At 63.6% G+C, this 57671-nt stretch carries 42 protein-coding genes and 3 pseudogenes (2 of these 45 running past the window's edge); 28 read left to right on the forward strand and 17 right to left on the reverse strand.

Going from position 1 to position 57671, the window contains the following annotated elements; all coding sequences use genetic code 11:
- On the forward strand, window positions 1–777 hold the 3' portion of the coding sequence (locus B0G81_RS08810) for an NmrA family NAD(P)-binding protein (protein WP_116121005.1). It extends 93 nt beyond the left edge of the window; only the last 777 of its 870 coding nucleotides appear in the window; its start codon lies off the left edge, out of view; its stop codon occupies window positions 775–777.
- A 52-nt stretch (window positions 778–829) separates the two neighbouring features.
- Here the strand turns inward: B0G81_RS08810 and B0G81_RS08815 are convergent, their stop codons facing one another.
- The gene (locus tag B0G81_RS08815; RefSeq protein ID WP_134134553.1) at window positions 830–1744 is read right to left on the reverse strand and encodes a glutaminase; all 915 of its coding nucleotides are present in this window, start codon (window positions 1742–1744) and stop codon (window positions 830–832) included.
- A 167-nt stretch (window positions 1745–1911) separates the two neighbouring features.
- Here B0G81_RS08815 and B0G81_RS08820 point away from each other — a divergent pair, with 167 nt between their 5' ends.
- On the forward strand, window positions 1912–2664 hold the full coding sequence (locus tag B0G81_RS08820; RefSeq protein WP_116123725.1) for a helix-turn-helix transcriptional regulator: 753 nt from the start codon (window positions 1912–1914) through the stop codon (window positions 2662–2664).
- 60 nt (window positions 2665–2724) lie between these two features.
- Here the strand turns inward: B0G81_RS08820 and B0G81_RS08825 are convergent, their stop codons facing one another.
- The gene (locus tag B0G81_RS08825) at window positions 2725–4302 is read right to left on the reverse strand and encodes a DHA2 family efflux MFS transporter permease subunit (protein ID WP_106277621.1); all 1578 of its coding nucleotides are present in this window, start codon (window positions 4300–4302) and stop codon (window positions 2725–2727) included.
- Window positions 4303–4585: 283 nt separating this feature from the next.
- Here B0G81_RS08825 and B0G81_RS08830 point away from each other — a divergent pair, with 283 nt between their 5' ends.
- The 3 genes from B0G81_RS08830 (at window position 4586) to B0G81_RS08840 (ending at window position 7364) form a co-directional block, all read left to right on the forward strand.
- Window positions 4586–5245, forward strand: coding sequence for a dienelactone hydrolase family protein (locus B0G81_RS08830; RefSeq protein ID WP_116121009.1), 660 nt, complete (start codon window positions 4586–4588; stop codon window positions 5243–5245).
- Between the two features lie 163 nt (window positions 5246–5408).
- Complete coding sequence (locus B0G81_RS08835; protein WP_106277624.1) at window positions 5409–6461, forward strand: rod shape-determining protein; 1053 nt, start codon at window positions 5409–5411, stop codon at window positions 6459–6461.
- A 105-nt stretch (window positions 6462–6566) separates the two neighbouring features.
- Window positions 6567–7364 (forward strand): alpha/beta hydrolase, encoded by a 798-nt coding sequence (locus B0G81_RS08840; RefSeq protein ID WP_134134557.1) that lies wholly within the window; start codon window positions 6567–6569, stop codon window positions 7362–7364.
- 120 nt (window positions 7365–7484) lie between these two features.
- Here the strand turns inward: B0G81_RS08840 and B0G81_RS08845 are convergent, their stop codons facing one another.
- Complete coding sequence (locus B0G81_RS08845) at window positions 7485–7886, reverse strand: hypothetical protein (RefSeq protein WP_012427389.1); 402 nt, start codon at window positions 7884–7886, stop codon at window positions 7485–7487.
- 415 nt (window positions 7887–8301) lie between these two features.
- Between B0G81_RS08845 and gltA the strand changes: the two genes are divergently transcribed.
- The 7 genes from gltA (at window position 8302) to B0G81_RS08880 (ending at window position 16905) form a co-directional block, all read left to right on the forward strand.
- The gene (gltA, locus tag B0G81_RS08850; protein WP_134134562.1) at window positions 8302–9600 is read left to right on the forward strand and encodes a citrate synthase; all 1299 of its coding nucleotides are present in this window, start codon (window positions 8302–8304) and stop codon (window positions 9598–9600) included.
- Window positions 9601–9826: 226 nt separating this feature from the next.
- Window positions 9827–12100 (forward strand): amylo-alpha-1,6-glucosidase, encoded by a 2274-nt coding sequence (locus tag B0G81_RS08855; protein ID WP_106277630.1) that lies wholly within the window; start codon window positions 9827–9829, stop codon window positions 12098–12100.
- Window positions 12101–12207: 107 nt separating this feature from the next.
- The gene (locus tag B0G81_RS08860; protein WP_116145263.1) at window positions 12208–13062 is read left to right on the forward strand and encodes a MurR/RpiR family transcriptional regulator; all 855 of its coding nucleotides are present in this window, start codon (window positions 12208–12210) and stop codon (window positions 13060–13062) included.
- A gap of 128 nt (window positions 13063–13190) precedes the next feature.
- Window positions 13191–14252 carry a C45 family peptidase gene (locus tag B0G81_RS08865; RefSeq protein ID WP_134143035.1) on the forward strand — a complete coding sequence of 354 codons (1062 nt, stop codon included), beginning with the start codon at window positions 13191–13193 and terminating at the stop codon, window positions 14250–14252.
- Window positions 14253–14284: 32 nt separating this feature from the next.
- Window positions 14285–15613, forward strand: a complete 1329-nt coding sequence (locus B0G81_RS08870) for an aspartate aminotransferase family protein (RefSeq protein WP_134134566.1) — start codon at window positions 14285–14287, stop codon at window positions 15611–15613.
- 32 nt (window positions 15614–15645) lie between these two features.
- Window positions 15646–16200 (forward strand): carboxymuconolactone decarboxylase family protein, encoded by a 555-nt coding sequence (locus tag B0G81_RS08875; RefSeq protein ID WP_134134571.1) that lies wholly within the window; start codon window positions 15646–15648, stop codon window positions 16198–16200.
- A 279-nt stretch (window positions 16201–16479) separates the two neighbouring features.
- On the forward strand, window positions 16480–16905 hold the full coding sequence (locus tag B0G81_RS08880; protein WP_012427331.1) for an OsmC family protein: 426 nt from the start codon (window positions 16480–16482) through the stop codon (window positions 16903–16905).
- A gap of 165 nt (window positions 16906–17070) precedes the next feature.
- Here B0G81_RS08880 and B0G81_RS08885 read toward each other — a convergent pair whose 3' ends face one another.
- Entirely contained in the window at window positions 17071–18183 is a 1113-nt protein-coding gene (locus tag B0G81_RS08885; protein WP_134134575.1) for a patatin-like phospholipase family protein, read from the reverse strand.
- A gap of 506 nt (window positions 18184–18689) precedes the next feature.
- Between B0G81_RS08885 and B0G81_RS45340 the strand changes: the two are divergent.
- From B0G81_RS45340 to B0G81_RS44525, 4 genes and pseudogenes are all read left to right on the forward strand, one after another.
- A pseudogene (locus B0G81_RS45340) lies at window positions 18690–19016 on the forward strand (YadA-like family protein); the annotation flags it as partial.
- A 911-nt stretch (window positions 19017–19927) separates the two neighbouring features.
- Window positions 19928–26353 (forward strand): ESPR-type extended signal peptide-containing protein, encoded by a 6426-nt coding sequence (locus B0G81_RS08895; protein ID WP_134134577.1) that lies wholly within the window; start codon window positions 19928–19930, stop codon window positions 26351–26353.
- A 246-nt stretch (window positions 26354–26599) separates the two neighbouring features.
- Window positions 26600–27142 (forward strand): OmpA family protein, encoded by a 543-nt coding sequence (locus B0G81_RS08900; RefSeq protein WP_243856400.1) that lies wholly within the window; start codon window positions 26600–26602, stop codon window positions 27140–27142.
- 43 nt (window positions 27143–27185) lie between these two features.
- A pseudogene (locus tag B0G81_RS44525) lies at window positions 27186–27296 on the forward strand (aromatic alcohol reductase); the annotation flags it as partial.
- Window positions 27297–27676: 380 nt separating this feature from the next.
- Here B0G81_RS44525 and B0G81_RS08915 read toward each other — a convergent pair.
- Complete coding sequence (locus B0G81_RS08915) at window positions 27677–29467, reverse strand: serine hydrolase domain-containing protein (protein WP_134143036.1); 1791 nt, start codon at window positions 29465–29467, stop codon at window positions 27677–27679.
- A 702-nt stretch (window positions 29468–30169) separates the two neighbouring features.
- On the opposite strand from B0G81_RS08915, the gene B0G81_RS08920 reads away from it, so the two are divergent.
- Together B0G81_RS08920 and B0G81_RS08925 are read left to right on the forward strand one after the other, a co-directional pair.
- On the forward strand, window positions 30170–30847 hold the full coding sequence (locus tag B0G81_RS08920) for a transporter substrate-binding domain-containing protein (protein WP_208328521.1): 678 nt from the start codon (window positions 30170–30172) through the stop codon (window positions 30845–30847).
- Between the two features lie 588 nt (window positions 30848–31435).
- Window positions 31436–32776, forward strand: a complete 1341-nt coding sequence (locus B0G81_RS08925) for a trypsin-like peptidase domain-containing protein (RefSeq protein WP_134134582.1) — start codon at window positions 31436–31438, stop codon at window positions 32774–32776.
- Between the two features lie 190 nt (window positions 32777–32966).
- Here the strand turns inward: B0G81_RS08925 and B0G81_RS43535 are convergent, their stop codons facing one another.
- From B0G81_RS43535 to B0G81_RS08940, 4 genes are all read right to left on the reverse strand, one after another.
- The gene (locus B0G81_RS43535) at window positions 32967–33143 is read right to left on the reverse strand and encodes a hypothetical protein (protein WP_166678940.1); all 177 of its coding nucleotides are present in this window, start codon (window positions 33141–33143) and stop codon (window positions 32967–32969) included.
- Window positions 33140–34510 carry an FAD-binding oxidoreductase gene (locus B0G81_RS08930; RefSeq protein ID WP_134134584.1) on the reverse strand — a complete coding sequence of 457 codons (1371 nt, stop codon included), beginning with the start codon at window positions 34508–34510 and terminating at the stop codon, window positions 33140–33142. The genes B0G81_RS43535 and B0G81_RS08930 overlap by 4 nt, the downstream gene beginning before the upstream one ends.
- A 405-nt stretch (window positions 34511–34915) precedes the next feature.
- A complete protein-coding gene (gene otsA, locus B0G81_RS08935) occupies window positions 34916–36343 on the reverse strand; it encodes an alpha,alpha-trehalose-phosphate synthase (UDP-forming) (RefSeq protein ID WP_106286472.1) in 1428 nt (475 codons plus the stop codon).
- Between the two features lie 106 nt (window positions 36344–36449).
- Entirely contained in the window at window positions 36450–36614 is a 165-nt protein-coding gene (locus B0G81_RS08940; protein ID WP_106286471.1) for a zinc ribbon domain-containing protein, read from the reverse strand.
- A 236-nt stretch (window positions 36615–36850) separates the two neighbouring features.
- Between B0G81_RS08940 and B0G81_RS08945 the strand changes: the two genes are divergently transcribed.
- The 5 genes from B0G81_RS08945 to B0G81_RS08960 all read left to right on the forward strand — a co-directional run bounded on the left by B0G81_RS08945 (window position 36851) and on the right by B0G81_RS08960 (window position 40717).
- Entirely contained in the window at window positions 36851–37336 is a 486-nt protein-coding gene (locus B0G81_RS08945) for an adenosine-specific kinase (RefSeq protein WP_134134586.1), read from the forward strand.
- Between the two features lie 71 nt (window positions 37337–37407).
- A complete protein-coding gene (locus B0G81_RS45570) occupies window positions 37408–37680 on the forward strand; it encodes a hypothetical protein (protein WP_347877445.1) in 273 nt (90 codons plus the stop codon).
- Window positions 37681–37704: 24 nt separating this feature from the next.
- The gene (locus B0G81_RS08950) at window positions 37705–38343 is read left to right on the forward strand and encodes a TetR/AcrR family transcriptional regulator (protein ID WP_134134589.1); all 639 of its coding nucleotides are present in this window, start codon (window positions 37705–37707) and stop codon (window positions 38341–38343) included.
- A gap of 31 nt (window positions 38344–38374) precedes the next feature.
- The gene (locus B0G81_RS08955) at window positions 38375–39955 is read left to right on the forward strand and encodes an MFS transporter (RefSeq protein WP_134134592.1); all 1581 of its coding nucleotides are present in this window, start codon (window positions 38375–38377) and stop codon (window positions 39953–39955) included.
- Window positions 39956–40444: 489 nt separating this feature from the next.
- Window positions 40445–40717, forward strand: coding sequence for a YodC family protein (locus tag B0G81_RS08960; RefSeq protein ID WP_106278351.1), 273 nt, complete (start codon window positions 40445–40447; stop codon window positions 40715–40717).
- A gap of 72 nt (window positions 40718–40789) precedes the next feature.
- On the opposite strand, the gene B0G81_RS08965 is transcribed toward B0G81_RS08960, so the two are convergent.
- The gene (locus tag B0G81_RS08965) at window positions 40790–41101 is read right to left on the reverse strand and encodes a superinfection immunity protein (protein WP_116121853.1); all 312 of its coding nucleotides are present in this window, start codon (window positions 41099–41101) and stop codon (window positions 40790–40792) included.
- A 220-nt stretch (window positions 41102–41321) separates the two neighbouring features.
- On the opposite strand from B0G81_RS08965, the gene B0G81_RS08970 reads away from it, so the two are divergent.
- The 3 genes from B0G81_RS08970 to B0G81_RS08980 all read left to right on the forward strand — a co-directional run bounded on the left by B0G81_RS08970 (window position 41322) and on the right by B0G81_RS08980 (window position 45254).
- Entirely contained in the window at window positions 41322–42782 is a 1461-nt protein-coding gene (locus B0G81_RS08970) for a M20 family metallopeptidase (protein WP_134134594.1), read from the forward strand.
- Window positions 42783–42837: 55 nt separating this feature from the next.
- Window positions 42838–43941, forward strand: a complete 1104-nt coding sequence (locus B0G81_RS08975) for a malate/lactate/ureidoglycolate dehydrogenase (protein WP_134134597.1) — start codon at window positions 42838–42840, stop codon at window positions 43939–43941.
- A gap of 428 nt (window positions 43942–44369) precedes the next feature.
- Window positions 44370–45254 carry a crotonase/enoyl-CoA hydratase family protein gene (locus tag B0G81_RS08980; RefSeq protein ID WP_106278344.1) on the forward strand — a complete coding sequence of 295 codons (885 nt, stop codon included), beginning with the start codon at window positions 44370–44372 and terminating at the stop codon, window positions 45252–45254.
- 75 nt (window positions 45255–45329) lie between these two features.
- On the opposite strand, the gene pdeR is transcribed toward B0G81_RS08980, so the two are convergent.
- Both pdeR and B0G81_RS08990 read right to left on the reverse strand, forming a co-directional pair.
- Window positions 45330–47333, reverse strand: a complete 2004-nt coding sequence (gene pdeR / locus B0G81_RS08985) for a cyclic di-GMP phosphodiesterase (protein WP_116121851.1) — start codon at window positions 47331–47333, stop codon at window positions 45330–45332.
- Window positions 47334–47560: 227 nt separating this feature from the next.
- Complete coding sequence (locus tag B0G81_RS08990) at window positions 47561–52033, reverse strand: DEAD/DEAH box helicase (protein WP_166678941.1); 4473 nt, start codon at window positions 52031–52033, stop codon at window positions 47561–47563.
- Between the two features lie 256 nt (window positions 52034–52289).
- Here B0G81_RS08990 and B0G81_RS08995 point away from each other — a divergent pair.
- Window positions 52290–53342 (forward strand): annotated as a pseudogene (locus B0G81_RS08995) (aldo/keto reductase).
- 30 nt (window positions 53343–53372) lie between these two features.
- Here B0G81_RS08995 and B0G81_RS09000 read toward each other — a convergent pair.
- A complete protein-coding gene (locus B0G81_RS09000; RefSeq protein WP_106278336.1) occupies window positions 53373–53744 on the reverse strand; it encodes a carboxymuconolactone decarboxylase family protein in 372 nt (123 codons plus the stop codon).
- Between the two features lie 116 nt (window positions 53745–53860).
- Between B0G81_RS09000 and B0G81_RS09005 the strand changes: the two genes are divergently transcribed.
- Window positions 53861–54811, forward strand: a complete 951-nt coding sequence (locus tag B0G81_RS09005) for an AraC family transcriptional regulator (protein ID WP_134134602.1) — start codon at window positions 53861–53863, stop codon at window positions 54809–54811.
- On the opposite strand, the gene B0G81_RS09010 is transcribed toward B0G81_RS09005, so the two are convergent.
- From B0G81_RS09010 to B0G81_RS09025, 4 genes are all read right to left on the reverse strand, one after another.
- A complete protein-coding gene (locus B0G81_RS09010; RefSeq protein WP_134143038.1) occupies window positions 54812–55381 on the reverse strand; it encodes an FUSC family protein in 570 nt (189 codons plus the stop codon).
- 66 nt (window positions 55382–55447) lie between these two features.
- Window positions 55448–56767 carry a cation:proton antiporter gene (locus tag B0G81_RS09015; protein WP_134134604.1) on the reverse strand — a complete coding sequence of 440 codons (1320 nt, stop codon included), beginning with the start codon at window positions 56765–56767 and terminating at the stop codon, window positions 55448–55450.
- 91 nt (window positions 56768–56858) lie between these two features.
- Window positions 56859–57245 (reverse strand): DUF3175 domain-containing protein, encoded by a 387-nt coding sequence (locus B0G81_RS09020; protein ID WP_106278331.1) that lies wholly within the window; start codon window positions 57243–57245, stop codon window positions 56859–56861.
- 153 nt (window positions 57246–57398) lie between these two features.
- A protein-coding gene (locus B0G81_RS09025; protein ID WP_106278329.1) for a PRC-barrel domain-containing protein crosses the window boundary here: on the reverse strand, window positions 57399–57671 show its 3' portion. 255 nt of this gene lie beyond the right edge of the window; the window shows 273 of its 528 coding nt (coding positions 256–528); its start codon lies beyond the right edge, outside the window; its stop codon occupies window positions 57399–57401.

Consider the following 57671-nt stretch of genomic DNA (forward strand, 5'->3'; position numbering starts at 1 on the left):
GACGAGAGCAAGGCGCAACAGTGGGCGAAGCGCGGCGCCGACGTGGCGATTGCCTCGTTCGAAGACGCCGACGCGCTCACCGCCGCGTTCCGCGGCACGGCGGGTGTCTTCGTGATGGTGGCGCCGAACTTTGCGCCGCAGCCGGGGTATCCGAACGCCCACGAGGCCGCGGCGGTGCTGAAGCAGGCGCTGACGGCGGCGCGGCCAGAACGCGTCGCGGCGTTGTCGTCGATTGGCGGGCAGCGCGAGTCCGGCCTCGGCCTGATTACGCAGGTGCATATTCTCGAGGCGGCGCTTGCCGGCCTGCCGGTTCCGACGGCGATCCTGCGGCCCGCGTGGTTCATGGAAAATTCGCTATGGGATATCGCCCCGGCCCGCGACACGGGTGCGATGCCGAGCTTTCTGCAACCACTCGAGCGCGCGTATCCGATGGTCGCCACCGCGGATATCGGCCGCGTGATCGCCGGCACGCTGACGCAGTCGTGGCAGGGCCGTCGCGTGATCGAGATTGAGGGCCCGCAGCGCTACACGCAGCATGAGATCGCCGCGCTGCTCGGCGGCGTGCTGGGGCGGTCGGTGAAGGCGCAGGCGGTGCCGCGCGATCAGTGGGAAGCGTTGTTCGAGACGCAAGGCACGGCGTGGCCGGCGCCGCGTATCGAGATGATCGATGGGTTCAACTCGGGGTGGATCGATTTCGAGGACGGGATGAATGAGCGGGTGGTTGGAGCGACCGCTTACGAGACCGTGCTGGCGGAATTGGTGGCGCGGGTGGGGTAGGTCGCCATAGGCGGCGTGGCGAGCGCCGCGCGCCCCGCCACGGCGGCAACACTCAAAAAATCGACTGCCCGGTATAAGTCGTCAACCACTCCAACGCCAGCACCCCCGCCGCCGAGTTGCCATTGCTGTCCAGCGCCGGCGACCACACGCACGCCGCCATCTCGCCCGGCAGCACGGCGACGATCCCTCCGCCCACGCCGCTTTTCGCCGGCAAGCCGACCCGGTAGACGAAATCGCCCGCCGCGTCGTAGGTGCCGCAGGTCAGCATTAGCGCGGAAAGGCGCTTGGCCGAGCTCGTGTCGAGAATCCGCTCGCCGGTGGCCGGCGCCACGCCGTGATTGGTCAGGAACAGCGCGGCCTTCGCCAGCTCGACGCAGCTCATCGAGATCGCGCATTGACGGCAATAAGCATCGACCACCACTTCCGGCGGCATCTCCATGTTGCCGAAGCTCGCCATGAAGTGCGCCATCGCGCGATTGCGGTGGGCGTGCTGCAGCTCCGACTGAGCGACGCGCGAATCGTAATCGATGCTCGTTTCGCCTGTCAGCCGTCGCATGAATTCGACCAGCGCCGTCTCGGCCTGCACAAAGCGGCGGCACAGCACATCGGTCACGACCAGCGCGCCCGCGTTGATGAACGGATTGCGCGGCTTGCCGCGCTCGCTTTCAAGCTGGACGAGCGAATTGAACGCGGTGCCCGACGGCTCCCGGCCGACGCGTTCCCACAGCGCGTCGCCGAGCAACTGGAACGCGAGCATGCAGGCGAACAGCTTGGAAATGCTCTGAATGGAAAAGCGCGTGTCGGCGTCGCCGGTGCGAAAGACTTCACCGGATACCGTGACGATCGCCATGCCGAAACTGTCGGCGGGCACCGTGGCGAGTTCGGGAATGTAATCGGCCACCTTGCCGGCGCCCAGATAAGGCTGCAGATCGCCGCGGATCTGTTCGAGGATGGATGCGTAGTTCATTGGGCTCGGACCGTTGGAGCCGCAATTCTACTGGCAAGCCGGAGCGAAATGCTCGTGCGGCACGTCGCCGTGCGCCGCAATCCGGCGCGAGCGACGTTCGGCGAGCGCCTCAACCGCCTATGCTAATCTTGCTGCCTTTCTCGCAACAACCGGGCAAAACGGACTCCATGAGGGAGACTTTTGATCCAGACGGCGTCGAGCAACCGGTCTTCGTGACCGGCGAGCGGTACGAGACGCTGGACGAACCCTTGGGCGCCTATCGTCGCGCGCGGCTGATCCACGCGAGCGCCGGGGTGCTGATCGTGCGCACCGAAACCGAGCGCTGGGTCGTACCGCCGGGTCACGCGGTCTGGATGCCCGCAGGTTTGCTGCACCGCTTATCCGCCGTCCATCCCGTCGAATTTCATTCGCTCTTTGTCATGGCGGACGCCGCGCCGCTTCCGCCGCACAGCGGCGCCGTCGTGCCCGACCCGCTGGTCACGGCGTTGCTGATCGCCGCGGCCCGTCTGCCGCGCGATCAACCGCTCGATGAACCGGCCGAGCGTCTCGTGCAGGTGTTGCTGGACCGGCTGCCGGGTCTGCGCACTGCGCCGTTAGGGTTGAACTGGCCGCGCGATCAACGCGCCCAGCGGATCGCGGACGCATTGAGCGCCAATCCGGCCGACGCCGCGGTACTCGAAGACCTGGCCGCAGCCGCCGGCGTAACGGCCCGCACGGCGGCGCGCCTGTTCGTCAAGGAAACGGGACAAACCTTCGGACAGTGGCGTCAGCAACTTCGCCTGCTGGTCGCATTGGAACGCCTGGGTGCCGGCGCGAGCGTCACGCAGGTGGCGCTCGAGGTGGGCTACAGCGACGTGTCGTCGTTCATTGCGGTGTTTCGGGACGCGTTTGGCGACACGCCCGCACGTTATTTCCGCTAACGCGTCGCCGCCGCCCGCGGTAACAGGGTGCGCGAGTCGGCGTTAAAAATACCGTCGCGCTCAATGCGCGCCGGCCGCGTCCGGGCCACCGCCGCCCTTCGCCGGCCGCGTAATCCAGATCAGCGGAATGATCAGAATGAAGATGACCGCCGAGACGAAGAAGATATCGTTCAGGCCCATCATGGCCGCCTGCGTGTTCACGCTGAAATCGAATAACGCATGGGCCGATTGCGAATTCAGATGCAGCAGCGACTGGGTCGAATCGATCTGCTGATTGAACGTCGGATTATTGATGGAGGCCTGCTCGGTAAGCCGCGCGTGATGCAGCACCGTGCGGTTGTTCCATTCGTTGCCGGCGATCGAAGTGCCCACCGCACCGCAAAATACGCGGGCGAAATTAGACAGACCCGCCGCCGCGGGAATCTTGTTTGGCGGCTGGCCGGACAGGATGATCGCGGTCAGCGGCACGAAGAACAGCGCCATCGGAATGCCTTGCAGCAGAGTCGGCAGCACGAGATGCCACGTGTCGATCTCGATCACATACTTCGAGCGCATGTAAAACACGATCGCGAAGCCGACAAACGCCAGCGTGGCGATCACGCGCGCGTCCGAGCGCGGCAACACGCGGCCCATCACCGGCGCGAGGATCACCGCGAATATGCCGAGCGGCGCGGTCACGAGACCGGCGTCGATGGAACGGTAATTCAGATACTCCTGCATCCATTGCGGGAGCAGCACGAGGTTGCCGAAGAACACGCCATACGCGACGGAAATCGCAATCGTGCCGCCGAGAAAATTGCGCTGCTGAAACAGCCGCAAATCGACGATCGGATGTTCCTCGGTCAATTCCCACACGAGGAAGAATGCGAAGCTGATGAGCGCGGTAACGCCGAGAATCACGATCACCGGTGACGAGAACCAGTCGAGATCCTTGCCCTTATCCAGCATGATCTGCAGCGAGGCGACCCACGTGATCAGCAGGCCGAGCCCGACCACATCGATGGGCGGCTTGCGGGTCGGCGATTCGCGGGTGCGGTAGATCATCCACGTGACGCCGGCCGCGAAAATGCCGACCGGAATGTTGATGTAGAAGATCCACGACCAGCTGTAACTATCCGTGATCCAGCCGCCGAGCGCCGGGCCCGCAATCGGGCCGACGGTCGCGGTCATCGCCCACAAGGCGAGCGCGGTCGAGGATTTTTCCTTCGGATACGAGCCGAGCAGAATGGCTTGCGACAGCGGAATCAGCGGGCCGGCCACGGCGCCTTGGAAGATCCGCGCGAGCAGCAGGATCGGCAGCGTCGGCGCAATGCCGCACAACCACGATGCCAGCACGAACATCAGGATCGCGCCGACGAACAGCTTCACCTGGCCGATGCGCTGCGTGAGCCAGCCGGTAAGCGGAATCGACACGGCATTGGCTGCGGCGAACACCGTGATGACCCACGTGCCTTCATCGACCGAAACGCCGAGGTTGCCGGAAATGGTTGGAATCGCAACGTTCGCGATCGACGTGTCCAGCACGTTCATGAAGGTGGCGAGCGCGACGGCAATCGTGGCCAGCACCAGCTGGCCGCCCTTCAGCGGCGGCGGTGGTGCGGGCGGCGCCGCGGCGGGCGCTGGAGTGGGCTGGCTCAAACGGTTCTCCGGGTCGGTGTGCCGCGGACAACCGCGGCGACGTCGTATTGCATGCCCGCGCGAAGCGCCAGGCCGCAGGTCCGCTGAATGCTCGCAAAAGCATACCTGCATTCACGTTTGGACGTCATCGGCGCGTGCAAAGGCGAGGGCGAAAACAAATCCGGCAGCGTATGCTCGCGACTGAGGCTGCACGCAGCGCACGGCGCTATACATGACATGACGACGCCGCGCGTTCACGCATGCGGGACGACCATCCACGAATCAAGAGAGAAAGGGAGCGAATATGGCCTGGGAGCAATTCGAACACGGCTGGCGGCGCGCGCCGGCGAGCGCGCCTGCCAAAGGGCTGGTGGTGCTGATGCATGGCGTCGGCAGTAATGCGCGCGATCTGATGCCGCTGGCGGACATCTGGAGCGAGAGCCTGCCCGATGTGGCCTTCACTTCGCTCGACGGCACCGACGCCTTCGACGGCGGCTTCGGCGGACGCCAGTGGTTCAGTCTGCGCGACGTCAACGAAGGCAATCGCGAGGCGCGCGTCGCCGCGGCCTATCCGGCGTTGCGACGCATGCTCGAAACCGAACTCGCGCACTGGCAGGTGTCGTTCGGGCGCCTGGCGCTGGTCGGATTCTCGCAAGGCTCGATCATGGCGATGCACCATGTGGCGACCACCGCGGAAGGCGCGGCCGGCGTGGTCGCGTATTCCGGGCGGCTCGCCTCGGTGATCGTCGCGCAAAACGGCACGGCGCTCACGCTGATCCACGGCGAGGACGACGAAGTGATCCCGGTGCAGGAACTCGAATCCGCCGCCGACGCCTTCAACGGCGCCGGCTATACCGTCGACGCCTATGCGCTGCCCGGCATTGGCCACACGATCAACGCCGACGGCGTCGCGCTCGGCCAGGAGGCGCTCGAACACGCGTTGGGCGCTTTGTCGCACGGCTAAAGATTCTGAACCGCTTGCCGTTAACTGCTCATAAGTATGAAAATCACCCCCGCCGCGCGGACCGCGGAACGCCCGACAGGGCGGCCCAAGCGGCTCGGGTGACCGGGGGCGCATTTTCCAGACTGCCCGGTACGGGCGGATAACGACACATCAGAGCCTTCCTATGGCCAGACCGACGCCGCATTACCCGCTTTTCGATCGCCTGTTCCGTCAATCCGTGACGGTGGACCTCGGCACGGCCAACACCCTGATCTATACCGACGACGGCGGCATCGTGCTGAATCAGCCGTCCGTCGTGTGCTTCCAGAAAGACACCGCCGACCGGCCCAAACGCGTCGCCGCGGTCGGCACCCAGGCGCGCCAGATGCTGGGCCGCGCGCCGACCAATCTCGAAGCGGTGCGGCCGATGCGCCACGGCGTGATCGCCAACTTCTCCGCCGCCGAACACATGATCAAGCAATTCGTCGAGATGGCGCGCCCTCGGCCGCTGTTCAGCCGGCGCGCCGCGTTCACGCTGTGCGTGCCGGCCGGCGCCACCCAGGTCGAGCGTCGCGCGATCAAGGAAGCAGCCGTGGCGGCCGGCGCGTGGAAGGTGAGTTTGATCGGCGAATCGCTGGCGTCGGCGGTCGGCGCGGGGTTGCCGGTGTCGGAGGCGACCGGTTCGATGGTGGTCGATATCGGCGGCGGCACGACGGAAGTCGGCGTAATCGCGCTCGGCGGCATGGCGTATTCCGGCTCGATCCGCGTGGGCGGCGACAGCTTCGACATGGCGATCGTGAGCTACGTGCGCAATCTGTACGGCGTGCTGCTCGGCGAGCAGACCGCTGAGCACGTCAAGAAAAACATCGGCTCGGCCATGCGCGATGTGCCGCGCGAGCACATGAACGCGACCGGCCGCAGCGTCGACGACGGCTTGCCGCGCACGGTTCAACTGAGCAACCACGATATCGCCGATGCGATCGAGGGACCGCTGCGTCAGATGATCGGCGCGGTCAAGCGCGGGCTCGAAGAAGCGCCGGCCGAACTGGTGACCGACATCGCCAACAGCGGTATCGTGCTGACGGGCGGCGGTGCGCTGCTTGGCAACCTGAGCCGCCGCCTGACGGACGAAATCGGCCTCGATGTGCGCGTCGCCGATGAACCGCTCACCTGCGCGGTGCGCGGCGCGGGCACGGCGGCCACCGCCGGTCTGCTGGACGAATTCGCTTACGAATGATCTTGCACGCGGCGCTTGCCGCGCTGTCCCTACCTACTCGTGAATCGACCTGTGTGCGCTTCGCCTTCTTCGGCATCTTTCATCGAACTGCGAAGCGGTTTGCGCATGCCTTACGTGGAAGCCGGCGAGGGTGAGTTGCTGTTGTTCGTGCACGGTTCGTTGTGCGACTACCGCTACTGGCAACCGCAACTCTCGGGCCTGTCGACGCACTACCGCTGTGTGGCGGTAAGTCTCACGCACTACTGGCCGGCGGCCGATACCGAGCCCGGCCTGCCGTTCAGCTGGAGCGACCACGCGAACGAAGTGGCGGAATTCATCGAGCGCTTCGGCGTTGGGCCGGCCCATGTGGTGGGACATTCGCGCGGCGGTTGCGTCGTGTTTCATTTCGCGCGGCGCCATCCTGAACACGTGCGGACGTTGACGCTCGCCGACCCGGGTGGTCCGTTGCAGATTGCCGGACGGCCGCCCGCGAGTCTGCCGGAAACGGTCAATGCGTTGCGCGCGAAAGCGGTGCAACTGATCGAAAGCGGGGATGTGGAGGCCGGTCTGCAACTGTTCGTCGATTCGGTCAGCCGGCCCGGATTCTGGGCGATAAGCACGCCGGGTTTTCGCCGGATGGCGACCGACAATGCGCACACGCTGGCGCGTCAATTCCGCGATCCCTTGCCCGCCTATGTGCCCGAGCAGGCCGCCGAGGTGCGTTGCCCGGTGCTGCTGATCGACGGCGAGAAAAGTCCCGATATGTTTCGCCGCACGGCGGCCGCGCTGCAAAACTGGCTGCCGGATGCGCGCCGCGCAACAGTGCGCGGTGCGTCGCACGGAATGAACCTCGCGCACCCATCGGCGTTCAATCGCTACGTCGACGAATTCATTCGGTCAGCGAGCGCGCAACGGACGCAATAACCGCAACGAGCGCGTAATAAACGTGCAATCAATGCACGGCGACAGCGCGCCGGGTGGCTCGCGCTCGCGGCGGTGATCCGCGGGCTGGCTCGATCCCGGCAACACCTCAAACGCTCGACCTCATGCCTTGCGATGCGCGTCTTTATCGAGCGCGCGTTCCGCCGCTTCGCCAACGAGTCCGTGATAGTACAGATGCACGCCGATCGCGAGCGAGTCGTTGCGAATTTCGTGGAACGCTTTCCACGCTTTCACGGGGTCTTTGAACAGCAGATAGTGCGCTTCCTGCGCGATCAGATCCGCGACCTCATGCAGGCCGTGCCCGTGCAGCACATCCACGAGCGCATCGAGACTGCGATGCGTGCGCGCGTCGGTACGCGGGTAGAGCATATGCAACACCGCCACGTCCTGCGTTTTCAGCGCTGCTGAGAGGGCGACGACGATGTCCTGGTGATTCAGCGCGGTGACGATGTTCTCGTCGGTGTGGACGTGATCCGGAAACAGCGTTTCGAGCGAGGCGTTCATAAAGTCCTTCCTGTTCTTCTGGCTGATTAAAAAGGCCCGCCGCAGGACGGCGGGCCAAACACAGCGATGTGTTCGCAGGGGAAGCAAAACACGAATGCAGTATCGCAGATGCCCTCTTGCCTTCGCAGCCTGACTGCCGCAAAACATTGTTGCAGTAAGTGCTCAGCTTTCATTTTGCTGGCAGTGGGTGTGGGTACAGGTGCGGCGCGACCGGTTCCCCGCGGTATCCAGCCTTTGCAGGAGGACATGCCAGCAACGAATGTTGCGCCAGCCGAGATGCATTGTTGCGGTCATTCGTCGCAATCGGGGGGGCGCCGGACCTTAAAATGCCGAGCGGAGCCTGAGCATGCCAATGCGTTTCTGACGATCGAGCATGCCGGCACGTGTGCGATGTGAAAGTAAAAGGAACGTGTAGATGAACTCGAAGACACACGCAACGCTGAGCTTTTCCGACAGCGACCAGACTATTGATTTGCCGATTTATCAGGGCACGCTCGGACCGGATGTGATCGACATTCGCAAGCTATACGGCCAGACCGGCAAGTTCACGTACGACCCGGGCTTCATGTCGACGGCGGCATGCAACTCCGAAATCACCTATATCGACGGCGACAAAGGCGAGCTGCTGTACCGCGGTTATCCGATCGACAATCTGGCGCAGAACGCCGACTTCCTCGAAACCTGCTACCTGCTGCTGAAGGGCGAATTGCCGAACGCGCAGCAGAAGCAAGATTTCGCCCGGACCGTCACGCAGCACACGATGGTGCACGACCAGATGCACTTCTTCTTCCGCGGTTTCCGTCGCGACGCGCACCCCATGGCGATTCTGGTCGCCGCGGTCGGCGCATTGTCGGCGTTCTATCACGACTCGCTCGACATCAGCAATCCGCTGCACCGCGATATCTCCGCGATCCGCATGATCGCGAAGCTGCCGACGCTGGTCGCGATGGCGTACAAGTACACCGTGGGTCAACCGTTCGTTTATCCGAAGAACGACCTGTCGTACAGCGCGAATTTCATGCGCATGATGTTCTCGAACCCCGCGGAAGAATACAAGGTCAACGACGTGCTGGTGCGCGCGCTGGACCGCATCCTGATCCTGCACGCGGACCACGAGCAGAATGCATCGACCTCGACCGTGCGTCTCGCCGGTTCGTCGGGCGCGAACCCGTTCGCGTGCATCGCGGCCGGTATCGCATGTTTGTGGGGCCCGGCGCATGGCGGCGCGAATGAAGCGGCGCTGAACATGCTGGAAGAAATCGGCTCGGTCGACAACATCCCCGAATTCATCGCGAAGGTGAAGGACAAGGATTCCGGCGTGAAGCTGATGGGCTTCGGCCACCGTGTCTACAAGAACTACGATCCGCGCGCAAAGCTGATGCGCGAGACCTGCCACGAAGTGCTGGAAGAACTGGGTCTGCACGACGATCCGCTGTTCAAGCTCGCCATGGCGCTCGAAAAGATCGCGCTGGAAGATGAATACTTCGTGTCGCGCAAGCTGTACCCGAACGTCGACTTCTATTCGGGCATCGTGCAGCGCGCGCTGGGCATTCCGACAGCCATGTTCACGTGCATCTTCGCGATGGCGCGCACGGTCGGCTGGATTGCGCAGTGGAACGAAATGATCGCCGATCCGGAACAGAAAATTGGCCGTCCGCGTCAGCTTTTCGTCGGCGAAACGCAACGCGAAGCCGCGCCGCTGGCCGGGCGCTAAAGCGTCGGGGCGCTCACCCGCCTCACGCCCGCGCGGCGCTCTCACGAGGAGCGCCGCGCCCTTCCTCTGCACGTCCTGTGCCACTGAAAAAAAACCGCAACTCTCCTGTGATAAGTTCGTCTGACGCGGACAGACCCTCTACAATCGGAAGCGACTCAGACAGCAACCGGATGTAGACCGAACGCAACAGCGTGAACGCAGCAGCGAACCCATAGGAGTGACCCTGATGCAGCAGCCAGAAGCCCTCGGCGGCCTTTCGGGCGGAATCGATCACCGCGAACCCGAGCCGGACGGCGTATTCATCCCGACAGAAAACCTCAATGTCGCGAGCGCCACTCAGCATGTGCTGAAGTCGGGCGACACGTTCATCGTCAACGATCCGCTTGGCGATATCACCGGCCACGACGACGGCCTGTTCGTCAACGACACACGTGTTCTCTCGCAACTGCGCCTCACTTTCGGCGGACGCGCGCCTTCGCTGTTGTCGGGCAGCGTGAGCAGCGACAACACGTCGTTTACGGCACATCTGACCAACCGGCCGTTGCCGCCGCTCGGCGGCGATAGCACGCCTGAGGGCGTGATCCACGTCGAGCGCGTGCGGGTGCTGTCGGGCACCGTGCTCAACGAAGCCATCGAACTGACCAACTACGGCACGAGCGACGCCGTGGTGCCGCTGTCCATCTCGTTCGCGAGCGACTTCCGCGACATGTTCGAAGTGCGCGGCCTGAAGCGCGACAAGCAGGGCCGTGTCGAACCGGCGCGCGTCGAGCACGGCGAGGTGCTGCTCGGCTACGTCGGCCTCGACGACGTGGCGCGCAATGTGCGGATCGCTTTCTCGCCGGAACCGGACAAGCTTTTCGCCGACCGCGCCGACTACACCGTCAAGCTGCCGGCCCAGGCGTGCGTGTCGATCTATCTGTCGGTGGCGGTGCAGGTCGTCGCGCAGACGGACAAGCCGATTGCCGGCGTTTCGCAGCCCACACACGCGATGAGCGAAGCGCATCTGTCGCAGATCGACGCCGAGCGTCCGCGCGTCGGCCGCGCGGCTGTGCGCGCCGCGCTCGTCGACGCCCACCTCGTGATGCGCGAGCGTCGCCGCGTTACCGCGCGCGTGCGTTCGAGCAATCCGCTTTTCAATGCGTGGATCGACCGCTCGCTCGCCGATCTCGGCCTGCTGACCACCGACCTCGTGACCGGCCCGTATCCGTACGCCGGCATTCCGTGGTTCTCCACGCCGTTCGGCCGCGACGCCGTCATCACGTCGCTTCAAACGCTGTGGCTGCAGCCGCAGTTGGCCGCGGGCGTGTTGCGCTTTCTCGCCGAACATCAGGCGCGCGAGAACTCGCCGTTTCGCGATGCCGCGCCCGGCAAGATCATGCATGAGATGCGCAAGGGCGAAATGGCGGCCACCGGCGAAGTGCCGTTCGCGTTGTATTACGGCGGGGTCGACACCACGCCGTTGTTCATCGTGCTGGCCGGCGCTTATGCAGCCCGCACGGGCGACCTCGCGTTGATCGACGAATTGTGGCCGGCGCTGGAGCGCGCGGCGCAGTGGGTCATGGGCGTGTGCGACAAGAACCGCTACGGCCTGCTGGACTATCAGCGCGAGTCCGATGGCGGTCTCGCGAATCAAGGCTGGAAAGACAGCCACGACTCCGTCTTTCACGCCGACGGCCACTTTCCCGACGGCCCGATTGCGCTCGTCGAAGTGCAGGCCTATGCGAGTTCCGCCTTCGACACCATGGCGCACTTCGCAAAGCTGCGCGGCCTGCATGACGCGGCGGCGCAATACAGCGAGCGTGCGAAGAAAATCCGTCAGTGCGTCGAAGAAAAGTACTGGATGGAGGAGGCCGGCTTCTACGGCATCGCGCTCGACGGCCACGGCGATCTGTGCCGCGTGATGGCCTCGAATGCGGGACACCTGCTGGCCTTCGGTCTGCCTTCGCGCGAGCGCGGCGAAGCGGTGGTGCGCGCGCTCGACTCCACGCTGTTCCACACGGGCTGGGGCGTGCGCACGCTGGCCGCGAGCCAGTCGCGTTTCAACCCCATGGCGTATCACAACGGCTCGGTCTGGCCGCACGACAACGCGCTGTGCGCGCGCGGCCTGTCGCGCTACGGCGGCAAAGCGGCGGCCGTACGGCTGTTGCAGGCGCTGTTCCAGGCGGCGGTCAACTTCGACATGCGCTTGCCTGAACTCTTCTGCGGCTTCCCACGGCGGCGCGGCGAGCCGCCCACCGCGTATCCGGTCGCCTGTCTGCCGCAGGCATGGGCGGCGGGCTCGCCGTTCATGATGCTCGAAGCGTGTCTGGGCATCACGATCGACGCCGAGCGGCGCGAAGTGGTGATCGAGCAGCCCATGCTGCCCGAAGGCATCGACTGGCTCGAAGTGGGCGACCTGCGGGTGGGCGACGCCTCCGTGTCGATCACCTTCCGCCGCATCGGCGATAAGGTCGTGGCCTCGGCGGAGCAGGGCGACGTGCGGGTGGTCGCGCTTCTTTAAACAGGCACTGAAAGCACGCGAAGCGTGTCGGAACCGCTGTTGGATGCAAGGTGCCGGGTGGTAACATTTGTTGTCATCCTTATCGACCGTTCGCCCGGTACCTCCGCATGCCAGACAGTTTCGACCAGCTCGCCGCCCTGATCCGGGCGCGCTTTTCCGAACTGAGTCCGCAGTTCCAGATGGGAGCGGGTTTCCTGCTCGATCATCCCGACGAGGTCGCGGTTTCCTCCATGCGCAAAGTGGCGGAAAGAGCGCAGGTGCAACCGGCTTCGCTGGTGCGCCTGTCGCAGCAACTCGGTTTCCCCGGCTGGAACGAATTGCGCAACCTGTTCGTCGCGCGCGTGCGCACGCGGCCCGAACCGCTCACGAGCCGCGCACGTTCGCTCGTCAAATCGAAAGACGCGCTGGCGAACGATCTGCTGGTCGCGCAGCAGCACAACCTCGAGGTCACCGCCGCGCATAACGGCCGTGTGATTGTTGAAGCGGCGCGTCTGCTGCGGCGTGCGCCGCATGTGCATGTGGCCGGCTTCCGCTCCTGTTACTCGGTCGCGTTCGGTCTCGTGTACGGTTACCGGCTCTTTCGGTCCTCGGTGTCTCTGCTCAACGGCGAGGCCGGCACGCTGGAAATGCAACTGCGCTCCGTCGAACGTGACAGCGCAACCATCGTGATCAGTTTCGCGCCGTATTCGGTGGAAGCCGCGCGCGTAGCCGAAGCTGCGCTGGAAAAGGGCAGCAAGCTGATTGCCATTACCGACAGCGCCGTCTCGCCGATCGCCTTGAACGCCGACAAGGTGCTGATCTTTTCGCACGAGAGTCCTTCGTTCTTTCCATCGCTGGTGGCGGCTACGGCGCTGGCCGAGTCGCTGGTCGCGCATCTGCTCGCGCTGGAAGGCGCGGATGCTGTCGAACAGCTCGCTATCGCGGAGCAGTCGCTGCACGCGAAGGGCGCATACGTGCCTTGAACATTCCTGTCTGATCGGGCCGAGGTCTCGCGTGAATGCGGGACCACTCCATCTGGATAAATATGACCTGGTTTGACAACAAATGTTGTTTTAAAGTATAAATGCGTACCGATTGTTGAATGGGTGCGATGGTGACCTCGAAGCAGGGTTTGAATCTTGTGCAGGTGAGCGGTAAGCCGTATGACATAGGCTACCGGCTAGGTGAACTGGCGCGGCCGGTTTTCGCCGACTACATGAATCAGAGCAGCGCATGGCAGGCGGTTCGGCGCTGGCGCGGCACTGCGTTCGTGCAGGCACTGCGCGATGCAACGCAAGCGCATTTCCCGGCGTTGCTCGCCGAGCTGGATGGATTGGCGGCGGGCCTTGGCTGGTCGGCCGAAGATGTGTTTCTCTGGAACTGCCGCGGCGAACTGATCCACAACGCGCCGGACGGTTGCACCACGCTGGCGGCGGTCGTTGGCGACACGCGCTTCATCGCGCATAACGAAGACGGCGATCCGTTTCTGCGCGAGCGCTGTGCGCTTGTCGAGGTGCAACCGGCCGGCCAACCCGGCTTCGTGAGTTTCTATTACCCCGGATCGCTGCCGGGCCACACCTTCGCCGCGAGCCGCGCCGGTATCGTGCAGGCGATCAACAATTTGCGCATTCGCACGCCGCTCGCCGGCGTGCCGCGCATGATCCTCGCACGGGCCGTACTCGATGCCGCTTCGCTCGATGAAGCGTTGCGCATTCTGCGCAACACGCCGGCCGCGAGCGGCTTTCATCACACGCTCGGCTGTGCGGGCGACGCGCGCCTCTTCAGCGTAGAAGCCACTGCGCGGCGATGTTCCGTGCAACCGGTGGCGAATCTCAGCGGCCACGCGAACCACATGATTCATCCAGGCTGCGAGGCCGAAGCGCAAATCGTCACGGATTCGTCGCGTGACCGTCAATTGCGCGTGGATGCCTTGTTGCCCACCGTCGTGCGCTCGTTGCAACCCGCCGCCTTGCTCGACGTCTTGCACGATCGCGCGCCTTCGGGCCTGCCGATCTACCGCGACGACCCACGCGATCCGGACGACGAAAACACACTCGCCACCGCACTCTTCGACATCGGCGATGCTGGTGTGTCGATGAAAGTTTACCGGCAGGGGCAGTGCGCATTCGACACCTTCATCGCCCGCGCGGCGTCTGCACGAGCCGGCGCATAAGCGCTTGCCGTCATCACAGGAAACCGAACACCATGTCCACCGTTTTTCATCGTTCGCCTAAACAGTCGCTGCCGGTCGCCGTCGCGGGCGACGGCATCGAGATCATCGATTCCACCGGCAAGCGCTATATCGACGCGTCCGGCGGCGCCGCCGTTTCGTGTCTCGGTCATAGCAACCAGCGCGTGATCGACGCGATCAAACGACAGTCGCAGCAGTTGCCGTATGCGCACACGTCGTTCTTCACCACCGCGCCTGCCGAGGAACTCGCCGACCGCCTGGTGGCGAGCGCGCCGCACGGGCTCGAACATGTGTATTTCGTCTCGGGCGGTTCGGAGGCGATCGAGGCGGCGCTGAAACTCGCGCGCCAGTACTTCGTGGAGAAGGGCGAGCCGCAGCGCCGCCATTTCATCGCGCGTCGGCAGAGTTATCACGGCAACACGCTCGGCGCGCTGGCGATCGGCGGCAATGCGTGGCGACGCGAGCCGTTCCTGCCGATTCTGATCGAAGCGCATCACGTGAGTCCGTGTTACGCGTATCGCGAGCAGCGCGCCGACGAAACCGAAGAGGCCTTCGCGCAGCGTCTCGCCGACGAACTCGAGCAGAAGATTCTCGAACTCGGCGCGGATACGGTCGCCGCCTTCGTCGCGGAAACGGTGGTCGGCGCGACCGCCGGCGCGGTGCCGCCGGTGCGCGAGTATTTCCGCAAGATTCGCGCGGTGTGCGATCGCTACGGCGTGCTGCTGATTCTCGACGAGATCATGTCGGGCATGGGCCGCACCGGCTACCTGTACGCCTGCGACGAAGACGGCGTGGCGCCGGACATCCTCACCATTGCCAAAGGGCTCGGCGCGGGCTATCAGCCCATCGGCGCGACGCTCGTGAGCGACCGGATTTATCAGACGATCGTCGGCGGCTCGGGGTTCTTTCAGCATGGCCATACCTATATCGGTCACGCCACCGCCTGCGCCGCGGCGCTCGAAGTGCAGCGCGTGATCGCGGATGACAATCTGCTGGCGAATGTGCTCGCCCGCGGCGAACAACTGCGCGGACGGCTGCGCGAGCATTACGCACAGCATCCGCATATCGGCGACGTGCGCGGCCGGGGGTTGTTCGTCGGTGTCGAGCTGGTCAAGGACCGTGTCGGCAAAACGCCGTTCGACGCCCGGCTTAAGCTGCACGCTGCAATCCGGCGTGAGGCGTTCGCGCGTGGTCTGATGGTGTATCCGATGGGCGGCACCGTCGACGGCCGGATCGGCGATCATGTGCTGCTGGCGCCGCCGTTCATCTGCACCGAGCGCGACATCGACGAGATCGTCAGCCGGTTCACGGATGCGGTCTGCGGCGCGCTCGCCGCCGTTTGAGCATTCCGACGCCACCAATCAAGAGAGCGATCATGACCGAACGTTTACCTCACTTCGACCCGTCCGCCGCCACGCCTGAACAGAAAGCGGTGCTCGACGAAATTCTGTCCGGCCCGCGCGGCAATCTGAACGGGCCGTTTCTCGGCTGGATTCATAGTCCGGAGCTGGCGCAGCAGGCGCAACGTCTGGGCGCGTTCTGCCGCTATCGGACGGGTTTGCCGCTGCGCCTGTCGGAGCTGGCGATTCTCGTGACCGCGGCGCGCTGGCAGGCGCAGGCGGAGTGGTACATCCACTACCCGATCGCGCTGCAGGCGGGCGTGTCCGAAGCGGACGCCGAGACGATTCGCGAAGGAAAGCGCCCGGATTTCGCGGACGCCGACGACGCGTTGATCCACGACTTCGCGAGCGAGCTGTACGACACCAAGCGCGTTTCGGACGCAATCTATGCGAAGGCGGTCGAACGCTTCGGACATCAGGTGGTCATCAACCTGGTGGGCCTGCTCGGCTATTACGCCTTGGTGGCCATGACGCTGAACGTATTCGGCATGCGCGCGCTCGGGCAGGAGAGCTTGCCGTTCGCCGAATAGGCCGGCGGCATGGCGGCGCCGTTGTGCAGTTGCGCGCGCTGCGAGGGGCAACTTCGGCGCGGGCGGCTCCTGATAGGCTTCTGTTTGACCAATCGCCGCAGCGTCACGACGCTGGCACACGGAAGCGCCTATGATGGAGTTCGGTCCACGCCCGCGCCGGCGACGCCGCGCGACATTCTCGACCGATGCCGAAACCGCAGACCACCCGGGCGGGATCGTTGCGGCAGGCGTCAGATTCGGTCGTGCAGCGCGCGAAGCAGGCACAAACAGGAGAGAGCGATGAAGCGCAAGGCATCAGCAGTCTGGCAAGGCGGCCTGCAAGACGGCAAGGGCTCGATTTCCACCGACAGCGGCGTCCTCAAGGAGACCCAATACTCGTTTTCGACACGCTTCGCGGACGGCATCGGCACGAATCCGGAAGAGCTGATTGCGGCTGCGCATGCGGGGTGTTTCTCCATGGCGCTATCGGCGGAACTGGGCAAGGCCGGCATTACGCCCGAACGCATCGGCACGACGGCGACCGTCACGCTCGACAAGGACGGCGGCGGTTTCGCGATCACCGCGGTGCATCTCGACGTAGCCGTGAAAATCCCCGGCGGCGACAAAGCCGCCTTCGACAAAGCGACCGCCGACGCCAAGGCCGGCTGCCCGGTGTCGAAAGTATTGAACGCCACGATCACGATGGACGCGAAACTCGAAACCTGAGTTCTCGACTTTCTTTGGTGATCGACAGGCGATAAAGCCGGCGCGCGGGTCAAACCCGGCGCCGGCTTTTGTGTGCTGGCCTTGAAGGCGCCGATGCCGTTGCGCTTTCGCCTGCGCGCAGCACTACGCAACCGGCCCGACGCGAAAACGATCAGATAAGGCGCATCAAGGCGCTTCACCCTCGGCCCGCTGAACGGTGCGCATCGCAGTGGGCGTCCCTTTGACGCGGTTCTTCACGAACTTGTCGAGATCGAAAGTTGAAGTCTTGCCGACGCGCGGCAGGCAATCGCGCACCCATGTGTCGGCCGTGGCATGGCCCGCCTCGCGCAAGGCGCGGAAAAATTCGATGGAGGGCGTGTTCTTCGATGCAGCGCCGATCTCGTCCATGAAGCGGTCGGCGCGAATCACGTGAAAGCGCTTGGGCGAGTAAGGCTTTCCGTGGTGCTGAAGGCCAGGGTTTTCGGCGACGAGTTCGTTGATCAGCTGGATCTGACGAACTTCCGCGACCCACGACGCGCCGAAGCTGATTTCGTTGATCCGGTTGTTGATCTCGCTCGGGCGTTCAGGCGGGCCATGCTTCGTGCGGAGCGGATCGATGAGAACGCTCAGAATGTCGTCGGCCCATTTGACGAGCGGCGCGAGCGCCGGGTTGGCCAGGTAGCCGCCGTCCCAATAGAACTCGCCGTCGATTTTCACCGCCTCGAAGAGTGTCGGGAAGCAGGCTGAGGCCATCAGCGCTTTCGCCGAAATTTCCCCCGGACCGAAGATGCGCAGCGCGGTCAGGTTGACGTTGGTCGCCGCCAGGAAGAGCTGGGGCACGGCGTCTTTCGGGTGATTGACGACCCCGAAATCCGGAATCACCGTTTCCATGATGGAGCCGAGCGAATTGGTCAGCCACGGCATGGCGTACGGCGAACTGAGCGGCTCGAGCATGCTTTGCGCGAGCACCACCGGATTGAGATCCACATTCCAGCGCTCGGGAGACTTCAGAAGATCCGTGGGTAAGTTGTAGAACGGCTGCCATTTCGACGCGGCGCCGACCAGCGTCCAGAGTTGTTCGAGCGCCCGTTTGGCGTCGGTGGGACTTCTGCTCAGGCCGTACGTGCAGGCCGCGGCGTTGAGCGCACCGCCGCTCGCGCCGCTGATCGCGAGAATCGACAGCGTTCCGCGCCCGACTTCGTCGAGCAGGCGGTCGAGCACGCCCCACGTGAACGCCGCGTGCGCGCCGCCGCCCTGGAGGGCGAGGCCGATCATGGGAATGTCTTTTGTCGTCGCCATCCTGACCTCCGTGCTGCGGTCGCGCAGCAGTCGTTGACCTCATAGGGGAAAACGAAAGTGCCGGCGCGGTTTTAACCGTTGTACTGCACCGCACGAATTTCCGCCATGGCGCGTGGTGGGGCGCGCCTTTTGTGCGTGAGCGATTAACCTGAAAAACGAGGGTTGCTGCATTCGTATGGCTTTTTAACCGATAAGGAGCAAACGTTTCAGGAAACGAAATCGAATCGTAATGCCTCGCAGAACAAATCAGTATTATTTGCCAGATTTAGGGTTTTGTAATAGTTTCGCCGTCTTTTGTGCGACCCCGCTGCGTCGTGAAGGAGGCAACACTTCCTGTAGCCATGCGTAGCAATGTTTGGTCGCATATAACATCGCTGGCCCATCTGCCGGCCAAATTTCAATGCGGCTTGGCTTGCGCGGATCGCAATCGGACGTCAATCACCAGTACGGTCGACAGGATTTCGACATCCGGCTCGAATGGTACGGTTGCAGACCCGACAGGCACGGATTCGGTTGTCTTGGGTGCAAATTCAGTCGCAGACCGGGACAATACGGTTTCGGTCGGTGCGCCGGGTGCTGCGCGTCAGATTACCAACGTTGCAGACGGTACGGCTCCGACTGACGCTGTCGATGTGCGCCAGATGAATAGCGCGATTAACAGCATCCGTGACGATATGCAGAAATACCGCCGTGACGCTAACGCTGGTTCGGCCCCGGCGGTCGCGCTCTCGATGCTTCCGCAAGCGCCGGCTCCCGGAAAATCGGTCATTGGCGCGGCGGTCGGCAATTATGCGGGCCAAACTGGTTTCGCTGTCGGTGTTACGGAAAGCACATCGGCAGTCGCGGGCAGACATGGAAGAAATCGAAGTGTTCGACGAAACGGACCGAACGGAGTCTATTTCTTCACCAGTTGTCTTGCATTTTTTTGCGTGTTGCTAGCTGAAAACCGACGTAAAAAAATTAAGAAAAAATTACGGATATCCTGAAATCTATGTCAGGAAACCCTGACCAATTTCCGGAGTCGCGAGTAGGGTTAATGGAATTTAATTGTTGATTCCGCAGTACCTGAATATCGCCATAGGCTTTTTGTAGACAAATGAAAAGACCTATGAGAGAGTTCGCGCGGGCACTCATCTTTCCTTTTATTACTCGATTCAAATAGAGGGAGCCACCGCATCCAATGCGAATAGCGCGGGAGCTTCGTCTCACATAGTGCTCAATGCGTTGCGAGAAAGAAAAAACGGTCCGTGTAGCGGGCGCAAGGGCAGGTTGCCATGCCACGGCCGAGGAAGCGTTTTGCAGCAGGCTACTGAGGGGGCGGTAACGATGAGTAACCCAGTCGGAACAGAGTCGGGCACTGGCTCGGCAAAGAAAGCACTAAGGCCTGGCCGGCAATTGGCGTTCCACCATATGATCGCTTTTCCTCTGCGTCTACCGTTCGGACCTTCCTAACCCAGACATTCGTCAAACGTCTCAGCGGCCAGTACCTCAAAAACTGGCTATCTGACCGAACTTCACTATTTACTTAGTCATGCGAATCGAATCGCAGGCGTGGTATTCGCTCGCGCTCAAGATTCGTGGTTCGCCGGGAGTGAGGGCGGTTCGCAACCGGTCCAACGCTGAAACACCTCGTGCCGCAACGAGACGGTTTGTAAATCATGAATAGGCATCCTGAATAAATCGGGTGCATGCACACGCTCGCGTTTTGTGAACTTCGAACTTCAATTCCTCGTGAGGCAACGGCATGAACAAAGCATATCGGACCATCTGGAACAACGCGTTAGGCGCCTTCGTAGCCGCGTCGGAGCTGGACGTATCGCGCGGCAAGGGAAAGTCGGGAGCGGCTGCTTCCATATGCGACGCACGCAGCGGCGAGCAGGGTTCTGCGGCGTCGCAAGGTTCGGGAGCGCGTGTCGTCACCGTGCTGTTGCTAATGGGTTTCGGGGGATGGGCCGCGCAGGCGCAAGCGCAGGCGAGCTGCTCGGCGGCACCGTACAACTTTTATAGCGGCAGCACCACGTGCGTGGGCTTTCAGTCCACTGCCTCTGGAGGCGGAGCCACAGCGGTAGGTTATGGCGCCAACAGTACGGGACTGAATGCCTTGTCTTTTGGCTTTCAGGCCATTGCGAGTGCGACCAACGCAATCTATATGGGCGCGCGTACGGCTGCGGGCACCGGCGCGACGGCGCAGTCGGCGATTGGCATCGGAACGGATGTCGTCGCTAGTGGAACGTCGGCCATTGGCATTGGCCTGGACAGCGTTTCTAGCGGGAATGTGTCCACCGCTGTCGGCCCGTTGGCGAAAGCAACCGGCGACAACAGCGTTGCCATGGGCTCGAGTGCCAACGCTGCCGCCTCGGGCGTGGTCGCATTGGGCAGCGGAGCCACAGGCTCCCAGACCAACGGTATAGCCGTTGGTTCGGGAGCCAGCGCCACCGGTGCAAACGCCCTTTATCTGGGCGCGCGCACTGCGGCGGGCACCGGCTCGACCGGTACGGCCTCCATCGCCATCGGCACGGACGTCACCTCGAATGCGGATTATGCCGCGGCGATTGGCTTCCAGGCCGTGGCAAGCGGACCCGCCGCCGTCGGCGTGGGCTATACCGCTGCGGCTTCCGGCACGCATGCTGTTGCTGTCGGCTTCCAGTCCATCGCCAGCGGACTCAACGCCGTCTATCTCGGACCGCGTTCTGTCGCCGGCACCGGCGCAACGGCGGCCGGAGCGATTGGCGTCGGCACGGACGTGACTGCGTCCGGTCCCTCTTCACTCGCCGCCGGCACAGTGTCCAAAGCGACGGCACAGAATGCCGTGGCTTTGGGAGCGGGCGCCGCCGCCTCAGGGCTCAACGCGCTCGGCATGATGAACGGCTCACAAGCCACCGGTGCCAATTCGATAGCGTTGGGGTCATCCGATACCGTTGCCGAAGGCGGCGCGTCTACCCCGGCGACGGTGGCAGGCGCCGCGGCGTCGGGCATTCGCGCCATTGCGATCGGCTCCGGCGCGAGTTCGGCGGGTTCCTCGTCCATCGCGATAGGCGATTCGGCGCTGACGGGCGCCAACACAGATGCCCTCGCCATGGGTACCTCCGCAACGGCAAACGCGGCTAATGCTTCCGCCATCGGCAATGCGGCAAGAGCGCTCGCCGCCTCCACGGTTGCAATCGGCGACGGCAGCAGCGTCGCCGCGGCCGCCGGCGCGGGTTCGTTCGCCGGCGGCCATAACTCCCAGGTGCTCGGTGGGACGGGCGCAGTCGCGCTGGGTCAGGCGCAGACCGCGAGCGGCAACGGCGCAGTCGCGATTGGCGATCCGAATAGCGCGAGCGGCAATGGCGCGGTCGCCGTGGGCGCGAATAATACCGCCACGGGCGACGGCGCGGTAGCGCAGGGCAACGGCAATACTGCCAACGGTCAAGGCGCGGTCGCGCTGGGCAACGCGAGTACCGCGAACGGCGCGAGCGCGCTGGCGTTCGGCGATTCGGCGGTGGCCAATCAGACCCATGCGATTGCACTCGGTGCCGGCGCATCAACCAGCAACGCGAACGACGTCGCGTTGGGCGCGGGCAGTACGACCGCAGCGCCCCATACGGGCACTACCGCGCTTTACGGCGGCACCGCGACCGGCATCGCGAACGCGGCCAATGGCGTGGTGTCGGTCGGCTCCGCTGGCAAAGAGCGGCAACTGCAGAACGTGGCAGCGGGTGTGATTTCGGCTACCAGCACCGACGCGATCAACGGCTCGCAACTGAGCACGGTTGTGACCGGCGTTAATAATCTCGGTGCCTCGACGGCCGGCACATTGGGCGGCGGCGCCAGCTATAGCGCGACAACCGGCGATATCACCGGCTTTAGCCAGCCAGTCAACTCCGTCAGCGCTACCGGAGCCGTAAGCGGACCCAACCCGCAGACGACGGTTGCCGGTGCGTTGACCGCGCTGAATACGAATATCGACAACACCGCCAATATCGCGGTGAAGTACGACGCGGCGGGCGGAACGAAGATCACGCTCGGTGCGACCGGCGGGGCGGGAGCCGGATCTCCGGTGACCATCACCAACATGGCGCCGGCTGCACTGAACGCGACAAGCACGGACGCGGTGAATGGATCCCAGCTGTTCGCCACCAACCAGCAGGTGTCGACCAATACCACAGCGATTGCCAACATCAACAATGGCGGCGGGATCAAATATTTCCATACCAATTCGGTATTGGCTGACAGTGTTCCTACCGGCACCGATGCGATCGCGGTGGGACCGGTCGCCAATGCGTACGGTAACGATTCAATCGCCCAAGGCCTGAATGCGGTGGCCGGCGTAAACGGCGCACCGACCACCGCTAACGACATAGCGTTGGGCAACGGTGCTCAAGCCAGGGGTGGCGATTCGATCGCTCAGGGCACCGGTGCCATCGCGAACACGGCCGGCGCCATTGCGATCGGCCAGACGGCAACGGCCACCGGCGGCAAGGCGGTGTCGATCGGCGTGGGCAATACCGCGAGCGGTAACGGCGCGGTCGCTATCGGCGATCCGAACTCGGCGATCGGGACCGGCGCGATAACCATGGGCGCGAACAATACGTCCAACGGCCAGGGCGCGGTGGCGCTCGGCAATGCCAATATCGCGACCGGCCAGGGCGCGCTCGCACTGGGCAACGCATCGCAAGCGAACAATGCCGGTTCGGTCGCGTTCGGCGACGCCGCAACGGTATCGGCCGCGGCGACGCAAGGCGTAGCGGTCGGCTCGGGCGCCACGGTGACCAACGCCGGCGCGGTGGCTCTGGGGGCGGGAAGCACGACTGCCGCCGCGGTGGGGACGCCGGGCGCGACGATCAATGGGACCGCGTACACGTTTGCCGGCACCACGCCGGCGAGCACGGTCAGCGTCGGCAAAGCGGGCGCCGAACGCACCGTGACGAATGTTGCCGCAGGCCAGTTGAACGCTTCGAGTACCGACGCGGTGAACGGCTCGCAACTGTACGCGACCGATCAGGCGGTCGATGCACTTGCCACGACGGTGACCGCCAACAAGACGCACTACTACAGTGTCAACGACGGCGGCACGCAAGGCGCCAACTATGCCGACGACGGCGCCATCGGCGTCAACGCGCTGGCCGCGGGTGTCGGCGCTCTGGCTTCCGGCGCGAGCAGCACGGCACTGGGCAACGGTGCGCAGGCGCTGGCGAACAACGCAACCGCATTCGGACTGCAAGCGACGGCTTCGGTGGTCGGCGGCGTGGCGATCGGCTCCGGATCGGTTTCGGATCGTACGGTTCTGCCCGGTTCGGGATCGATCGCCAACGGTTCCCACGCGATTCCGTTCAATACCTCCGATGAGACTTTGCTCGGCGCAGTGTCCGTCGGCAGCAGCACCGCCTACCGGCAGTTGACCAACGTGGCCGACGGCACGCAGGCACAAGACGCGGTCACCGTCAGGCAACTGGCGGGCGCGTTGTCGTCGTTTTCGGTGACCGGCACGAACTATTTCCACGCTAATTCGACGGCGGCCGATTCGCTGGCCGTGGGCGCGGAGTCGATCGCGGTTGGACCGACCACCGTCGTCAACGGCGACAACGGCGTAGGTGTCGGCAACGGAGCGGTGGTCGATGCAACCGCGCCCGGCGGTGTCGCGATCGGCCAGCAATCGCATTCGGCCGCGGCCGACGCAATGGCGCTCGGCAGCGGCGCGGTCGCGAGCGGCGCGCAATCGATTGCGCAGGGCGCCAACGCGAGTGCCGCAAACCAGGGCGGCGTGGCAGTCGGCTCCGGCGCGCAAAGCAGCGCAACCGACGCCGTAGCGCTTGGTGCCGGAGCCAGCTCGACGTTCGCCAATAGCGTGGCGCTGGGCAGCGGTTCAACAACAGCCGCGGCGGTGGCCACGCCGGGTGTCACCATCAACGGCACGGCCTACACCTATGCAGGCGCGGCTCCGACCAGCACGGTCAGCGTGGGCAGCGCGGGTCACGAGCGCACGGTGACCAACGTGGCGGCCGGTCAGGTGAACGCGGCGAGCACCGACGCGGTGAACGGTTCGCAACTGTACGCAACCGATCAGGCAGTCAGCAGTCTGTCCGCGACGGTAACGGCCAACAAGACGCATTACTACAGCGTCAACGACAACGGTACACAGGGTGCCAACTACGCCGACGACGGCGCCACCGGTATCAATGCACTGGCGGCCGGCGTAGCTGCCACGGCGGGCGGCGCCAACAGCACGGCGCTGGGGCAGGGCGCGGTGGCGAATAACGCCAATGCGGTCGCGCTCGGCAGCGGCTCGATCACGGCCGCGGCGGTAGCAACGACCGGCGCCACGATCGATGGCACGGCCTACACGTACGCCGGTACTGCTCCGACCAGCACGGTCAGCGTGGGTAGCGCGGGTCACGAGCGCACGGTGACCAACGTGGCGGCCGGGCAGGTGAACGCGGCGAGTACGGATGCCGTGAACGGTTCGCAGCTTTATGCGACGGATCAGGCGGTCGACAACCTCGCCGGAGTAGTGACGGCCAGCAAGACGCACTACTACAGCGTCAACGACGGCGGCACGCAAGGCGGCAACTACAACAACGACGGCGCCACCGGCGTCAATGCATTGGCGGCGGGCGTGGGGGCCACGGCCGCTGGCGTGAGCAGCTTTGCCGGCGGCAATGGCGCTGCCGCGCAGGCGAACAACGCGCTTGCATTAGGCGCGCTGTCGAGCGCTTCGGTGGCCGGCGGAGTCGCGATCGGCTCGGGATCCGTGTCCGATCGCGCGGTGCTGTCCGGGATCGGTTCGATTGCGAACGGCAGCCATGCGATCCCCTTCAACACGTCGGATCAAACCTTGCTCGGCGCCGTGTCTTTCGGCAGCGTGACCGGCAACACCTATCGCCAGTTGACTAACGTCGCGGACGGCACGCGGGCGCAGGACGCCGTCACGATCAGACAGCTTGCGGGCGCGCTGTCGTCGTTCGCCGTGTCCGGACAGATGTACTTTCATGCGAACTCGACGGCCGCGGATTCGCTGGCGGTCGGCGCGCAATCGATTGCCGTTGGACCGACGACCGTAGTCAACGGTGACAACGGCGTGGGCATCGGCAACGGCGCCGTCGTCGATGCCACGGCGCCGGGCGGCGTTGCGATCGGCGAGAGCTCGAATGCGGCGCAGGCCGACGCGATCGCGCTCGGCAGCGGCTCGATCGCGAGCGGCGCCCAGTCGATCGCACAAGGGGCGAACGCAAAGGCCGCCAACGCAGGCGGCGTGGCGATTGGCTCGGGGGCGCAAAGCAGCGCCGTCGATGCCATCGCAATGGGCGCCGGCGCGAGCGCGACGATGGCAAACAGCGTTGCGCTGGGTGCCGGATCGGTGACGACGGTTGGCGCGTTGAGCAATTACATCGCGTATGGATTGAGCAGTCCGCAGTCGTCCGCGGGTGAGCTCAACATCGGTAATCGGCAGATCACCGGTGTGGCGGCCGGCAAGGCCGGTACCGACGCCGTGAACGTCTCGCAACTGGATTCGGTGTCGACCCAGTTGACCACGCTGATCAACCAGCGGACCACCAACAATGGTGGCAGCTTCTCGTCCTCGCCGGGCACGCCGACGCCACCGGCCTCCACCGGTTCGAATTCGTCGGCGGGCGGGCACGGCGCGTCGGCATCAGGCTCCAATAGCACGGCGGTCGGCAACAGTTCGCAAGCCAGCGCGACGGGCGCGACAGCGGTGGGGGTCGGCGCGGCCGCGAGTGGGAATAATTCGGTGGCACTGGGTTCCAATAGCTCGGACGGGGGGCGAAGCAACGTGGTATCCGTCGGCTCACTTAACGATACCCGGCAGGTGGCGAACGTGGCAGCGGGAACGCAAGGGACGGACGCAGTCAACGTGGACCAGCTCAATGCCGGACTGGCGCAAGCCAATGCCTATACCGACCAGCGCGTGGACCAACTGCAATCCGGCATCAATTCGGTCGCGCGCAATGCCTATTCCGGCATCGCGGCGGCGACCGCATTGACGATGATTCCGGAGGTCGACAAGGACAAGACCCTGTCATTCGGCATCGGCACGGCGGGCTTCCGTGGCTATCAGGCCGTGGCGTTGGGCGGAACCGCTCGTCTCACCGAGAACGTCAAGATGAAAGCAGGCGTCGGCATGAGCCCCGGCGGCACCACCTTCGGGATGGGCGCGGCCATGCAATGGTAGGGCGTGGATGCCTTCGCTCAAGTGCGGACAACCCGACCGTGCGCCGAACCGGGCGTACGAAAGAACAGTACGGAGAACATAATGAATCAGCTTTCTGAATGGAGTTTATCGCTGAGCCTCGCGTTGCTTGCCGGATGTTCGAGTGCCTCGGGGCCGACGTTTAATGCTTATGCGGTTACCGCCGCCGACGGTTCCACGCTTCATCAGGTGGAATGTCACGGGTTGTTCGAAGGACCGGCTACCTGCATGAAGGTCGCCGAGCGGATCTGTCACGGCGAACCGGTCCGCCCGGTGCAGAAAGTCGGGCGCCTGCTGCCGGACAATGACCAGACAGATGTCACGCGACGACTCACATTCGCGTGTGGCGACGCGCCGGATACCCCGGCTTCAACGGGCTCGCAGCCGGTCGCACCTGCGGCGCAAACGGTCGATGAGTTCGTGCTGCGAAGCGATGCCCTGTTTGCTTTCGGGCAGTCAAGCCGCGCTTCGATCTTACCGGGCGGAGCGGCCGCTCTTGACCAGGTCACCACGCGTACCAGGCAGAGTCGCGGCGTTCAGTCCATTTCGGTCGTAGGTCACACCGACCGTCTTGGGCCCGAAGCGGTTAACTACCCGTTGTCCCTCGCGCGCGCCCAGACAGTGAGGGCGTACATGATTGATCATGGACTGGACGGTGAGTTGATTCACGCAGCGGGCGTGGGCTCCCGCGATTCGACGAGCACGAAGTCAACCGTGTGCCCGGCTCGATCAACCGCTCAACGACCCAAATCCACAGCGGCACCGTGCTAACGAGCAGCTCCATGGCCGTATCGGACAGCTCGTACTCGACTCGAGGGGCGTCGCATGGCACAAGAGTGGGACGTTCAATCAACACCGCGCCATTCCGGTCACCGACGTGGCATCGTGGATCAAGGCAAACCTTACTTCGGGCCGCAGCGAGTAATCGGGAGTCACACCATCCAGGCAAACGGCATCCACGACAGCTTCCCCGAACACAAAGCCCGATCCCAGCGATGGGGAAGGGCTCCCGTACTCCGTACTGACTTCCACCGAATTCTGCTCGGCAAAGTCGGCGTGTGAAAGCAATGCAGCAGGTGGCCGAAGTTGCTTGTCAGCGGTCGTTGTTGCAGAGAATCTGTCGCTGCGGATAAGCCGTCGTTCAGCCAGCCGTCCCGGGTCGTTTCTGCGCGAGAAATCGCAGCGACGCACGGTGCGCGCGCTGCGGCAAACCGAAGACCGCGGCATGCTCGCCAGGCACCTCGTGCGCAAACACCATACCGTCGACGCAGACCGCGAGGCCCGCCGTCATAGAACGACTCACTGTCAGATCCGCGCGTAGATCGAACTGCCGATCGTCAGCGAAGTTGCCGTGGTCGACGCGAAACGGATCTCATAGAGGTCGCGTCCAAAATTGCCCGGCACCTTGATCGACATGCCGCCGAGCGTATCACTCACCGGCACGATCAGTTGATAGCGAAGATCTTCGTTGCCGTACAGCACGTAGCCCGGGAGTTCCGCGAGTGTCGCGAAGAACGCCGGCGGATTGCCAAGAACGACAATCGGCACGGCGCTCGGCGCATCGTTGGTCAACGTCCATTGTGTGCCGACGCGTTGCTGCCACGCGCTGTCGAGCGCCGCCAGCGGGGCGAGGTGCTGGCCGACCGGCAGCGTCAGATACGCGTAGCCCGCGCCCGGCACGACCCGCTTCATCAGATAGCGATAGTTGAACGCGTTTCCTTCGCTGTCGTTGCCCGACACGACTGCGAAGCGATACGACGCCGAATCGCTATCGCTCCACCACCAGCCGTCGCTGCGGTACTGGTACCCGCCGATCTTCGCCCAGCCTCGCGTAGCAGCGTCCCACTGGTTGATCTGCAGACTACCATCCGCGTTGGTGAGCACTTGATACGGCAAATCCGAACTGCCGTAGATGCCCGCGCCGCTCGCAATGCCCGGCCCCGAAGCGACCGGCGGCGCCGTGGTGCCAAGCTTCGCCGGCAGCGACGAAATCGTGCCGTCTTCCTTCAACGCCGACAGCACCAGCGTTTCGGCAATCGCCCGGGCGTTGTAGCCCGCATTGCCGGTCACCAGCAGCGCGAACTGCGAGTTGGGCACCACGAAAAATTCGGTCGAGTAGAACGCAGTGCCGCCGTCCTTTTCCCAGCCGAGCACGCCCGCGGCGTCGAGCGCCGGCTGCACCACGGAGTCCCAGCCGAGACCCCAGCGCCATTCCGGCGACGGGTTGATCGTCAGGTTTTTTGTCTGATCCATGCCCATCTGCGCGATGCCCGCTGCAGACACAATGCGCTGTCCCTGGAACACGCCACCGCCGTAGATCATCTGCGCGAGATTCATCATGTCGGCGGGCGTCGAACTCAGTCCGCCGGTCGCGTACGCATTGACGAATTCCTGATGCTGCGTGCCGTTCACGTACGGCAGTGAGAACGATCCTCCGGACGGCACGCTCGTCAGATAGCTGGACTGGGTCATCTTCAGCGGCGCGAGAATAGCCGACTGGACGAAGTCCGCGAAGCTCTGACCCGTCATGGCGAGCACGATCTGCTCGACCATCGTGAAGCCGTCGTTGCAATAGACGGCCAGGTCACCCGGCAGATGCTTCAGGTGCGAGTTCGCGAGTTCGGCTTGCGTGTCGGCGGCGTATCCGGCAACCGGCTCGAACGTGAAGAGGTTGCGCCCATTCGTGCCGGGCAGACCGGATGCATGCGACAGCAGATGACGCGTGGTGATCTGCGCGTATTCCGGCGACAGCATCGTGAAGGTCGGTAGATATTTGACGATCGGCGTGTCGAGCGTGATCCGACCGCGATCGACAAGGATCGTCGCCGCCAGTGCCGGGAACAACTTACTGACCGAGCCGATGTTAAAGCGCGTCTGCGGCGTTGCCTTGATCTGCCCCGGCACCGACGCCAACCCGAAGGCCTGCTGCCAGACCACGGTGTTGCCCTTGACCATCGCGATCGAGATCGCGGCGACGGGATTCGACGGATCGCTGACGGCCTGCTGGATCATCTGTTGACCGAGCGCAATGGTCTGCTGATAGGGCGTCGACTGGATGTCGCCGTTGCCGCAGCCGGGCAGGACCGCCGCGAGCATCCCGGCGCCGGTGTAGCCGAGAAATTCCCGTCGGCCTACGCTGAAAAGAACCTCGTGATTGCGATCGCACTTGGTCACGGCATTCCCTTTTCTCTGGTTATCAGGATCTGCAAAAAGCGCGTTTCTTCAGCTACGGTGCCGCCAACATGGCAATGACGATCTTCTCAATTTCGACGCAGCGGGATAGCTTCTTTTGACCGGACCACCGTGCCCCAAATCATAGGCGTGCGGGCGAACTTGAGTAGCGACGTGTCGAGATGCTACGAAGCTTTGGCTTAAGAGCGCGCCCATAAGGTACCAAATTCTGCTCAACGCAGCACGAGATATCGTCTGACGCAATCTCCGATATACGATCTCTTTAATTTACGTTTCGCTGGCCTCATTCTCCATCACGGGCACACCAGGTGCGCAAAGCGGTCGTTCGAACGTCGGACGCATTGGGTAAGGCAACGGCCGGAATTCGCCGCCTGTACGCATTCGTCCGCCGCGCCGGAAGCTTCCGCGTACGAGGCCATCTTTCGCCCGACGTCCGCCGACAGCGAGCGGCATTAACGCTAGACTTTAAGCATTTTCCGGGAATCTGACATGCTTACGACCAGGCGTCCGGCGCTTCGCCGAGCTGCGATGCTCCCGGGGAGCGTTTTAAGGCTGCTGACATGCAGCCTGATCGGTTTCGCCTGCATAAATGTCCCAGCTCAGCCCGTGTTGCAGATCGCGCGTATAGCGAATGTCCCGGACCAGGAGGTTGGTGCGGAGATTCTCACGGTCGTCTATGCCAAGCTCGGCATTCACGTTGAATTTGTCGACGTGCCGGCCAAGCGGTCATTGATCGAGTCGAGTTCGGGCCGCCTGGACGGTGAGGTTCAGCGCGTGCTCGATGTACAGAGAGAATATCCGACGCTCGTCGCTGTCAGGGAGCCATTCAACTATATCGAGCCGGCGGCCTTCGTGAAGGAGTTGAATTTCCACGTCAATGGTTGGGAATCGCTGCGTCCTTACCGCGTCGGCATCATACGCGGTGTAGGTTCGTCTGAGCGCGGGACGGCCGGCATGCCACAGGTTGAAGTCACCGAGACGATGGATCAAATGATGTTGATGCTTGCCCACGATCGCATCGATGTTGCCGTCAACGATCTCTTCAGCGGTATGCTCGTCATACGCAGGCTGGGTCTGGATGGGCAGTTGCGAGCGGTGTTGCCGCCCCTGCAGCATATCGACATGTACCACTTCCTGAATGAGCGCAACCGCGAACTCGTGCCCCGGGTGGAGGCCGTCATTCGGGATATGCGGGCAAGCGGGGAGTTGCAGGCGCTTCGATCGCACATTACTCACCGCATGCTGAATGGAGCGGCTCAAGGTGCGCCTCCGGTAGATCGGTGATCAGCTGCGTTCCTAGACGAGTATCGCCGCACGAAACGCGTGCCGACGACAACCCTTTGACGCACGCCAGGATTTGTACTCGCTGCAATTTGCTCGCTGCTTCCCTATAAATAAAAGAAGACGAGCGAGCAAACCGTTCGCGTCCTGATGGCCCGTTGCTGGCAAACATGCTGCAGCCGAATCTCAAGTCGACTTTGATCCATCGAAGATCATGTATCGGGTCGATCGTATCCCTGCGCGCGAGCGCACTGGAACGCGCTCGGCGCTATCAGACGCGCGAAATAATTTCTTCACAGTGCAAGGCACCATGGGAGGTGCGCTGTGTTTAACCATACCAAATCGACCCACTCAACTCTGTCTCGCATCTGGTTTTACACCGCCGTAACAACGGCATGTCTGACCGGTTGTTCCTGCGCGGACGCAGCCGCAGTCGCCACTTCTCCGGCAGCCGCTTCCGCGGTTGCTCCAGCATCAGCACCACCACCGGCGCCCGCCACCGCGCGAGCGAAGGAAATACGCGCTGCAACCGGCAGCACGCCCGCGCCAATCGACTTTCCTGCGATCGTCGAGCGCTATGGGCCAGCGGTTGTGAATATCCGCGTGACAGTGCCGGTGAATGCGCCCGCGAGCGCGACGCCCGCTTTGGGTCCCAGCGCCGAAGCGGTCGACGGTGACGATCCGATCTTCTCGTTCTTCAAGCAGGCCTTGCCACAATCGCAAAACGGCCTGGGCGCCACGCCGCGGGTGATGTCTGGCGTCGGATCGGGCTTCATCGTGAGCCCGAACGGTCTCATTCTGACGACGGCGCATGTCGTCGATCAGTCGGATGACGTGACCGTGCGCCTGACCGACCGGCGCGAGTTCAAGGCAAAAATCGTGGCTGTCGATACGCAAAGCGACATCGCCGTGATCCAGATCGACGCGACGAAGCTGCCTACCGTCAAGCTCGGCGATTCGGCGCGCGTGCGCGTCGGCGAACAGGTGCTGACGATCGGTTCGCCAGACAGCTATCAGAACACGGTCACGGCGGGCATCGTCAGCGCGACGTCGCGCACGCTCGCCGATGGCAGCACGTTTCCGTTCTTCCAGACGGACGTGTCGCTGAACCCCGACAACTCGGGCGGCCCCGTGTTCAACCGCGCGGGCGAAGTGGTCGGCATCGACGTGCAGGTGTATGCCGATAGCGATCGTCTGCAGAGCCTGACGTTCGCAATCCCGATCAATATGGCGAACAAGGTGCGCTCACAGTTGCAGGGTGAGCAAGCCCAGCAGGGCCAGCCAAGCGCTCAAGACAATGCGCGCAGCAATCTGGGCATTCAGGTAGAGGACGTCGATATGAATCTGGCGAACGCGTTCGGCCTGCCGCGCGCCGCGGGCGCGCTGGTGACGTCGGTCGACCCGGGCAGTCCGGCGGCGGCGAGCAATCTGAAAACGGGCGACGTGATCGTGCAACTCGCCGACAAGCCTATCGACCACGCGGCCGATCTAACCGGACAGAACCCGGCGTTGCAGACCGGAACGAAAGTCCCGCTGAAGCTGATCCGCGATCACAAGCCGATGACGGTGATGGTGAATGTCGGGCCAGCGTCGCAAGAGGCGAACGCAGGTGCGGGCGGGGTTGCAGGCCCAAGCTCTGACGCAGGCTCGCGGCAGTTTCACGCGCTCGATCATCTTGGCCTCACGATGCATTCTTTGACCGACCAGGAGCGGCGCAGCATGGATCTTCCTCAAGGCCTGATGGTCGACGACGTGTCGGGGACAGCGGCCGCTGCCGGCATCAAGCCGGGCGATGTCGTGCTGTCGTTGAACGGCACGCTGGTCGCGTCGCAGGATGAACTGGCGTCGCTTGCGGCAAGGGCTGGCAAGAAGGCAGCGTTGCTGATCCAGCGCAATCACGCACGAAGCTTCGTCACGGTCGACCTCAAATAAAACCGGAGTGCGAGAGCGGCTAATCGGCACACGATTCCCGCCTCGCATGCCGACGCGGTGAACACATGTCGCTAGCGCCCTGGGTGAAGGACGATCACGACCGATCGCAGACCGGGCATATTCGCACAGCGTGTCTCAACCCTCTGCACAGTCAATGGAGTGCGGGGAACGTGAACCCCGCGGAGTTCGGTTAGCTCCGATTTGATTCACGCGTCGCGCTGATCAGGTTCGCGCGACGTGGACGCTCTTCAAACGTGCGCGGCCCAAGCAAGTCACCCGGCAACGACGACGGCAATGTTTGCAGCGTGATCGCGCTGAACACCACCACGCGGCGCGGGCGCGCGAGGCCGCGCGCGTAGATTTTCACGCTTTCGGTTTAATGTTCTGGTTGACTCGGAACAGGTTATTGGGATCGTACTTCGCCTTGATCGACGCAAGGCGCGTGTAGTTCTCGCCGTAGCTTAGTTCGACTCGGTTCTCGGCCTCGTCGGCGTCCAGGAAGTTGACGTAGGCGCCTTCCAGATTGAACGGGTGGATAGCCCCCCAGTAGGCACGACCCCAAGTCTTAAGCGCTTCGGCATCCTTGGGATCCGGGCTGACTGCGGCAATTACCATCGAAAAAGACGCGTCCCGCGCGCTCCACGGCGTGGCATCCCTGGGGATCCGCCGAACGGCGCCGTCGATGGGGTAAAGATGCATCAGGCAGAACGGGGTCGGTGCCTTGAGCGCGTTAGCGATGTGCACGTCGATTGCCTCGTCAGGCAGCGCCTTGACAAAGTCGCCCTTCCAGTACCATTGCAAGCCTTTAGGGAAAAACGGGTCGAACAGACTGTTGATGGCAGTCCACGGCATCTCGCCCATCCAGTTGAACAGCGGGACGGGCAGTTTCTCGAGCAGCGAGGCCATGAGTTTCTGACCTTCTGCGATCGGCCCGTTGAAGGCACCGATCAGGGCACAGGCGCGTTTGTTCCAGTGCTCCTTGGGGAAGGGATCGGTTGGAGGTACGGTTTTGAGGCCGACAAACAGGCCAAGCTCTTCGGGGGCGTGTGGGATGAAGTCGCGGTACGTCGCCATAACTTGCCTGGCATCCTTGGCGTCCCAGAAGATCGGACCGGCGAACACCATTCTGGCTGGGTGGCCCTGAAATAGAAAACTTGTGACCACGCCGAAGTTACCGCCGCCGCCGCGCACAGCCCAGAAGAGGTCAACGTGCTTGTCCTTGTTAGCGGTGACGAAAGAGCCGTCGGCCAGCACTACATCCACCTCGAGCAAATTGTCGACTGTGAGGCCGTGCTTGCGCGTGAGGTAGCCGGTTCCTCCGCCCAGGGTCAGACCTGCGACGCCCGTGCTGCCGACGATGCCGAGCGGTACGGCGAGGCCAAAAGCGTGGGTCGCGTGATCGACATCCGCTGCAGTGCAACCTGGTTCGACACGCACGGTGCTGCTCGCTGGGTCGACGCGCACGCTGCGCATCTGCGAGAGGTCGATGACCAGCCCACCGTCGCAACTGCCCAAACCGGGACCGTTGTGTCCGCCTCCGCGGATTGCGAGAAGCAGTTTGTTTTCGCGCGCGTAGTTGACCGCTGCCATGACATCGGCGGCATCGGTGCAGCGGGCTATCGCCTTGGGCCGCTTATCGATCATGCCGTTATAGAGCGCTCGCGCCTCGTCATAGTCCTTGTCTGACGGACCGATCAGCCTTCCGCGAAATCCCTGAATCGCAAACTCATCCATGACGCCGCCTCCTTGAATAGTTGGTCCATCGCGCACAGGCGCGATGAAGCGCTGCCGTCTTAAGAAGCCTCGCACCGAACTTTCGTTCGCGAGGCTGGCCTCGCACCCCACTTGATGAAAAGAATAGTGCGCCGACGCCATTGTCGGAAGGACCTTTCCGATTGACGACACTGACAGCAGAACGAGCGAGCAACGAGTCGAATGAAACTCGACCAAGCGGCGGTGGCTCTTTAGTTCAGCAGAAAAAAAGGGGCGCGTCCAACCGGAGAACTTGACCGGCCAGACGGCATGAAAGCGTCCAGCGCAGCCTCTAATGGTCATTTGAATGGCCGGCACCGGGAATTCCGAAAGTCCCTTAACGGTCGGGAGTGTGAGTTCGCTGTTGCACGAGCCTGCCGACCGTGCTCAGCCAGATAGATGGTGCATACCGCTCGCCGCCTCTTCTTGCTGCCCGCAATCTTCCAACGCTTGCAGAAATGTCGAACTCCACCAGTGCACATCGAACTTGCGGATTCGCTGAAGAAGCGCTTCGTGCCGGTTGATCCGTTCATCGAGCGACATCGTTAGCGCCCGCTGGATGGCCTGCGCCGTGCCTTGCGTGTCGTAGGGATTGACCAGCAGCGCTTCCTTCAATTGCTCCGCGGCTCCGGCAAAGCGCGAGAGCACCAGCATGCCCGGATCGGCGGAGTCCTGTGCGGCGATGAATTCTTTCGCGACCAGATTCATGCCGTCCCGCAACGGCGTAACGAGCGCAACTCGACTTGCGCGATAAAGACCCGGCAGACGCTTCCGGGCCACGTTGCGATGAATGTAGCGCACCGGCATCCAGTCCAGTTCACCGAAGTCGCCATTGATCGCGCCGCACAGGCTATCCATCTGACGCCGCAGATCGTCGTAGGCGTCGACGTCCTCGCGGCTAGGGGAGGCGATCTGGATCAGCGTCGCACTATCGCGGTTTTCCGGGTAGAAGGTCAGCAGTTCGCGGAAAGCATGGACACGCTGCGGTAATCCCTTCGAGTAGTCCAACCGGTCGACGCCCACCAGCAAACGCCGCCGCGAATACTCCTCGCGCATCCGGACGAACATGTCGCGCCCTTCCTTCGAGTCGGCAAGACGAATGAAGTCGTCGACGTCGATACCGATGGGGTACGCGCCGACCCGCAACGTTCGATTGAATGCCCGAAGACGATCCGGGCTCAACTGTTGTGCCTGCGCTTCCGATTCGACGTAGTGAGTGAAATGCGTCAGGTCGGCTTTGCTTTGAAAGCCCACCAGATCGTAGGCAAAGAGCGAGCGCATCAGCCATTCGTGTTCGGGAATCGCGGCCATGATTAGCGGCGGCGGCATCGGAATATGCAGGAAGAAGCCGATGCGGTTGTTACATCCCATGGCTCGCAACTCGGCCGCGAGCGGGATCAAATGATAGTCATGAACCCAGATGAGATCGTCAGGCTTCAATAGCGACAGCAACTTGTGCGCGAATAACTGGTTGACCCTCCGATAGCCTGCAGCGAATCGTGTGTCGAAGTTGGCCAGGTCCAGCCGGTAGTGGAATACCGGCCATAAGACATTGTTGGCGTAACCCAGGTAATACGTATCGTGATCTTCCCGGCTTAAATCAAGTGTCGCGAGGGTGACGTTGCCCGCCGTTTGAACATGAACTTCGCCTCGGCCGACTGTTGCACCATCCGCCGCTTCGCAGATCTTGCCACTCCAGCCAAACCAGAGCCCACCGGTCTGTAGCAGGCTGTCCTTTACCGCTACGGCGAGTCCGCCGGCTGCAGGCTTGCGAGGATCGGCAGTGCGATTTGAAACGACGACTAGACGACTCATGAGGTCCTTGTGCTGTTGCGCCCACGTGGCACCCACCGTCCGGACGCCAGGGGAGCGCCGACAGGGAATCATCCGCTCCATGGACGAGTTGACGCGAACCAAGATTTCAGCTCTTTTTCGACGTCTTGGCGATAAATGGCGTGGGTACGTGCTGACACGTCTCGCTTCCGCACTTCGGGCAACTCGGATGGGCGCTCTCGTGTTCGGCGAGATGTTCAGCGTGCTCGAACAAATGGCCACACTTCTCGCAACGATATTGGTACGTTGGCATGTGCACTTCTCCAACACGAATCCACCTGGCAGGCCTGATACGACTCACCAGCACTGCCCGGTACTGTGAGAAATCCATTCTAGTGCACGAATGCACAGGCATGCGTCTCCGGTTCGTACTAGGCTTGATTATGGCCAAGACGGTCGCTGTCCGGCGAAACGTGATGAACTAACATCCGCCTGCTGGCCAAAACCGCCTCTGCGCAGTGTTCCTGGCGGCACAGAACGAGGTCAGATATGCAACTGCTTACGGTAACTATCGTCAAACCTGAAGCGACGAACTTCATCCTGGGGCAAAGCCACTTCATCAAGTCTGTCGAGGATCTGCACGAGGCAATGGTCGGTACCGTTCCGGGTATCAAGTTTGGTTTGGCCTTTTGTGAAGCGTCAGGTAAGCGTCTTGTGCGCCGGTCTGGCACCGACGCCGACCTGGTCGAGTTGGCGTGCCAGAATGCCACGGCCATCGGCGCGGGCCACAGTTTCGTGATTTTTCTCGGCGACGGCTTTTACCCCGTCAATATTCTGAATGCGATAAAAACCGTGCCGGAGGTATGCCGGATATTCTGTGCGACAGCGAATCCCACGCAGATTCTGGTTGCCGAGACGGAGCAAGGGCGCGGCATCGTCGGGGTGGTTGACGGATTCCCGCCGCTCGGCGTGGAAAACGAGGAGGACGTTCAATGGCGTAAGGATCTGTTACGCGCTATCGGTTACAAAGTGTAGGTGTTGTGGCTCTCCTCGCGCGACTTGCGTGCCCATCGAACCATGGAACATTTACGCCGGCGGCCCGGCACGTGTGGTCAGCCATCCTGCGTCAGAGTGAGCATGCGCTGCGTGGCGGCGCACTGCGGCCAATCGAGACAAGCCAGACGCTGCTCGAAGAACGCGGCCTACGATTTCTCGTCCGCCTGGTTTCCGGCCTTGCATGCAAGGAGGAAACGCGGCAGGCGCGCAAGATCGAAACGGGGGCGCCGCGCGGTGAATCCGTTCCTTCCTTACGATCCCGACCTCATTGTGGCCGATCTCTCGGACACTCACGCCTACGGAAACTCGTCTTGATTTCTTGAACGGTTAGTCATAATATCCGCTGCATGAAGCAATCAGGCGATTCGAAACAATCCACGAAGAAAGCCGGCGAGGTCTGCTCGCGCGGCAGGCCGCGCGAGTTCGACACGGACACGGTATTGGCGAGCGCGAGCCAGGTGTTCTGGAATCACGGCTACCACGCCACCTCGATCGACGACCTGTGCAAAGCCACCGGCCTGTTGCGCGGCAGTCTCTACGGCGTGTTCGGCGACAAGCACGGCATCATGCTGGCCGCGCTGGATCATTACGCGGAAGGATCGGTCGCACGGCTCGCCGAGCGGCTGAACGCACCCGTGCCGCCGGAAGAATCACTGCGCAACGCTTTGCTGCATTACGCTCGGGTCGCGTGCGCGCTAACCGGCGAGCGTAGCTGTTTCATCACCAACACCACGCTTGAAATGCAACCGGGCGACGAACAACTGCGCACCCGCGTCGCCGCGATTCAGCGCCGCATGGCGACGCTGCTGGCGGCGTCGGTGATACGCGGTCAGGCGAGCGGCGCCTTCAACTCCACGCTCGACGAAAAAGCCGCCGGCGATTTTCTGCTCTGCGTCATGCAAGGTCTGCGCGTGCTGGGGCGGGTCGCTCACAAGGAAGACGCGCTGGTAGGAATCGTGGACGTCGCCATGCGCGCGCTCGTCTAAATTTTTTTGCCGAATTTTTGAACGATCAGTCATGAAAAGCGAACCGATCAAGTCCGCTGCGGCGGCACGCGTTGGACCTCAAGGCGCCGCAGCTGCAGCGGTGATCTGTCCTGGCACCGCGGCCGCGAATCTGGCGACGGGCGTGCCAAAGGGCGTAGCAAAGGGTATGGCACCAGCGGCCGACAAGACCCAGCCGCGCTTCGAACGGCAAGGCCTTGCGCTGGCGGTGCTATTCGTCGGCGCCTTCCTCGCGCCGCTCGACTACTTTATCGTCAATCTCGCGCTGCCCTCGATCCACACCGGCCTGAACGCCACCGATGCGCAATTGCAACTCGTCGTCTCCGCCTATGCGTCGGCGTATGCGGTGCTGCTGATCACGGGCGGGCGGCTCGGCGATCTGTTCGGCCGCCGCCGCATGTTCATGACGGGCATGGCGGCGTTCGTGGTCGCCTCGGCGCTGTGCGGCTTCGCGACCAGCGGGCACATGCTGGTGATCTCGCGGATCGTGCAGGGCATCGCTGCCGCCGTCATGGCGCCGCAAGTGCTCGCCACGATTCGCGCGGTGGTGCCCCTGCATCAGCAGACCAAGGTGATGAGCCTGTATGGCTTCGTGTTCGGCTTGTCATCGATCGTCGGCCAGTTGGGCGGCGGCGCGCTGATCACCTATCACCCGTTCGGGCTCGACTGGCGCATCATTTTTCAGATCAACATTCCGATCGGCATCGCGGCGTTTCTCGGCACGTGGAAGTTCGTACCGGAGAATCAGCCGGCCACGCGCACCGGCATCGACGTGAAGGGCGTGGCGCTGCTATCCGCCGTGCTGCTGCTGGTCATCTATCCGATGACGCATGGCCGCGAAGCCGGCTGGCCGGCGTGGACCTTCGTGATGTTCGCGCTTGCGGTGCCGGCGTGCGCGCTGTTCGTGATGACCGAGCAGCGCGTGGAGCGCGGCGGCGGCCATCCGCTGGTGGATCTGCAGTTGTTCCGCAACCGGGCCTTCGCGCTAGGGCTCGTGCTCGCGTTTCTGTTCTACTGCAACAGCGCGTTTTTCCTGACCTACGGGATCTTCCTGCAGACCGGTTTGCACTGGACGCCGCTCGCCTCCGGCATGGCGATTATGCCGTTCGCGATCGGTTTCGTCGTCGGGCCGCTGGCCTCGCCGGCGGTGGTCAAGCGCATCGGCGGCCATGTGCTCACGCTCGGTTTTTCGATGATGACGGTCGGCTTCATGGTCACGGGCTGGTCCGCCACCCAATCGGCTACGCCGGATCTGCTGTTCTATTGCGGGCTGGTATGCGCGGGCGTCGGTCATGGGCTGCTGCTGCCGTCGATCATGCGCATCGTGTTGCTGGAGGTCGTGCCGGAGAAAGCCGGGCTTGCTTCAGGCGTGGTGTCGTCGACGCTGCAGATCGGCTCGGCGTTCGGCACGGCAGCCATCAGCGGTGCGTTCTTCGGCGCGATTGGCGGGCGCGCGGCACCCGGCGACTACGCGCACGCGTTCCAGCTCAGCCTCGCGATCAACGCACTGCTGATGTTCGTGTGCATCGGCTTGAGCGTGCTGCTCGTGCGGCACCAGCAACTCGTGCTGCGCCGCCCGGCGCAGCCGGTTTAAAAAATCCGGCGGCGGCAATCGTTTTCAACAAAGATTGCCCGAGGGTATTAGGCATTTTTTTAAACGAGAGTGATTTTAAACATGGCGCATTTACCGGTGAGTTCGTTATTCACAGGTAATCTTGCTATGCAGGATCAGAATAAACCCTGAATCGCTGTCCGCCGGAGCATTAGATATGACGAAACCGCATTCGCATTTTCTACCGGCGGCGCCGACACTCGGCAGTAAGCCTTGCGATCGTGCAGTGCGGCACGGAAAGGCGGCCTGGCAGCCGATTTCAGGGTTTTCCCGGTTTTTACGCATCCACAGCCGGCAGTGGAAGCCATTCCACTTCCGGTGAAAACGGTATCAATAAAAAGCGCTTGCGGCCATTAATTTCGATTGTTAATCTTGCCCAATCCTTTAGCGTTTTCCTTCAGCAGATCCATAGTCGAAAAAAACCGGCGCAATGACTTAAATACCGTTCAACGGTTCCGTAGGGGGACGAATATGCTGACCGCTACCATTGACGCATTCCAGGCACCGCTCACCGCCCCGATCAACATCGGCGACGTCGTCACCTTGAAGGAAGGCGGCTCGCGCATGACGGTAACCTACGCAGGCCCCGTTGCGCTCAATCCTGGCGACTGGCTGATTTGCGAATGGTTCGATGAGCACGGCGAACTGCGCCGCGAGATGTTTTCACCCGCGAGCGTGCGCGTCGAGCCGCGCTCCATTCCCGCTGGTTCCGTCTTGTGGAACCGCATGAGCCGCGCGGCCTGAACGGCCCGCAGCGGGGTCGGCCGGCGCCTTGGCCGACCAGCCCGTTTTCCGCCTCGCCACACCACGCCTGATTTACTTGCCGGAGCGATCCCGCTCGCTCGCGCGTCGTTGCACGCGCACCAGCAGCGCGCTGGAAAACGCCCGCATCCTCACGAGCTTGCGCGTCTCCACGACTTCGCCCGCAATGTTCTTCGGCGGGTTCGGTTGCAACGACCAGTAGAGCGCGAGCAGCCAGCCGAACACGGTCCAGCCGAGACAGGCATTGAACAGCGCCAGCGTCAGCACGTCATGACGCTTGCGCCGGTCCGCCACCACGGCCGGCAAAAAGTAGAGCGCCAGCGCCAGCACCGCGGCGATGGCCTGCACGACGACATTGCCTCCCATGAAGCGGCTCCCTCGCGATAGGCGACCCATGCTGCGATTGTCGCGCGATTATTTTGTTTGCGTAAGCTCGCCGCAAAGCGTTGCGCCGTGCGTGGGATGACTGCCACCGGCAGTTCGCGCCGCCCGCTCAGCGAGGCCAATGTATTGCGAGGGGTTCAGCCAATCCCGCAACCGGACTATCATGATCGTTTCGACAGAACAGATCCCACGGACCGCCATCATGATCTCCGACGATACCCAGCAGGCTCAGCGCATCAACCCCGAGACGCTACGCGAATTCGTGGACCGCAAGTGGAACGACGAGATCGTGCCCGCGTTGACGGACTACATTGCCGTGCCGGCCAAGAGTCCGGCGTTCGATCCCGAGTGGGTCAAGCACGGCTATCTGGAGCGCGTGATCACCGACGCGGCGCAATGGGCCCAACAGCAGCCGGTGCGCGGTCTGAAACTCGAAATCATCCGCTTGCCTGGCCGCACGCCGGTGATCTTCTTCGAGTCCCCAGCGACGCGTTCGGGCAGCGAAGAAACCATCGTGCTGTACGGCCACCTCGACAAGCAGCCCGAGTTCGACGGCTGGCGCAACGACCTCGGGCCGTGGACGCCCAAGCTGGAGAACGACAAGCTCTACGGCCGCGGCGGCGCCGACGACGGTTATGCCATCTACGCAAGCATCACCGCGCTCGCCGCGCTGGACGCGCAAGGTGTCGAGCGTCCGCGTTGCGTCGGTCTGATCGAAACCTGCGAGGAGTCGGGCAGCTATGATCTGCTGCCCTATGTCGACGCGCTGCGCGAGCGGCTCGGCAAGGTCGGTCTGGTGGTGTGCCTGGATTCGGGCGCGGGCAACTACGATCAGCTGTGGCTCACCACGTCGTTGCGTGGACTCGTCGCCGGCGATCTCGAAGTGCAGGTGCTCGACGAAGGCATTCACTCGGGCGGCTATGGCGGCATCGCGCCGTCGAGCTTCCGTATCATGCGGCAGCTGTTCGACCGGCTGGAGGACTCCGCCAACGGCACGCTGCTGCCGAAGGGTTTCCATATCGACATCCCCGCGGACCGTCTGCGTGAGGCGGAAGCCACCGCCAGGATTCTCGGCGACGACGTCTGGAAGAAGCTGCCATGGGCGTGCGGCCAGGACGGCCGCCAGGTGCTGCCCACCACCACCGATCCGAAAGAGGCCTTGCTCAATTCGACATGGCGTCCGTCGCTGTCGGTGACCGGCGCGGCCGGCTTGCCCGCGCTCGCTGACGCCGGCAACGTGCTGCGTCCGCGCACGGCGTTCAAGCTGTCGCTGCGTCTGCCGCCGATGATCGAAGCGGAGAAGGCCGTTGCCGACCTGAAGGCGCTGCTCGAAGTCGATCCGCCGTACAACGCCAAGGTGACGTTCAAGCCGGACGCGGGCGCGGCGAGCGGCTGGAGCGCACCCGATCTCGCACCGTGGCTCGCCACCGCGCTCAACGACGCGTCGCGCCGGCACTACGGCGCCGACGTCGCGTATATGGGGCAGGGCGGCACCATCCCGCTCATGAACGTACTGAAGGCAGGCTTCCCCAAATCGCAGTTCATGGTGTGCGGCGTGCTCGGACCGAAGTCGAATGCGCACGGGCCGAACGAGTTCCTGCACGTGCCGTACGGCAAGAAGCTCACGGCCGCGGTTGCCGAGGTAATCGCCGCCGCGCCCTGAGCGAGTTCTATAACTTCTGCTTGGCCTGAATCCGTCACGTTCGCCGACCTTGTGAATGACCGATAACTCGACCGCTCAACCCGTCACGCCCCGGATTCCGGCCGATCAATTGCATGCCTATGTGAGGGCAATCTGGGAACGGGCGGGCAGCACGCCACGGGAAGCGGAACTGGTCGCCGATCATCTGGTGGCGGCGAATCTGACAGGCCACGACTCGCACGGCGTGGGCATGATTCCGCGCTATGTGGCGTCGCTCGCCGACGGCGAGCTTCAGTTGAACCTGCATGCCGACGTGGTCAAAGACGCTGGCGCCGTGCTGACTGTCGAAGGCGGTAGAGGCTTCGGCCAGGTGGTGGCGTTCGAGGCCATGGAGCAGGGTATCGAGCGCGCCAAACGCCTCGGCATCTGCGCGGTCGGCTTGCGCGGCGCGCATCACATCGGGCGTATCGGTCATTGGGCCGAACAGTGCGCACGGGCCGGCCTCGTGTCGTTCCACTTCGTCAACGTGGCGGGCGATCCGCTCGTCGCGCCGTTCGGCGGCGCGGACCGGCGCATCGGCACGAATCCGTTTTGCGCCGCGTATCCGCGGCCCGGCAAACCTCCGCTCGTACTCGACTTCGCGACCAGCACGGTGGCCTATGGCAAGACGCGCGTCGCCTATAACCAGGGCAAGCAGGTTCAACCCGGCGCGCTGATCGATCACGAGGGCCGCGCCACGCTCGAACCCAAAGTCATGCACGAAGCGCCGTTCGGTTCGCTGACGCCGTTCGGCGGACATAAGGGTTTTGGGCTCGCGGCCATGTGCGAGATTTTCGGCGGCGCGCTCTCGGGCGGCTTCACCACGCACTCGACCACGCTCGGCACGACCAACGCGATCATCAACTGCATGCTGTCGGTGATCATCGATCCGGCCGCGTTCGACGCGCCCGATGCGCAAGCCGAAGCCGACGCGTTCATCGACTGGGTGAAGGCCTCGCCGCTCGCGGCCGGCACCGACCGTATCTATGAGCCCGGAGAACCCGAGCGCGTGACGCGCGCGCAGCGCGAGGCGGAGGGTATTCCCGTGGATTCGGCCACATGGGCGCAGATTCTCGCCGCGGCGCTCGCCGTCGGCATGAGCGCGGAAGACGCCGGCCGCTGGTCCGCGCGTTTGCAATAAACGATTTTGATGCAAAAGCGCGGGCGCGATGGGTCGCCCGCGTTTTGATTATGCGAAGCGCATACACCGTCTGTTAGCCAACCCATCACAGAAGAAAATAATTCGCTGCTTATCATTTTCGATTGCATTTTCTAATCGAAAACAATTTCTCTGTCTTGCCATTCCGGCAAGACATTCAATCCCCGGCCGTGCGCAACTGATTGCGCGCCGTGCGCCTGTTTGCGGGTCGATTTCGCCCATTTTCGGTGCGCAAGCGTTTGCGCCGATGCGACATGCCTCTGTGCGTTCTCTTTCTCGCAGACCGCCTGCTGGCGGGCTTTTGAACGCGGCTTGCATTCATCTGTTGGTTACCCCGCTCCCATCCAATTCCGGTCTGCTTTAGGCTCGCATAGCAATACCAGTGTTTAACCTTAAAAGGACCGTTCAAAATGAATCTGCATAACCATCACGCCTGCCGTCCGTTCCTCGAAGCCGGCAATCTTTCGCAAATTTCGGCTTACTACGAAGAAGGCCGCAATGTCATGTGGATGATGTTGCGGGCGCAGCCGCGTCCCTGCTTCAATCTCGATCTGGTCCATGACATCCTGGAACTCGCGCAGGCAGCACGGGAATCAGGATTGCCGATCGATTTCTGGGTCACCGGTTCGTTGATTCCCACCATGTACAACGTCGGCGGCGATCTGGACTTCTTCGCGGACGCGATCCGCGCCGGCAAGCGTCAGGCGTTGATGTCCTATGCGCGCGCCTGTGTGGATTGCGTGCATGCGGCGTCGCGGGGATTCGACACGGGGGCGATTTCGATCGCGATGGTGGAGGGCACGGCACTCGGTGGGGGCTTCGAGGCCGCGCTCGCGCATCATTTCCTGCTCGCGCAGAGCGACGCACGCATGGGCTTCCCGGAGATCGCGTTCAACTTGTTCCCGGGCATGGGCGGTTATTCACTGGTGGCGCGCAAGGCCGGCATGCGGCTCGCGGAGGAACTGATCGGCGTCGGCGAATCGCATACGGCCGAATGGCATTACGGCAAGGGTCTGGTCGATCAGTTGTTCGAACCCGGCGAAGCCTACATGGCGACCCGTACTTTCATCGACACGCTCAAGCCGAAAATGAACGGCATCCGCGCGATGCTGCGGGCGCGCCAGCGCGTGCTGCAACTCTCGCGCGCCGAGCTGATGGAAATCACCGAGGATTGGGTCGACGCCGCCTTCACGATCGAGGAGAAGGACCTCGCCTTCATGGAGCGGCTGGTGACGCTGCAGAACCGCCGCACCTCGAACCTGCGTCAGACGGCCAGCGCGGCCAATTTCGCCTGAATTGACCCGAGCTCGGCGACGGGTTCGACCGCGGGTCCGACCACAAGGAGCCGCAAGGGCGGTGGCACCGGAAGCTCAGGCAATCAGCCTGAGCTTCTGTCTATCCTGCAACCAGCGTTCGAATTCAGCCGCCGGCATGGCCTGACCGTACAGGAAGCCCTGCACGTAATCCACGCCCAGACCCTTCATGAACACTTCTTCCGACTCGGTCTCGATCCCTTCGGCGACCACCTTGAAATTCAATTCCTGCGCGACGGCCACCATGGAGCGCACCAGTGCCTGCGCTTTGGTGTCGGCGTTGATCGAGCGCACGAAGCTGCGGTCGAGTTTGATGACGTCGAGCGGAATCCGGCCGAGTTGCGATAGCGACGAATAACCCGTGCCGAAATCGTCCAGATGAACCTGCGCGCCGAGTTGGCGGAACTGCTTGATCAGATCGATCGCGGCCGTTTCGTCTTCGATCAGGCAGCTCTCGGTCAGTTCGAGATCGATCAGGCAGGGGTCGAGCCTGGCATTCTGTAACGCCTCGCTGAAATGGCGGACCACGGCCGTATCGACCAGTTGCCGCGCCGACACATTGATCGCGATGCGCAGGTTGTAGCCGTCCGCCTTCCATTTGGCGGCCTGTTTCGCGGCCGTTTCCATGACCCAGCGGCCCAGTACGCCGATCAGCCCGGACTCTTCCGCGTAACGGATGAACTCGTTCGGCATGATCTGCCCGCGCTCCGGCGAATTCCAGCGCACCAGCGCTTCGACGCCCTGCACCACGCCGGTGGCGAGCGACAGTTTCGGCTGGTAGTGCAGCGTCAGTTGGCCTTCTTCGAGGCCGCGCCGCAGGTTGGTGTCGAGCCACATGTACTCGGCAACGCGGCGGTTCATTTCCGGCGAGAACACGCGGTGCGTGCGCTTGCCTTCGTCTTTGGCGACGTACATGGCCGTGTCGGCCGAACGGATCAGCGATTCGAGGCTGTCGCCATGTTCCGGATACAGCGCGATGCCGATCGAGCAGCCCGTGTAGACCTCTACGAGCCCGAGCGCGAACGGTGTGCGCATGCGTTCGAGAATGCGCTGCGCGGTGGTTTCGAGTTCGTGCGCCGTGCCCTTGGCGGCGAGGACGATGAATTCGTCACCGCCGAGACGCGCGAGCGTATCGCCTTCATTCAGGCACTCGCCGATGGCCGACGACACGTCGCGGATCAGGCGGTCGCCGAAGACGTGGCCGTAGTGGTCGTTGACCTTCTTGAAGTTGTCGAGGTCGAGGAACAGCACGCCGACGGCTTCGCCCGGCGCGGCGTCTTCGATGGCGGCGCGGATCTTGTCCTGGATCGCGTTGCGGTTCGCGAGGCCGGTGAGCGAGTCGGTATTAGCCAGTTCGGTGAGGCGTTCCTGCGCGAGCCGTTCCTCGGTGATGTCCGTGCCGGAACAGATCAGGAATTGTTCGTCGATGCCGCTGCCGCTCTGCACGAACTTGTTGCGGAACAGAAACAGCCGCTCGCCATGCACTGTTTTGACGCGCCGCTCGACTTCGTACGACACACCGCGATTGAAGAAGCCCGCAATGTTCTGGCTGGAGGCGGCGCCGTCTTCGGTGGACATGAACAACGCCCAGACGTTGCGGCCGACAATGTTCTCTTCCTTGACGCCCGTGAGTTCTTCGGCGAGACGGTTGAAGCGCTGTATTCGACCATGCCGGTCGACGATCACGACAACCGAATTCACTTCGGACACGACCTGCTCGGCAAACGAGAGGCCGTGCACCAGATCGCGGGCGACGGATTCGGTGTCGTCATAGGCGGAGGCGGTGCCGGCCCAACTGTTGCTGCTGAGTTTTTTACCGACCAGATGCAGACGCAACGGTTCGCCGAACAGCCGCACGTCGAGCACGAGGTGTGAGGTCACGCCCGTGAGGCAACGGATTTGCGAAGCCTGCTGAGGATTCAGCGGAATGGCGACACTGGCCGGCACGTCGCCAGTGACGGGCGTGAGTTCAAGCGCGTTGCTGTCGTTCGACAGACGCCAGCATGGGCTGCTTGTGCCGAACTGGGCAAATAGCACCTGCTCGTGTTGGTCGTCGTTCATGAGCTCCCCGGGCGGTGTGTGCCGGTGGCCGCCTTGAAGGCGGAGGCGGCAGACAGTCTTCATCATACTTAAGACTGTCCCCATTGTAGCGAAGCGATTGGAATAAGGCTTATAAAGATTTACGGTCAGTAAAACTTGTGCCTTTAGGCTTTTTCACGCCCTTTTCTACATGCTATTTTTTCCGTCACACTCAGGCAATTTACGGCGATCCGCGCGCATTCCAAAAGCTAAAACCGCCGCGCCAGCCACGCGCGAGCCTTTTCCCTTTCGGCGGGAACCGCTTCCAGCGACGGTTCGAACCAGAAAGTCCCTGCCACGAGGGTCGCGGCCACGATCCCGTCGCGATAGAGAATGCGGTTCCCCGCTACTGCGGGCACCCGTTCGCCGACCAGCAAAGTGCCGGCGAGATTCAGCGGATCAGTCCCGGCGACACAGACAAAAGCACCGTCGTTCGCATGTCGCCGCACTTCTCGCAGCACGGGAATTGCTTCGGGCAGCGAAAATTGTTCGCCGGCGAGGCCATTCACAAAGCGTCCGCCGCGAATCACGCCGCGCGCTTCGAGCCGCTGAAAAACGCGCAGCAGGTCTCGCCACGGCGGCAGCCACTCGGCTTCGCGTTCGAGCAGACGCCAGAACACCACGCCATAACGGCGCAACAGCGTCATCGCCACATGTTCCAGCACTTCGGGCGGCAATTGCCGGCGGCGCTCCGGCACATTCTCCGTCGCGGCAGCGGCACCAGCGGTGGGCCGGCTGACCAGCGCCCAGCGTCCCGCATCGTCCATGCCGCCGATCAGCGCGCTCGAGCGCGCGCGCCGGTTGCTGGAAAACGCGTTGCGTTTGGCAACCGGTTTCAGCAGCGCGCGCAAGCCCGCGAAACTGTCTGAGTTCACCAGGCCCGCCGCCACTAGCTCACCCAGCGCATTCTCCAATTCCATACGCAATACGCGAACTTCGGCGAGCAATTCGTCGAAGAACATCGCGCCGTGTTGCACGAGCGTTTCATACACGCTCTGCGCGCGCGCCGACAACTCCGGTTGTTTCGACGGATCGAGCAACGCGCTCCATACGCGCACTTGCGCACGCGGCAGCAGCACGATGGGCGTGCTGCGGATCGGCCCGCCGGTGCCGCGCGCGCGTTCCGTCAGGCGCGTCCAGACTATCTTGCCGGCCCGGCATAGTTCGTCGAGCGAAGTATTCGCATACGCCTTCACGCGCGCGGGCAGGATGTCTTCCTCCCATGCGGCCGCCGCGGCCTGGAAGCCTTCGAGCTGTTCGAGGACCGCGGCCAGCGCGTCGCGCCCCTCGCTGCGCGCGTCCGGCGTCAGATGCTGCCACTCGAACAGAAAGCGCATGAAATCGTGCCGCTCCACGGGCTCGATTTCGCGCCGCAAGCGTTTAACGGTGTAACGGTGAATCCGCGCGAGCAGATGTCGTTCGCACCACTCTTCTTCGGCGGCTTGCGGCATGAAGCGGCCGCGCATCACGTAGCCTTCGGCTTCGAGGCGCGTCAGGCTCTGTTCGACCGATGCGGCCGGCAATTTCAGCGCTTCGGCAATCGCGCCGACAGGCAGCGGGCCGAAGCCGGTCAGACGCGCACGGAGCACGTCGATCAGCGCGTCGTCTTCGTTCCAGCTTTCCGTGTAGCCTTTCGGCGCGGCCAGCGGCGGCGCGAATTCAGCGTGCGGATAGAGCGCCTGAAAACAGGTGACGCGTTCCACCGGCAGCCACAGGGCGCAATCATGGGCAAGCTGCAAGCGGGTGGCGCGCCCGGACTCGGCCAGCGACTCGAGCCAGGCCGGCCAGCCTTCGTTGCGGCGCGCTTCGGCCTCGGTGATGCAGGCAAGGCCGGTCAACGCTTCGTGCATCTCGTCGGCGTTGCGCGCTTGCGGCCATGCTTCATCGCGCACGCTTTCGATGGCTTCGGCATCGAGCGCACCGAGATCGTCGGCACTCGACGGGTCGGTCCAGCGCCGGTTCAGCACGGCTTGCGTGCGGCGTTCCTCGATCGGCGCGTCGTCGAGATAGGCGTACGGTTTCGCGTTGAGGATTTCGGCGGCGAGCGGCGAGGGCGCCGGCAAATCGCGCGCGACCAGTTGCACGTGGCCCTGTTCGATACGGCGCAGCAGCGCGATCCAGCGTTCGCTGTCCATCGCCTCGTGCAAACAGTCGTCGACGGTTTGCTCCACTAACGGATGATGCGGCAGTTCGCGTTCGCCGACCACGTTCTCCAGACACGCGGCCTGTTCGGGAAACACGTTCGCGAGCAGATCTTCGCTGCGCATGCGCTGCAATTGCGGCGCGGTTTTGCGCCCGCCCGTGTAACGCGGCAGGCCGAGCGCGGTCGTGGCGTTCCAGCGCCACCGCACGCCGAACAACGGCGCGTCGAGCAGCGCCTGAATCAGCAGATGCTCGGCACTGTTCGAATGCAGATAGCGCCATACTTCGTCGAGCACGAAGGAGTGGCTGCCGGTCAGCGACAGCACGATCGCGTCTTCCGTGGCGGCGGCTTGCAGCTCGAAGTTGAACGTGCGGCAAAAGCGTTTGCGCAATGCGAGGCCCCACGCGCGGTTGACCCGGCTGCCGAATGGCGCGTGGATCACGAGCTGGGTGCCGCCGGATTCGTCGAAGAAACGCTCCATGACCAGCGTGTTCTGCGTGGGCAGCACGCTGAGCGCGGCGCGCGCGCGGGCGAGATAGTCGACGATCTGGCGCGCGGCGGCTTCGTCGAGATGCAGGTTGTCGATCAGCCAGTCGATCGCGTGGTCGATGCGGGCGGAAAGCGTGTCGGCTTCGGCGCCGGTTTCGTCCGCCGCCGCGTTTTTATCGTCGAGAAGGCGAGCGATCTGTTCGCGCAAACGCGCGACGCCGAATGACAACTCGTCGCTGCGCCCCGGCGCTTCGCCGAGCCAGAACGGAATATTTGGCGGCTGGCCCTGCGCGTCTTCGACGCGCACGCGCCCGCTTTCGATCCGCAGAATCCGGTACGACGCGTTGCCGAGTTGAAACACGTCCCCGGCCAGACTTTCGACGGCGAAATCCTCATTGACGGTGCCGATATTGATGGCCTGCGGTTCGAGCACGACGGCATAGTCGGCGTTTTCGGGAATGGTGCCGCCCGAGGTGACAGCGACGAGCTTGCCGCCGCGCCGGCCGCGCAGCGTGCCGCTCACCACGTCGCGATGCACGTAAGCGGCGCGCGGACCGTTGCGGCTCGTGTAGCCTTCGGCAAGCATGCGCAGCACGGCGTCGTACTGCTCGCGCGTCAGGTCCGCGTACGGAGCCGCGCGCCGCATCAGGTCGAACAGCGCGTCCTCGTTCCATTCCGCGCTCGAGACTTCCGCGACGATCTGCTGGGCCAGCACATCAAGCGGCGCGCGGGGAATGCGCAGCGCGTCGAGTTCGCCGCGCCGCACGCAATCGAGCAGCGCGGCGCATTCGATCAGATCGTCGCGCGAATTCGGAAACAGCCTGCCTTTAGGCATGCCGCCGACATGGTGTCCCGAGCGTCCGACCCGTTGCAGGAACGGTGCGATCGCGCGCGGCGAACCCATCTGGCAGACCAGATCGACGTCGCCGATATCGATGCCGAGTTCCAGCGAAGCCGTCGCGATCAGCACGCGCAGTTCGCCACGTTTGAGGCGCTGTTCGGCGTCGAAACGATGTTCCTTCGCGAGACTGCCGTGATGCGCGGCGACCGCGTCCTTGCCCAGCCGCTCGGTCAGATGACGCGCGGCGCGCTCGGCCATGCGGCGCGTATTGACGAAGATCAGCGTGGTGCGGTGCATCGCCACCAGTTCGGCGAGGCGGTCGTAGACGCGCTCCCACACTTCGTTGGGCATGACCGCTTCGAGCGGCACGGGTGGAATCTCGAGCGCCAGGTCGCGTTCGCGAATATGACCCACGTCGACGATCGCGCAATCAGCGGGAATCCCGCTGTCGATGCTGCCGCCGCCCACCAGAAAGCGCGCGACCGCGCTCACCGGTTTTTGCGTCGCCGACAAACCGATCCGCGGCAAGCGTCTTTGGCACAGCGCATCGAGCCGTTCCAGGCTGAGCGCGAGATGGCTGCCGCGCTTGCCGCCGGCGAGCGCGTGAATTTCGTCGACGATCACCGTGCGCACGGTCGACAGCATGCGGCGGCCGGAGTCCGAACCGAGCAGCACGTAAAGCGATTCCGGCGTGGTAACAAGAATATGGGGCGCGCGCTTCTTCAGCGCATTGCGCTCCTGCTGCGTGGTGTCGCCCGTTCTCACGGCGGTGCGGATATCCAGCGGCGGCAAGCCTCGCGCGTCGAGTTCCGCGGCGATGCCTTGCAGCGGCAACTGCAGATTGAGGCGGATGTCGTTGGAGAGCGCCTTCAGCGGCGACACATAGACCACCAGCGTTTCGTCCGGCAGTGCGCCGCCGTCGGCGAGGCCCTGCTGGACCAGATCGTCGAGCGCGGACAGGAAGGCGGTGAGCGTCTTGCCCGAACCGGTCGGCGCGGCCACCAGCGTGGAGCGGCCACCGCGAATCTGCGGCCACGCGGCGGCCTGGGCGTCGGTCGGCGCGGGGAAGGTCTTGAGGAACCAGCTCGCGACCGCGGGATGGAAATCGGCGAGCGCGCCGGCCGTCGAGAGCCCGATGGCGGGCGTCGCGACAGGTGCGGCGGCGGGCGCCGCGCTCAAGGCAGCAGTGGTGGTGGAAGCCGAAGTCATGCTTGCGTAGTTGGGGGCGAGGCGTGCCATATCCAGAGGGCGGCGAAAGCAGCCGGTTGCATGGTTCAGGAATTAGTCTGGCAGGTTTACCCCGGTTTTGCCGAGGGCCGCGGGTCGGCATTTATGTCGCGATCGAAAGCCGCGTTGCGGGAATTTTTGCCGCGTGACGCGCGCTTGGGTCGCGCGCTGCCGGATTCCGCCGATTGCAGTACTCTCTACGCCTCACCCATCCACGAACCACGATGGAGTCTCGACGATGCGATACAACCAGTTGGGCCGTACCGGTGTGTTTGTCTCAGAGCTATGTTTGGGCACGATGACCTTCGGCGGCGGCGGGGGCATCTGGAAGCAGATCGGCGACCTGCAGCAGGCGGACGCGGAGCGGCTGGTCGGCCGGGCGCTCGACGCGGGCATCAATTTCATCGACACAGCCGACGTCTACTCGGAGGGCCTGTCCGAACAGATCACGGGCCAGGCACTGAAAAACCTCAAGGTGCCGCGCGACAAGATCGTGGTGGCCACCAAAGTCTTCGGCCAGACGGGCGAGTTTCCCAATGCGCGCGGCGCTTCGCGTTATCACATCATCGACGGCGTGAAGGCGAGTTTGAAGCGTCTGCAACTCGATCACGTCGACCTGTATCAGATCCACGGTTTCGATCCGGCCACGCCGATCGAGGAAACCCTGCGCGCGCTCGACACGCTTGTGCAGCACGGCTATGTGCGCTACGTGGGCGTGTCGAACTGGGCCGCGTGGTAGATTGCGAAAGCGCTCGGCATTTCTGAGCGCCTCGGCCTCGCGCGCTTCGAAACGTTGCAGGCGTATTACACGCTGGCGGGCCGCGACCTCGAACGCGAACTTGCGCCGATGCTGCACAGCGAAGGCCTCGGCCTGATGGTGTGGAGTCCGCTTGCGGGCGGCCTGCTGAGCGGCAAGTATGGGCGTGAGCAGCAGGGCGAGGCGGGCAGCCGTCGCACGACGTTCGATTTTCCGCCGGTCAATCGTGAGCGCGCGTATGACTGCATCGACGTGATGCGCGGGATCGCCGAGGCGAAACAGGTATCGGTCGCGCAGATTGCGCTCGCGTGGCTGCTGCATCAGCGGGTGGTCACCACGGTGATCGTCGGCGCGAAAAAGATCGAGCAGCTCGACGACAATATCGCCGCGACCGGCGTTTCGCTCACCGCGGATGACCTCGTGAAACTCGATCAGGTCAGTGCGCTGCCGACGGAATATCCGGGCTGGATGTTGGAGCGTCAGGGCGAGCCGCGCCGCAAACAGCTCGAAGAGGCGCGGCATCCGGCGGTGTAGCGGCAGCCCGGCATCTCGCGATGCCGCCGGTCATTCCGTGGCAGCCTGCGCTGCGTCAGACGCCTGCGCTGTATAAGCCGCCGTGGCATCCATCGTGCGAGCCGAGTACACCATCGCGGCGCCCGCATTGACGGCGATCGCCACGCCCAGCGCTTCGGCGATTTCCTCGCGCGTTGCGCCATGTTTGAGCGCTTCGGCGGTGTGGACAGTGATACAGCCGTCGCAGCGCAGGCTGACCGCGACCGCGAGCGCGATCAGTTCGCGCGTCCTGGCGCCGAGCAGGTCCTTCTTCTGGCCGGCGGTCGACAGCGCCTGATAGCCCCTGACGGTATCCGGCGACAGTTTGGCGATTTCGCCGATGCGGCCGAACAGTTCCTGACGGTAATCGATCCAGTTCAACATGGCAGTGCTCCTTGGGGTGATGCGCGTCGGCCGGTGCCGGCGTCGTGAGACAAGTATTGCGCCGCGCCGCGATATCCTGAATACTCGATTCGCTCAACTTTTAGCGCGATCGTCTCATGGATACGCTTAGCCGACTGATCGACCTTGCCCGGCCCCAAGCCAGTCTCGACCTGCGTTGCCTGCTGTCGGGCGCCTTCGACATCGATCATGGGCAGTTGGAAGCGGGCATTGCGCCGTTTCATCTGGTGCTGGACGGCGCGTGCGTCGTCGAAACCGCCGACGGCGCCCAGCGCGAGTTGCGCACGGGCGACTTCATGCTGTTTCCGCGCGGCGCGGCGCATCGTGTGCGCGATGTGCAGCGCTCGAACGCCACCGCACCGTTGACGCAAAGCCATGACGGCATGCTGCCGTTGCGACGCAACGACGGGAACGACAGCGCGCGCATCCCCGCCGACCTCGATCTTCTGTGCGGACGCTTCGTCTATTCGCCAGGTTCGTCGGCCTTGCTACTGAACGCGCTGCCTGATCCGTTGCATGTCTCGCTGAGCGGCATGGAAACGCGGGGCTCGCTGCAAACGGTGATCGCGCTGATGCGCAGCGAGGCCGAACGACGCCAGGCGGGCGCGCTCGCGATCGTCACCGCGTTGAGCCACGCGCTGCTCGCCATCGCGCTGAGGGCGCACGGCGAGCAGAACGCCTCGGCGTCAAGCGTACTCGCCTTGCTTGCCGACGCGCGCCTCGGCGCTTCCGTGCAGGGCATGCTGAGCGCGCCCGAACGGGCGTGGACCATCGCCGAACTCGGCGCTCTCGCCGCCATGTCGCGCGCCACTTACGCACGCCATTTCAATGAGCGCGCGGGCATGACGGTGATGGACTTTCTTACGCAGATCCGCATGACCATCGCCTGCGATCTGCTACGCCGCACGCAGCGCAGCGCGGCCGAGATCGGCGAGGCGGTGGGCTATCAATCGGAAGCCGCCTTCGGCAAGGCGTTTCAGCAAAGTGTCGGCGTGCCGCCGGGACGCTACCGGCGTCGTCCGCAAGAGAACGACGGGGCAGAAAACTAGCTACGGCTTGCCCGGTTTGCCTAACCAGCGATGCTCGATCCACGACATCAGAAAGGCCACCAGCAACGCGCAGATCGTGCCGAGCGTCACTTCGCCGAGGCGAAGCAGGGCTCTGTCCCACGCGGGCCCTATGCCCGGCACCAGCAGCATGATCGTCGCCGTGATTCCGCCCAGGCGCGCCGCGCTGCCGACATTCAGCGTCCAGCACAGGGCGATCGCCACGCCCACCGTGGCCGCGTAAGCCGCGAAATAGCCGGCGCCGAACGTGGCGCCCACCAGTCCGCACAAGCCGCCCAGCATCGCGCCGATGAATTGATCGCGCGACAGGTTGCGGGTGTCGACATAGCTATGTTGGCTGACCGCGATCGCCGTGATGGCGGCCCAGAAGCTTTGCTCCGTATGCAGCAGGCGGCCGATGGCGACCGCCAGACTCGCGCCGGCGACCGCCTGCACAGCCATGAAGCTGCCTTCGATCAGGCGCTCGCCGAGCGGCAACGACTTGAGAAAGGCAAACAGCGAGTTGGCGGCGCTCGCCCGTGCCGTGCGTCGGGAATCGTCGGGTGGGATCATCGGATGGGAGAAGCCTTGTTGCGGCAGGGAGGTCACGTATTCTAGCGACTCCAATTGGCCGCCGAACTAACCTTCACGACTGCGCAGCCGGCGATACCAGCTCATCAACGGTGTCGCCGAAACGCCGTGAATCACCACGGACGCCGCGATCACCGCCAGCGTGAACGGCACGAGTGGGGCGACCTCGGTTGCAGCGCCGTTTTCGAGCGCGTACGCGAGGTAGTAAAACGAACCGATGCCGCGTATGCCGAACCAGCTCATCAAACGGCGCTGCGTCGGTGTCGCGCTCGATCCGAGCAGCGACAACTCCACCGCTGCCGGCCGCACCAGCACGAATAGCGCCGCGGTCAGCGCGACGGTGTGCCAGGTAAAGAGCGGCGTGTGCAGCGTGGCGAGCACATTGCCGACCATTGCCATGACGGCGACCTCGGCGATGCGTTCGAGCTCGATCGTGAAGCCGAGCACCGACTCCGTCATATACGCGTGCGCCTTGCTCGGATTCGCCGCGGTCGCTTCCACGTCTTCGGAATCCACGGTGCCGATGGTTTCGCGCGGCGACTGGCCGCCGCTCGCGCGGTGTTCGACACGGCGCATCGCGACACCGGCGGCGAACACGGCGAGAAAGCCATAGGTGTGCGCAAGCTGCGCGGCGCCGAATGACAGCACGATCAAACCGAGCGCGAAAAAACCCTCGAGTCCGAGCGCCTGCGCGTGGCGCGTGCGCAGCCACGTCACCGCATGGGTGGTGGCCCAGCCGAGCATGCCGCCGATCGCGATTCCGCCCGCCACGCCCCACACCATGCTGCCTGCGAGCGCCAGGTTCAACAGATCGCCCGCTTCGGCGGCGGGCGCCGCGCATAACGCGAGGCCGAGCATCGCGAAGGGCAGCGCGATGCCGTCGTTCAGTCCGCCTTCGCCGGAGAGCGCGAAGCGCAGCAGATCGTGGTCGCCGGGGTTGTGCACTTGCACATCGTGGGCCAGAACCGGGTCGGTCGGCGCGAGGATCGCCGCCAGCAGCAAGGCCGGCCCCCAGCCGAGATGCAGGACGTACACGCCGAACAGCATCAGCAGCGGAATGGTCGCGAGCATCGCAAGAAAGCCGAGACGCAGCGGCACGGTCCAGAGTTTTTCGAGCATGCCAAGCCGCAACCGCAGGCCGATAGCGAACAACGAGACGAGCAATGCGACTTCGGTGATGGTGCGCAGCAGATGCGCGTCGGCGATCATATCGAGGCGCAGCAAGCCAATACCGGGCGGCCCGAGAAAGTAGCCGATCGCGAGATAAAACATGGCGGCGCTGATGGGTAGGCGCCGCAGTGTGGTCGCCGCCAGGCCCATGAAAACGAGCACGGCGCCAACAATGAGAAACCACAAAGTTTCGTGCATGAGCATCCGGTGAGGGCCCGCATGCGCGTGCTGCATGCGTGGCCGGTTGAACAACGGTGCGCCCCGCCGCGCCGATTACTGGCGCGTCATTTCAGGGCGCGCGTCCGAATGCTTCGCGCAGCTTGCGCTTGGCCTGTTGCAGGGTGTCGCGGCGCGTTTTCGGCAGGTTTTTGCCGGCGCGGTTGATATAGAAGTTCAGCATCGACATGGCCGACTGGAACGGCGTGCCTTTGCGGCGGCGGCTCTTCGTGGATGACTGCTTGAGAGATTGCGCGATCGATTCCGCGCTGCCGGTTTTGAACACATCGTGCTGGATATCCATCGCGTCACTGGTTTCCATGACGTGATGCGACCACTTCTTCGGGCTTTTAGCGGCGTGCGCCGCGTGAGCCTTGGCATGCCGCTGGCGCGGCGGCCGGCCCGACTTGCCGCGGGTGACTGGGCGCCTGGACTTGCTGGTGGATTTGCGTGTGGCCATGCTGCCGCCTCCTTATCAAATCTTGCGCGCGCTGATCACGCTCATTGTGCGCTCAAAGTGAAACGCGCCGGCTGCCGCGATGGCGGCATGCCGGCGCATCGGTGTCAGCACGCGTGGCGCCCTTCGGCCACGTGCGCCGACCGTGAGCACGCGTTACAACTTCAGGCCGCCGGCCTCCGGCGCATCCGACGACGCGGGCGGAACGTCGCCCACGCCATAGTCGTCGCGACGCAAATTCGAGTCGCGGCCCCAATAGGGTTCGCTGCCGTAGTACTGATGCACGGACGTGGCCCAGGTCTGGTCCGCCATGGATGGCCAGTGGTCCTTGTCGAAGCCCGGGGCGTTCTTCACGCGTTCCGCGGTCATGTTCAGCACGAAACATTTGCGGCCGGTATCGAGCGTCAGTGCATGCCATGGAATGGCGAG

This window comes from Paraburkholderia sp. BL6665CI2N2 (genome assembly GCF_004366535.1).
Taxonomy (GTDB): Bacteria; Pseudomonadota; Gammaproteobacteria; order Burkholderiales; family Burkholderiaceae; genus Paraburkholderia.

Coding starts and splice junctions, on each gene's coding strand:
- B0G81_RS08815 (WP_134134553.1), bottom strand. CDS start 1,744: ATGAACTACGCATCCATCCTCGAACAGATCCGCGGCGATCTGCAGCCT.
- B0G81_RS08820 (WP_116123725.1), top strand. CDS start 1,912: ATGAGGGAGACTTTTGATCCAGACGGCGTCGAGCAACCGGTCTTCGTG.
- B0G81_RS08830 (WP_116121009.1), top strand. CDS start 4,586: ATGGCCTGGGAGCAATTCGAACACGGCTGGCGGCGCGCGCCGGCGAGC.
- B0G81_RS08835 (WP_106277624.1), top strand. CDS start 5,409: ATGGCCAGACCGACGCCGCATTACCCGCTTTTCGATCGCCTGTTCCGT.
- B0G81_RS08840 (WP_134134557.1), top strand. CDS start 6,567: ATGCCTTACGTGGAAGCCGGCGAGGGTGAGTTGCTGTTGTTCGTGCAC.
- B0G81_RS08845 (WP_012427389.1), bottom strand. CDS start 7,886: ATGAACGCCTCGCTCGAAACGCTGTTTCCGGATCACGTCCACACCGAC.
- gltA (WP_134134562.1), top strand. CDS start 8,302: ATGAACTCGAAGACACACGCAACGCTGAGCTTTTCCGACAGCGACCAG.
- B0G81_RS08855 (WP_106277630.1), top strand. CDS start 9,827: ATGCAGCAGCCAGAAGCCCTCGGCGGCCTTTCGGGCGGAATCGATCAC.
- B0G81_RS08860 (WP_116145263.1), top strand. CDS start 12,208: ATGCCAGACAGTTTCGACCAGCTCGCCGCCCTGATCCGGGCGCGCTTT.
- B0G81_RS08865 (WP_134143035.1), top strand. CDS start 13,191: ATGGTGACCTCGAAGCAGGGTTTGAATCTTGTGCAGGTGAGCGGTAAG.
- B0G81_RS08870 (WP_134134566.1), top strand. CDS start 14,285: ATGTCCACCGTTTTTCATCGTTCGCCTAAACAGTCGCTGCCGGTCGCC.
- B0G81_RS08875 (WP_134134571.1), top strand. CDS start 15,646: ATGACCGAACGTTTACCTCACTTCGACCCGTCCGCCGCCACGCCTGAA.
- B0G81_RS08880 (WP_012427331.1), top strand. CDS start 16,480: ATGAAGCGCAAGGCATCAGCAGTCTGGCAAGGCGGCCTGCAAGACGGC.
- B0G81_RS08885 (WP_134134575.1), bottom strand. CDS start 18,183: ATGGCGACGACAAAAGACATTCCCATGATCGGCCTCGCCCTCCAGGGC.
- B0G81_RS08895 (WP_134134577.1), top strand. CDS start 19,928: ATGAACAAAGCATATCGGACCATCTGGAACAACGCGTTAGGCGCCTTC.
- B0G81_RS08900 (WP_243856400.1), top strand. CDS start 26,600: ATGAAGGTCGCCGAGCGGATCTGTCACGGCGAACCGGTCCGCCCGGTG.
- B0G81_RS08915 (WP_134143036.1), bottom strand. CDS start 29,467: ATGCTCGCGGCGGTCCTGCCCGGCTGCGGCAACGGCGACATCCAGTCG.
- B0G81_RS08930 (WP_134134584.1), bottom strand. CDS start 34,510: ATGGATGAGTTTGCGATTCAGGGATTTCGCGGAAGGCTGATCGGTCCG.
- otsA (WP_106286472.1), bottom strand. CDS start 36,343: ATGAGTCGTCTAGTCGTCGTTTCAAATCGCACTGCCGATCCTCGCAAG.
- B0G81_RS08940 (WP_106286471.1), bottom strand. CDS start 36,614: ATGCCAACGTACCAATATCGTTGCGAGAAGTGTGGCCATTTGTTCGAG.
- B0G81_RS08945 (WP_134134586.1), top strand. CDS start 36,851: ATGCAACTGCTTACGGTAACTATCGTCAAACCTGAAGCGACGAACTTC.
- B0G81_RS08950 (WP_134134589.1), top strand. CDS start 37,705: ATGAAGCAATCAGGCGATTCGAAACAATCCACGAAGAAAGCCGGCGAG.
- B0G81_RS08955 (WP_134134592.1), top strand. CDS start 38,375: ATGAAAAGCGAACCGATCAAGTCCGCTGCGGCGGCACGCGTTGGACCT.
- B0G81_RS08960 (WP_106278351.1), top strand. CDS start 40,445: ATGCTGACCGCTACCATTGACGCATTCCAGGCACCGCTCACCGCCCCG.
- B0G81_RS08965 (WP_116121853.1), bottom strand. CDS start 41,101: ATGGGAGGCAATGTCGTCGTGCAGGCCATCGCCGCGGTGCTGGCGCTG.
- B0G81_RS08970 (WP_134134594.1), top strand. CDS start 41,322: ATGATCTCCGACGATACCCAGCAGGCTCAGCGCATCAACCCCGAGACG.
- B0G81_RS08975 (WP_134134597.1), top strand. CDS start 42,838: ATGACCGATAACTCGACCGCTCAACCCGTCACGCCCCGGATTCCGGCC.
- B0G81_RS08980 (WP_106278344.1), top strand. CDS start 44,370: ATGAATCTGCATAACCATCACGCCTGCCGTCCGTTCCTCGAAGCCGGC.
- pdeR (WP_116121851.1), bottom strand. CDS start 47,333: ATGAACGACGACCAACACGAGCAGGTGCTATTTGCCCAGTTCGGCACA.
- B0G81_RS08990 (WP_166678941.1), bottom strand. CDS start 52,033: ATGACTTCGGCTTCCACCACCACTGCTGCCTTGAGCGCGGCGCCCGCC.
- B0G81_RS09000 (WP_106278336.1), bottom strand. CDS start 53,744: ATGTTGAACTGGATCGATTACCGTCAGGAACTGTTCGGCCGCATCGGC.
- B0G81_RS09005 (WP_134134602.1), top strand. CDS start 53,861: ATGGATACGCTTAGCCGACTGATCGACCTTGCCCGGCCCCAAGCCAGT.
- B0G81_RS09010 (WP_134143038.1), bottom strand. CDS start 55,381: ATGATCCCACCCGACGATTCCCGACGCACGGCACGGGCGAGCGCCGCC.
- B0G81_RS09015 (WP_134134604.1), bottom strand. CDS start 56,767: ATGCACGAAACTTTGTGGTTTCTCATTGTTGGCGCCGTGCTCGTTTTC.
- B0G81_RS09020 (WP_106278331.1), bottom strand. CDS start 57,245: ATGGCCACACGCAAATCCACCAGCAAGTCCAGGCGCCCAGTCACCCGC.